Origin of the sequence: Sulfurimonas sp., from assembly GCF_034005705.1 — a bacterium.
Lineage (GTDB): Bacteria > Campylobacterota > Campylobacteria > Campylobacterales > Sulfurimonadaceae > Sulfurimonas.
In genome coordinates this window covers 1-57,671 of record NZ_JAVEUF010000006.1, presented here as the reverse complement: position 1 = coordinate 57,671, position 57,671 = coordinate 1, and the positions used below count along the sequence as shown (strand labels likewise).

Below are 57,671 nucleotides of genomic sequence, written 5' to 3'. Positions count from 1 at the left end.
CACCGTGAAGCCTTAGTGAACGAGTATGAGTTGTGAAAAAAACTGGCATTATTATAGTCAAATTACCCATTTTTGCTATAATCGCTACGATTAAAATTTAAGCATAGGAAAATATAAGATGACGATAACAAAAAAAGTGACATTTATAGCAAAAAAAGATGGCGTAGAGAAGATGAAAGAGCTCTTAAGTGCGATGGTGGCACCAAGCAAAGCAGAGGACGGATGTATTTTTTACGACATTTTTCAGTGCAAGGATAGACCGGAGAAGTTTTTTGCAGTAGAGACATGGAGAGATGAAGCGGCACTTGACGGGCACAAAGCTTCAGAACACTATAAAATCTACAAATCAAGCTACGAGCAGTACTGCGAAGATAAATACAGCGATGAGCTGGAAGTATTAGGGTAGTATTTTGAACTACTTAATGGCGATAGATGCCGGAACCGGGAGTGTTAGAGCCGTTATCTTTGATACGATGGGCAATCAGATAAGCGTTGCTCAGCATGAGTGGGCGCACTTGGAGGAGGAGGGCGTGCCTAACTCCATGAGCTTTGATTTTGATGCAAACTGGATACTCGTGTGTGAGTGTATAAAAGAGTCGCTCTCCCTTGCAAAGCTAAGCGGCGAGGACATAGCAGCTCTTAGTGCGACGAGCATGCGTGAGGGGATAGTTCTTTACGACAGAGACGGCAGAGAGCTTTGGGCGGTCGCAAATGTCGATGCAAGGGCTGGCGAGGAAGTGCGCTTTTTAAAAGAGAACTTCAAAGGCATCGAAGAGGATTTCTACAAAGAGTCGGGGCAGACTTTTGCACTTGGGGCAATTCCCAGAATTTTATGGTTAAAAAATAACAGACCAGAGGTTTATGAGCGTGTCGCAAAAGTATCCATGATAGGTGATTGGATATTGGCACGGCTTTGCGGAGTTATTGCAACTGACCCGAGCAACGGCGGAACAACCGGAGTATTCTCTCTTAAAAATCGCACTTGGGCTCATGAGATGGCTGCAAAAGTAGGGTTGAAGGATGATATTTTTCCGCCTGTCTTGGAGGTAGGAACTCTTATGGGCAGCGTGAGCAAAGAGGCCGGTGTTGTCACGGGTCTATCAACAAAAACAAAAGTGGTCATGGGCGGCGGAGACGTTCAGCTAGGCTCTGCAGGGCTAGGTGTAGTAGATATCGGACAAGCTGCTATTTTGGGCGGCTCATTTTGGCAGCAGGTTGTAAATATAGACAAAAATACGCCTCCGCCAAAAAATATGAATATAAGAGTAAACCCGCATGTGATCCAAAATCAATCTCAAGCGGAGGGTATCACTTTTTTTAGCGGACTTGTTATGCGTTGGTTCAGAGACGCTTTTTGCGATATGGAGAAGCTTGAAGCTAAAGAGCAAGGAGTGGATGTTTATGCACTCATGGAAGAAAAAGCCTCAAAAGTTCCTGTAGGTTCATACGGTATTTTGCCGATCTTTTCAGACTCTATGAAGTATGGCAAATGGTATCATGCAGCACCCAGTTTTTTAAATCTAAACATAGATCCCTCTATTTGCAACCGCGCTTCGATGTTTAGAAGTCTACAGGAAAATGCCGCGATAGTCTCAGGCATAAACCTTGATAAGATCAGAGATTTTACGGGCGTAAAAATTGATGAAATTGTTTTTGCGGGAGGTGCAAGCAAAGGCAGGCTCTGGCCTCAAATAGTTGCAGATGTTACAGGGTGCAGAGTCAAGATTCCCAAAGTCACCGAAGCAACCGCGCTTGGGGCTGCAATGGCTGCGGGTGTAGGCGTTGGAGTTTATGGGAGTATGGCAGATGCGGCAAAAAAACTGGTTCTCTGGGATAGAGTTTATGAGCCGAATCTGGAGAACAAAAAGATTTACGATGAGATAAAAATAAGATTTGAAAAGGCATACGAAGTACAATTAAAGTTAGTAGATGATAATATTACGACTTCGATGTGGAAAGCGCCAGGTTTAGTCATATAAACAAAAATCAAGTGGCGTTTTGCAAACTAGTTATCTATAAATTTAAAAGCATGGCTTGCCATGCATGGGTCTTCTGCCGAAGAAAACCTAGCGTTAGCGTAGAATAAGGGGCTTTGCTCCTTATCGTGCTAAATTTATAGTAGCTGATAATAACTTAAGGAAACAGATGTATTTATTTACGAGTGAAGTAGTCAGTCCGGGGCATCCGGACAAGTGCGCTGACATTATAGCGGACAGTATAGTTGACAGATTGATAATAGGGGATCCAAGATCAAGAGTTGCATCAGAGGTTTTTGTTGCGGGAAAACATATCGTAATAGGTGGGGAAGTTACGTCAAAAACCAGAATAACGACTGAAGATTATAAAAAAATAGTTCATGATGCGCTTGTAAACATAGGCTATGACGGAAATCCGTACTTTACAAAAGAGGAGTGTCTCCATCCTGAGGATATAGAGCTTCAAGTGCTTTTAAATGCACAGTCTCCTGATATCAACCAAGGTGTTGATCAAGAGGACGGAGAGACCGGAGCGGGCGATCAGGGGATAATGTTCGGCTACGCAGACATTGAGACTAAAAACTATATGCCGAGTGCTATTACATACGCAAGAGTTTTGATGGAGAAGGTCTATAACTATGCAAAAGCAAACCCGTCTAAACTGGGTGTTGACATAAAGACTCAGGTCACCATGGATTACGGTACAAAAGAGAACTTTGAGAGCTGCAGACCGCAAAAGATCCATACGATCGTAGTCTCTGCTCCGTGCGTGAACACAATGGATATAAAAAGCGTAAGAGCTTTGATACAAGAGCTCATAGATGATGCAGCTCTTCCAAGTGAACTTTATGACAAAAGCAACTGTATCATTCACATAAACCCGACAGGCAAATATGTGTCGCACTCTTCGCTTCATGACTCTGGACTTACGGGAAGAAAGCTTATCGTTGACAGCTTTGGCGGTTATGCACCGATAGGCGGCGGAGCTCAAAGTTCAAAAGACTACACGAAAGTGGATAGAAGCGGACTTTATGCGGCACGCTACATTGCAAAACATATCGTAGCATCGGGACTTGCTAAAAAAGCGCTCGTTCAGATATCTTACGCGATAGGTGTTGCAAAGCCTACATCCGTGACGGTTGACACATACGGAACAGTCATTGATGGCATGGATGATAACAAGCTCTCTGAGTTTGTGCAGCAGAACTTCTCGCTTACTCCAAACTGGATAACAAGAAAGTTCAATCTTGACATGCCTTCAAAAGAGACATTTTTATACGCAGATGTCGCAGCTCGCGGGCAGGTAGGACAGAGTGATTATCCTTGGGAGCAGCTCGATGAGCTTGAGAAGTTCGAGGCTTTAAAATAGTTGATGAATTTAAAAGAGAAAATATTAGCAGGTCATAGAGTAAGCTTCGATGAGGCACTCTCTCTCTATGATATGGACCTTTTTGAGCTTGGTGAACTAGCAGATAATATCCGTAAAAAGAAGCACGGCAAAAAAACCTACTATAACATAAACCGCCATATAAATCCTACTAACGTCTGCGCTGATGTATGCAAGTTTTGTGCATATTCAGCAACGAGAAAAAATCCAAACCAGTACACGATGAGCCATGAGCAGATAATGGAGATCGTAAAAGATATCGACTCTAGAGGTGCCAAAGAGGTTCATATCGTCTCGGCGCACAATCCGGACACTGGCTTGGAGTGGTACTTGGAGATCTTTAAAAAGATAAAAACCGCTTACCCGGCTCTGCATGTAAAAGCTCTAACCGCAGCCGAGGTTGATTTTCTATCCCGCCATTACTCCAAAAGTTATGACGAGATTCTTGATTTGATGGTTGAATATGGCGTAGACTCCATGCCCGGAGGCGGTGCAGAGATATTTGACGAGAAGGTCAGAGACTATATCTGCAAAGGCAAAGTAACATCCGAGCAGTGGCTCGAAATACACAAAAAATGGCATGAGCGCGGTAAAAAGAGTAATGTTACCATGCTTTTTGGACATGTCGAGAGCCGTGCGAACAGAATAGACCACATGATGCGCATAAGAGAGCTGCAAGATGGGACAGGCGGTTTTAACTGCTTTATCCCTCTTGTTTACCAGACTGAAAATAACTACCTTAATATAAAAGAACCGATCACGGCAAACGAGATTTTGCGTACTATGGCGATCAGCCGCATAGTTTTGGACAATGTGCCAAATCTTAAAGCTTACTGGGTTACATCAACCGTCAATCTCGCACTCGTAGCGCAGGAGTTCGGTGCAAACGACTTGGACGGAACTATAGAAAAAGAGTCTATAAACTCCGCAGCAGGTGCAAAGAGTGCGAACGGCGTGAAGCTTGAAGAGTTCAGAGCACTCATAAAAAACAGCGGATTTATTCCCGTAGAGAGAGACAGTCTGTATAACGAGATATAACTAAAGGAAAAGCCGTGGGTACATTAAACAAAGAGACTAAAATAACGCTGCTCTATATTGCTGTAGCATTTCTCTTCTCGGTCGCTCTTAGGATGGTGTGGTTCTATCAGTTTGCAGATTATGAGCCTTTTAAGTTTAACGGTCAGTTTATGATAAACACCAATGACGGCTACTACTGGGCTGAGGGGGCAAGAGACATCTTAAGCGGCATGAGCCAGGAGAATGACCTCTCTCCTATAACTACTGCTGCTTCACAACTGACGGCTCTTTTTGCATTTGTTTTGCCTTTTTCCTTTGAGACTGTCATTCTTTTTATGCCTGTTTTTTTGGGCTCTCTTGTTGTTGTTCCCATAATACTTATAGCAAAAAGCCTAAACAATCAAGAGATGGGGCTTGTAGCCGCACTACTGGCGAGCATAGCAAACAGCTACTACAACAGGACGATGATCGGCTACTTTGACACAGATATGCTAAATATCGTGCTTCCCATGTTTCTTCTGTGGTCCATCATCTGGGCAATTAGAACAAATGAAAACAAGTATCTCATTATCACGGCAATTGATATTCTTATATACAGATGGTGGTATCCACAAAGCTACTCTCTGGAGTTCTCGTTCTTTGGACTTATTCTTCTTTACACCCTGATCTGGGATAGAAAAAATATCTACAACTACAAACTTCTATCTCTTATGATGCTTGCTATGATCGGTCTTGAGGGGTATATAAGAACTATTTTGGTAATCGCTGCCTTTTATATCTACACAAAAGAGAAGTTTGACAGGTATGTTTACTATATTTTTGGTGTGTCGATAGTTCTATTTTTTGCTTCAGGCGGGTTTAACCCTATCTGGGGACAGCTTAAAGGGTATGTATTTAAAGATGCTGTAACGGCTGGCAAAGAGGGGCTTGGGCTTCACTTCTATTCGGTTGTCCAGACCGTCAGAGAGGCGGGACATATTCCGTTTGATACTTTTGCAAATAGAATAAGCGGGCATGTTGTCACGTTTGTTCTCTCTGTAGGAGGATTTATATATCTGGCATATAAGCACAAGATCATGTTCTTTGGGCTTCCCCTTATAGGTCTTGGTTTTTTGGCGTATGTCGGAGGGCTTCGCTTTACCATCTATGCAGTTCCTGTTTTGGCATTTGGTGTCGCTTTTTTAATAACAGAAGCGGCAAGATTTATGCCGACTTCAAGATTGAAGTTTTTAACAATAGCTGCTCTTACATTGGCGATCTTGTATCCAAATATTCTCCACATACAAAACTACAGAGTTCCAACGGTCTTCAGTGCTGATGAGGTCAAGGTGCTTGATGAATTCAAAGATATAGCAGATAGAGAGGATTATGTGGTTGCATGGTGGGATTACGGCTATCCACTGAGATATTATAGCGATGTCAAAACACTGATCGACGGCGGTAAACACAGTGGAGTCGTGAATTTTCCGGTTAGTTTTATTTTGACACATCCTCAAGAAGCAGCGGCGAAGATGGCAAGACTCGATGTCGAGTACACTGAGAAGACCTTTAAATTCAAAGAAGAGAACATAGAGCTAATCAGAGATAAGAACCTCACAATATTCTCAAACATTGAGCAGATGACGAAAGATTACGGCTTTAGTGACATAAATGACTTCTTGCTCTCTTTAGAGGGTGATATGGAACTTCCAGAGAGGAGCAGAGATGTCTATCTCTATCTGCCGCACAGGATGATAGATATATATCCTACCGTTGAGAAGTTCTCAAGTATAGATCTAATGAGCGGCGAGATGAGAAAAAGCCCGCTCTTTTATGCTACAAGAATGTTTAAGCAGGAGCAAAATATTATCCATCTCGGCGGGGGCATTATATTTAATATTCAAAATGCCACTATAACCATCAGCAATCAGACAGTGCCGATAAAGAGGTTTGTTCAGACATCATACGATAAGAGTATGAAGTTTTCAAAAAACGTACAGACGGCAAACCTATCTGCCGATGTGACGATCATATATATGGCCACTCATAACACCTTTTTGGTCATGGATGAAAAAACATACGACTCGCTCTATATTCAGTTAAGTGTGCTTGGAGAGTATGACAAAACTCTCTTTGAAAAGGTTGTGGATACTCCTCAATCAAAGATATACAGGTTAAAGATTTAATATGTTTAAATTGGATAGAATCCAAATTAAAACAGACTTCTTGCAAAACTCAAAAAAGCTCATCTGTTTTGAGTTTAAGAATTTCAATACATCCCATTTAGGATAGAAGATGCCAAAAGATAGAACAAAAATTTCAAAATGCCTTTTTCCCGCAGCAGGGTACGGAACAAGATTTCTGCCTGCAACAAAAGCTATACCAAAAGAGATGCTTCCAGTGCTTACAAAGCCGCTGCTTCAGTATGGTGTAGAAGAGGCGATAAGTGCGGGAATTGATACCATGGCGATTGTTACAGGTCGTGGAAAACGTGCGATCGAGGATCATTTTGATATATCTTATGAGCTGGAGCATCAGATAAAAGGAACCTCAAAAGAGCACTATCTTACAGAGATAAGAGATGTTATTACAAAGTGCACCTTCTCATATACAAGACAGATCGAGATGAAGGGGCTAGGGCATGCAATTCTCAGTGGTGAGACGCTTATCGGAGATGAGCCTTTTGCGGTAGTGTTAGCCGATGACCTATGCGATAATAACGGAAGTTCCGTTTTGTCTCAGATGGTCACACTTTATGAGAAGTATCGCTGTTCTATCGTAGCAGTTGAAGAGATACCGCCGCAGGACAGCAACAAGTACGGAGTAATAGCAGGCGATGCAGAGGAAGATGGTGTTATAAGGGTAACCGATATGGTAGAAAAACCTGACCCAAAAGATGCTCCTTCAAATCTTGCGATCATAGGCAGATATATACTTACACCTGATATTTTTGACATCTTAAGAGATACAAAACCCGGAAAAGGCGGAGAGATACAGATAACCGACGCTCTGCTTGCTCAGGCAAAAGAGGGAAGGGTAATTGCTTACAGGTTTGAAGGAAAAAGATTTGACTGCGGAAGTGTAGACGGTTTTGTAGAGGCTACAAACTATTTTTATAAAAAGAGTAACTAAAAATCATGAAGTACCGACACAACTATAATCCCACCATATCGGATGAGGATATTTTTGAAGAGATAGTAAAAGAGAGAGAGGATATAGGCTACTATAATCTTGTCTTCAGTGACACCTCCAAGTATAAAGAGTATGCAAAGAGCGTAGTGCAAAAAAACATAGTAGTTATCGGTATAGGCGGAAGCACGCTCGGTACATACGCCATATACAAATTTTTAAAATACTCGAAAAACTTAAGCAAAAAGCTCTATTTCTTGGAGACCACGGACCCTATAGATATAAGATCAAAGCTTGAGAATATCGAGTTAGACGACACTCTTTTTGTAGTTATATCAAAGTCTGGCACGACTATAGAGACCATCTCTATTTTTAAATATATAAACTCCCTTATTAAGTGCGATAAAAACAATACGCTTGTAATAACCGAGAGTGACTCCAAACTGAGCGGATATGCAAAAGCAAACGGCATTACCAGTTTTGATATACCAAAAAATGTAGGCGGGAGATTTTCCGTATTTAGCGCAGTCGGTTTGGTTCCATTGGCAATCGTAGGAGTAGATATTGATCAGCTCCTAAGCGGTGCAAAAGAGATGTACGACTCTTTTTTTAATAAAACACTAACCTATGAGAGAGTGCTTAAAAAAGCCAGATTTTTTGTAGAGTACAAAAACAGTTTCAACATAAATGTAGTATTCTCCTACTCATCAAGACTTGACGGCTTCAACAAATGGTATATTCAACTTTGGGGCGAGAGTCTGGGCAAGATAGATATCAACAGCACAAGACAGGGACTTACACCGATTGGGATAATAGGGCCCATTGATCAGCACTCCTTTTTACAGCTAATAGTAGAGGGCAGGCGTGACAAGACGGTCACGGTCATAAAGGTCGAGGATTTTGACAGCAATTTAAAGATTCCGAGTGTAAAACTGGAGGGCTTAGAGGAACTTGATTATATTGACGGTATTGAGTTCTCATCGCTTATAAACGAGCAGGCAGATGCGACGATAGAGTCAATAAACAATCTTAATGATATCCCTTGTGATGTTATAACGATAGACAGCGTAAGTGAGAAGAGTATTGCGACACTGATGTATGAGTATGAGCTTCTGACATCGGTTTGCGCAAAATTTATGTATATAAATGCCTATGACCAGCCCGGAGTCGAGGCTGGAAAGCTAATCTTAAAACAGAAGCTTAAGAAGTAGAGTTCTTTAAATCTTGTAGGTCTACTTTATAACATGCCCTACAAATTTACTCATGTTGTTTAGTATTTCGCCGCCTTTTCTAAAGGCAAGACCGCAAGCTTCGTAAGCAAAGAAAACTCCCGCCTGATACTTCTCTTTGTCCTCATCGCTATTTAGCTCTACATACTCTTGGTATATTTTTTTGTAGTTGCCGTAAGGTCCATCCTGCTCATGCAACACACTTCCATCAGAGTCAACTATTTTTACGTTAGCACCCTCTCTGCCAAAGACACTCTTCTCTACTTGTTTTACGCCTTTTAGAGGTTCAAAAGATGTTTTTAAAAGATACGGTGATTCTGGAAAAAGGTCGCAGAGTATCTTTAACATACCTTTGGACTGAAAAAGCAGAGTATATGCAGGGTTTAGGATTATGGCACTCTGGTTTTGCATAATGTTACTCATAGTCGTCGCAAGCTCGGGTTCGTCTATGGCAATATCTTCCCATGGATAGAGCTTGAACCAGTACTCATACTGATTCTCATCTCTGTCATAGATCCCGTCTTCATCAAACTTTACATTCTGCAGATACTCAAACCCTGTGTTGAAACCTGCATCCGTCGCGATCTGTTGAAGCAGTCTTGTTGTTGCTTCTTCTTCGTCGTTTCCGTGGATCGAGGAGAAGAGTATTTTCCAGCCGTCATATCTCTCATTAAAGAGCTCTGTATCGTCAAAGAGCGTGATCAGACGTTTAAAATTCTCTTTTATAGCATCATAGACATTGTTAAACTGGCTCTGCTCATCAAGAGAGTTCTCTTTTAAAAGAGCCCACTGCAGAAGAGCGGTCTCAAAAAGCGATGTAGGTGTATCTGCATTGAACTCAATAAGTTTTATCGGCTTTCCGTCCAGACCGCCGGCTAGATCAAATCTGCCGTAGATATGCCAGTGAACGTCGTTTTCCCAGCTTTTTTTAATTGCGTCTATAAGGTTAAAAGGGATGCCGAGTTCAAAGAAGAGGTTGTTCTCTATAACATACTCGGCTGCTTCTGTATACATATCGTAGAGTTCATTTACGGCTTCATAATAAGCCTCTGCTTCCTCTTGTGTAATCTTGACCAGAGTCTCGCTTATATACTTGCTGCTGTCACTGTCCGTATGCCAAGTAAAACCAAGCTTCTCCAACTGCTCATTTTTCAGAGGCTTTATATTTTTCAGTCTCACCAATCTCAGCCGCCGTATGTAGAAGTTCTTGAAGTAGAAGCGGTAGAGTTTCCAAAAAAGCTTTTTTTGCCAGATGCAGTTGAGGCTCTTGCAGCGGCGGAGCGGCTGTAGGCACTTTTATTTACGGACGAGGATCTGGAGGCAAAGTTTTTGTTGTTCATCAAAGCGTTGCCTATCACATTGCCTAAAAGTGCTCCCGCAGCAACAGCAAGGATCGTACTCGCAAGCCCCATTCCCGCACTTGAGTCACTGCTCGACACTGCTTCTGAAGAGCCGTCTAGAGTCTTTACATACTCCTGTTCCGCCATTGCTCTCATCTCATCTTCGTTCATAAAACGCTCAACGGTATTGCCGTTCTCATCTTTTTCACGGATGATAGCTCTGTTTGGACCCTCTGTAGGCATCTCTTCGACCACTATATATTTTCCGTTTGAGAGCTGTTCGATGACAAGGTATCTGTTTTGAGGCTCCTGCTGCTGTGATGTACATCCGCTAAGAACACTCATCATAACTACTCCGGCACTTCCCAGTGCAACACCACTTTTTAGAGAAGAGATATGTCTCACTTTTTTAAATCCTTTTTACTTATTTTAATAATTTTGTTGAGATTACGTTCATAAAATGCAATCTGCTCTCTGCCGTCATAGAGAATATCACCGCTGTAGGTTCTCTTAGAGGTCTCTAAAACTTTATCTTTTTGCATAAACATAACTTCTCCAACACTATGACCTATGCTTTGAAAAAGCGTCAATAGAACAAGAAAAGAGAGCACGCCTACGGTTATCAGACTGACCTTATAGTTTTGAACATATACTACGATATAGCCCAGAATAATGCTTAGTCCAAAAAAGAGAAAGCCGTTTTGGTTGTCTGCAAAGAGAATATTGTAGTAAAGATCAATATTGTAATAGTTTATATAATTTAGCAAAATTCCCAGAAAGAGAAAGAAATCTAAAATAAACGTAATAAAGATACCGCTGAGAAGTGCTTGAATCGCTCTGTTCATCTTAGTTTTCTCCTCTTTGTAGAGTTTATTTTTATAAGAGACGATGAATCTTTTTCAACTAGAGAGTTAATATCCTCTACTATTATATCAGCTTTTGATTCGCAAAAATCCCTATTAAATCTCTCGGCACTTTTATTTGCCGAAGTTGAGTAGAACCAGGGAGTCTCTCTTAGTATCTGAGAATCAAGATGGGGATGTGCGACTCTGAAAGAGAAATTGTTGATAATGAATGTAGTCTTTTTTGAGCGGCGAACCAGATTTTTTCTTCCCTTTGAAACCCTGCCTCCATCCTGCTTAAAGCTTTTAAAGTCTTTGTAGACCTTGATGAACGGTTTTGTTTGCGGGCGGGATTTTATTTCGTAGAGTTTTTGCGTATTTTGTGACAAAAAACCGACGGTAGTGTCGGTTTGTGTTAGGATTACGGGCATATCTATGCTAGAAAATCTTGCAGCGCTTTGGAAGAAGACCATGAATCGTCTCTCATCTCATCAAGAGCAAGAATAAGCGCTCTTGCAGCACTAAGAGTAGTAAAGTAAGGTATATTTCTCTTAAGCACCTCTTGGCGTATAACGATGGCATCTTTTTTTGATGTGTTATTGTCAGATGTATTTATCGCCATATGTATAGCATCGTTTTTCATGCTGTCTTCTATGTTTGGGCGACCTTCAGAGATCTTAAGGACTACTTCACAAGGGATGCCTGCCGCTTCAATAACGGCTTGAGTCCCCTTTGTAGCAACAAGCTTAAATCCATGTCTATGAAGACCGCTTGCGATCTCCGGAGCATGTTTCTTGTCGGTATCCACAAAAGAGAGGAAACAGGTCCCTTCTCTTGCTATCTTATTGCCTGCGGCAATCTGAGCTTTTGCAAAACTGATACCGAAGTTTGAACTGATCCCCATGACTTCACCCGTTGATTTCATCTCAGGTCCTAAAACAAGATCCGCACCGTATAGCTTGTGGAAAGGGAAAACAGCCTCTTTTACCGAGATGTGCCCTTTTAGACGAGGCTTTAATAAGCCGTTCTCTTCCATAACGATATTGTACTTGTCGTAATATTTTAGAGCGTCTCTAAGAGTCTCGCCTACCATCACGCGTGTCGCTACTTTTGCAAGCGGCATACCCGTAGCCTTGCTTACAAAAGGAACGGTTCTTGAAGCTCTAGGGTTTACTTCTATAAGATATATCTCGTTCTCATATATAGCATACTGGACATTCATAAGTCCGCGTACACCAAGACCCAGCGCGATCGTTTTCGTCTGCTTCTCAACCTTGTCGATCATCTCTTTTGAGAGATTGACAGGAGGTAGTGAACAAGCGCTGTCACCTGAGTGGATGCCAGCCTCTTCGATATGCTGCATAACCGAGCCGATATAGACGTCTTTACCGTCGCATATCGCATCAACGTCAAGTTCTATTGCCTGATCCAAGAACTTGTCTATCAAAACCGGTGCGTTGTTTGAAACAGATACTGCAAGGTCCATATACTGCTTTAGCTCATCTTCACTGTATACGATTCTCATACCGCGTCCGCCAAGAACGAATGATGGACGAACAAGCACAGGGTATCCGAGTCTTTGCGCTATGACGTAAGACTCCTCTTTTGTACGCGCAAGACCGTTCGAGGGCTGTTTTAGTCCATGCTGATTTACGAAGTTTGCAAACTGCTCTCTATCTTCCGCCAGATCGATCACGCTGGAAGGAGTTCCCGCGATCTTTGCTCCTATCTTATTAAGCGAGTCTGCAAGTTTTAGCGGTGTCTGTCCTCCGAAGTGGACAATGATGCCGTCAGGCTGTTCGTTCTCTATCACTTCTCTTACGTGTTCAAAATCGATCGGTTCAAAGTAGAGAACGTCAGAGGTGTCGTAGTCTGTTGAAACCGTCTCTGGATTACAGTTGTACATGATCGTCTCTATGCCCATCTCTTTAAGCGCGAATGCAGCGTGAACACAGCAGTAGTCAAACTCAATACCCTGACCGATCCTGTTTGGCCCGCCGCCTAAAATAAGCACTTTTTTCTTATCGCTTACTCTGTTTTTTACATCTGGAAGTTTTGTGATGTTTGTCGTCGAGTAGAGGTATGGAGTAAGTGCTTCAAACTCTGCGGCACATGTATCTACCTCATTGTACTCAAGGTTTACTCCCAGAGTTTTTTTAGCTTTATATACATCATCTTCGCTTATCTTTTTGCCTGAGTTTTGCGTTAAAAGCTGAGCGATCCTCTTGTCTGAAAAACCGTCAACTTTCACACTTCTCATATATTCGGCATCACTTAAGATGCTCTCATTCATACTGCTCTCTGTTTTTATGATCTCTTCAAGCTGATACAAGAACCAAGGGTCTATCTGACATGTCTCAAACATCTCCTCTACGCTCATTCCGCGGCGGAATCCTTCGGCAACATATAAAATTCTGTCAGCGTTTGGACGACGGATCTCATGCTTGATGAAATCCATATCGCCATCTACCTCGTCAAATCCGCAAAGACCGGTCTCAAGAGAGCAGAGCGCCTTTTGAATAGACTCTTTAAAAGTACGACCTATCGCCATTGCTTCGCCCACGGACTTCATGCTCGTGCTTAACGTATTTATAGCTTCGGGAAACTTCTCAAAAGTAAAACGCGGAACTTTTGTAACGACATAGTCTATAACAGGCTCGAACGATGCGGGAGTTCCCGTGATGTCGTTCGTGATCTCGTCAAGAGTAAAGCCGACCGCAAGAAGTGTTGCGACTTTTGCAATAGGATAACCCGTTGCTTTTGAAGCAAGAGCTGATGAGCGCGAAACTCGAGGATTCATCTCGATAACTATCATACGCCCTGTTTTTGGGTCGATTGAGAACTGTACGTTACTTCCGCCCGTATCAACACCGATCTCGCGTAAAATTGCAAAAGAGGCATCACGCATACGCTGATACTCTTTGTCTGTTAGAGTGAGTGCCGGAGCTACCGTGATAGAGTCTCCGGTATGAACACCCATCGGGTCGAAGTTTTCAATCGAACATACGATGATACAGTTGTCCGATTTGTCACGGATAACCTCCATCTCGTACTCTTTCCAGCCAAGCATAGACTCCATGATCTCGATCTCATTGATCGGCGATGCAGAGATACCCTCTTGCGCGAGCTTTTCAAACTCTTCCATATTGTATGCCACGCCGCTTCCGCCGCCGGCAAGGGTAAATGAAGCTCTTGATATTACCGGAAAGCCGATCTCGCGAGCCACTTCGATAGCCTCTTCAACGCTGTAAGCGTTTTTACTCTTTGGCAGGTCCATGCCGATCTTTATCATTGCTTCGTTAAATAGGTGTCTATCTTCCCCTTTGCTTATAGCTGTTGGATTTGCGCCTAAAAACTCAATACCTTCAAGCATACCTTTTTCATACATGCTCATAGCTACGTTGAGCGCGGTCTGTCCTCCCATGGTAGGTAAAATGGCATCTACTTTCTCATCTCTGATGATCTTGGCGATAACCTCTTCTTTTATAGGTTCTATATATGTTCTGTCTGCAAATTCCGGATCAGTCATGATAGTTGCCGGGTTAGAGTTTATAAGAATTACGCGGTAACCAAGCTCTTTTAGTGTTTTAACTGCTTGCGTTCCAGAGTAGTCAAATTCGCAGGCCTGGCCGATAATGATCGGACCCGAACCTATAAGTAAAATAGTGTGAATATCGGTGCGTTTTGGCATTGTTTACCTTTTTTGTTAGTACATAAAAAATTTGTTTATTATAGGTAAAAAGCACTTAATATTTGATGAGTTTATTTTATCTTTTTTATTATGTGGAAATAGTTTGGATCGTTAGCTTTATAGTATGGCTCAATAACGGCATTTTGATACCCTTGGGATGATGTTACCGAAAGAACTCTTCCGACTTTTAGCCCCTTGAAAAATATCTCATCTAGACCCGAAGTTATTACCTCATCGCCTATTTTTATATGATGCCACGCCGGTATGAATTTTACTACAAGATGTTCAGCACTGTTTCCGTGAGCTATGCCGGGAGCTCGCTCTTCACCTATATAAACTGCGTAGGAGCTCTTTATATCTCTATTTAAAAGCCCGAGTGCTCTTCCCTCTTGTGAGATAACGATCCCTGCAACAAGATCTTGGTATACAAGTCCGTAAACACGGGATGCGTTATAGTCGTCCACTTCAAGCCATACTCTGTTTAGATCGCCGAATTTCTGGTAGGAGAGGGTTCTTGTAAGTTCAACTCTCGGGTCTACTTTAAGTGTCGAGTTGTTCTCTGTAAAGAAGTCGTTTACCTCAGAGGAGAGCTGCTGCAATACCAGATGGCTGTTCTCATATTTCTTAAGCTTTTCGTTTAGCTCTTCTATATGTCTGGCCTGAAAAAAGTGTTTATCTATCAACTCTTGCATAAACTCTGTAGATGAGTGGTAGTTTGCTTTTATATTGTTAAGTGCCGAAATAAATGGCGCTTGAATAATGTTGGTATAGTATAGCGCACCCACAAGGAGTGCGGTGAACATTAGAAAAAAGCCGAGTAGACCCTTATTCATTTTCAAATAGTTCTTGCAGCAGGTCTATCTCTTCAAGTGCACGTCCTGTTCCTCGGGCAACTGCCAGAAGCGGCTCGTCTGCAACATAAACAGGGATCTTTACTATATCTGCCAAGAACTTGTCAAGCTGACGTATAAGTGCGCCTCCGCCTGTCAGTATGATACCGTGGTTTACTATATCACCCGCTAGATCAGGAGGCATCTGCTCCAGTACGTCACGTAGAGCTTCACCTATCTCTTTTAAAGGGTCTCTCATAGCTTCTCTTGCATCTTCGCTTGTCAGCTCCACTGAGCTTAAAAGCCCCTCTACCTGGTCTCTACCTGTGATTACCATCTTAAGCTCTTCATCTAACTGAACAGCTGTTCCTATTGCGATCTTGATCTCTTCGGCAACTCTCTCGCCTATAAGAAGGTTGTATTTTTTTCTGATAAAGTTCACAATTGCTTGGTCTATCTTGTCCCCTGCTGTACGGATAGATTTTGAAAGAACCAGACCTCCAAGAGAGACAACACCGATCTCGGTCGTTCCGCCTCCGATATCAACAACAAGGTTTCCTTGAGGTTCACGAATCTCAATTCCAGCTCCGATTGCCGCTGCCATAGGCTCTTCTATAAGGTAAACCTCTCTCGCACCTGCGCTAAGAGCAGATTCGCGTACGGCTTTGCGTTCAACCTGAGTCAGACCGTACGGTACGCAGATAATGACCCTAGGACTGATAAGAGAGCTTCTTCCATGCGCTTTTTCAATGAACTTTCTAATCATCTTCTCTGTAATGTCAAAGTCCGCGATGACACCGTCTCTCATAGGACGGATCGCTTTAATGTTGCCCGGAGTCTTACCGACCATCTCTTTTGCTTCTTGACCTACGGCTAGAACTCTTTGTCTTCCGTACTTCTCAGTTTTTACGGCAACAACGGAAGGTTCGTTTATTATAATGCCTCTGCCTTTTGCTATTACGATCGTGTTTGCAGTTCCCAAATCTATGGAAAGATCATTTGAAAATAGTCCAACTAATTTGTTAAGTATCATTATTCTGCCTTATGCTATTTGTTTAGAGTGTTTTTTTATGTAGACCGGAGCTTCCCCGTCGTCTATCACCGCTTTTGTTATTAGAACTTCATAACCGCTGTATTCAGGAAGTTCATACATGATATCTATCATATTCTCTTCTAAAATTGCGCGAAGTCCGCGAGCACCGGTTTTTCTTTTTATAGATTTTTTTGCGATGGCTCTTAGCGCATCCTCTTCAAAGTTAAGCTCAACATTGTCTATTGAGAAGAGTTTTTTGTACTGCTTTATAATCGAGTTCTTCGGTTCTGTTAAAATGCGTACCATATCATCTTCGGTTATCTCGTTTAAAGAAGCTATGATCGGGAGACGGCCTACAAGCTCAGGAATAAGACCGTAGTTTACCAAATCATCTGGCTCGACCATATCGTAGCTAAGTTTCTGTTCGTTTTTGCTCTTCTTTTCATGACCGAAACCAAGAACGTTCTCGCCCTGCTTCTTCTTTAGTATCTCGTCAAGACCGTCAAATGCACCACCGCAGATAAAAAGAATACCCGTCGTATCAACTGCAATAAACTCTTGATTAGGGTGCTTTCTGCCTCCCTTTGGCGGGATATTGACTACCGCTCCCTCGATGATCTTAAGAAGTGCCTGTTGCACCCCTTCACCGGATACGTCACGGGTAATAGAGCGGTTTTCGCTCATGCGGGATATCTTGTCGATCTCATCAATAAATACTATCCCTCTTTGCGCTTTTTCAACGTCGCCGTCAGCCGCTTGAAGCAGTTTTGTAAGAATGTTCTCAACATCTTCACCGACGTAACCGGCTTCAGTGAGGCTTGTAGCGTCCGCTATAGCAATAGGGACATTAAGCACTCTGGCAATTGTTTGAGCCATAAGCGTTTTTCCGCTTCCCGTAGGTCCTATTAGAAGAATATTGGATTTTGATATCTCTGTATCGTCGTCTTTAACATCTTGATTTTTAAAAATTCTTTTGTAGTGGTTGTAAACAGCTACACTAAGAAGTTTTCTGGCACGCTCCTGCCCAATGATATACTCTCCGAGAAATTCGTTTAGCTCTTTTGGAGTCATCAGTTTTGTGACTGCATCGACAAGCTCTTCGCTCTTTGATGATGCACTTTCATCTCCGAACATTATCTTGTAGGCAGAGACTACACAGTTTTTACATATATATACGCCGTTTCCGGCAATAAGAGGATTTTCATCGCTCTCCTGGGTGCCGCAAAAGCTACAGGCTCTATGAATCATAAATTTTTCCTCTCATTAGTTTATTACGGTATCCGGAGTAATTCCGCTACCTACGTTAACACTTGGTTCTCTTCGGCAGAGAGCCCAAAGCACTTGTGCTTTTTTAGTCATCGTTTTTCTTTCTTTCGTATGGTATTCCACGCTTTGTCTTTAGAATAAAGTTGCAAAGAGCTTGAACATGGTGGTTCTTACTTTTTTCAAGAAGTTCGTTCGCGACATCTTTTAGCGGTTTTCCTGCCTCAAAAAGATCTCTGTATGCGGACTTTAGTTCATCTATATCTTCACGCTCCAGATGTCTTCTAAGCCCCGTAAGGTTCAGACCTCTAAGTGTCGCACGATTTCCCTCCGCCATACAAAAAGGAGGTACGTCTTGAGCCAGAGCAGACGCACCAGCTACCATTGCGTAGTCTCCGATATGTACAAACTGGTGAATCGGCGTCATCCCGCCAATAACGGCATAGTCGCCCATCTCTACGTGTCCCGCTAGCGTAGCGGCATTTGCAAGGATGCAGTGGTTGCCGATGATCACGTCATGACCTATATGCACATATCCCATAAACAGGTTGTGAGAGCCTATGATCGTCTTTGCGCCGCCGCCCTTTGTACCCGGATTAAAAAGGGTGAACTCTCTGATCTTATTGTTGTCGCCGATAATAAGCTCGACATCTTCGCCGGCAAATTTAAGGTCTTGGGGAACAGAACCTATGACAGCATGTGAGAAGATATGGTTGTTCTTGCCGATAGTCGTTTTTCCGTAGATAGAGCTGCTCTGTTCTATCTTCGTGCCGTCGCCGATGGTAGTGGCTGATGAGATGAAGCAGTATGGCCCTATCTCAACGTTGTCGCCTATAACCGCACCATCTTCAATGATTGCCAAGGGGGAGATTTTATTCAATTATTTGCCTTTTCTTACTTATCGACGATCATAGCTTTTAGTTCAGCTTCCGATACTAAAACATCATCAACATAAGCTTTGCCGTCAAGTACCCAGATCTGGCCTTTGTTTTTTATAACGCTTATGCGGTACTCAAGTCTGTCACCCGGTTTTACGGGGTTGCGGAATTTTGCTTTGTCGATGCTCATAAAGTAGACCACTTTGTTTGCCGCTTCCTCTTCCGTCATTGTGCCCATGCTCTTAAATGCCAAGATACCGCCTGCTTGCGCCATCCCTTCTAAGATCATAACGCCCGGATATATAGGATGTCCGGGAAAGTGACCTTGAAATACGTTATCGCCGATAGTTACATTTTTAAACCCTATAAGAGACTCATTTTCTTTAATCTCGGTGACTCTGTCTAAAAGTAAAAAGGGGTAACGGTGAGGTATAATTTTTTGAATTTCCACAACATCCATAATCATCAGTAAAACCTTTGTAGTTTAATAAATTCGGTTATTCTACCAAAAAAAATATTATAGAATCATTAGTTTTTCTCTGGTGTCCTCATAAGTTTTGGCATCAAGCTCCACGCTCAGCTTTGTCTGGGGTATTTCATCCATAATAATTATCGGGCTTAGGTTGTGGTTTGTGTCTGTTAAAACATCTCTGAATTTTAGCTCTTTTTCAAAACTCGGAGGATTGAAGATGAGCTCTTTTGTGCTTTTGTAGTTTAAGCCGCACTCTGAGTTAAAGTGCTTTAGGGTTACAAACTTTATCTCTTCACGGTTAAAGTAACCGACGTTATTATGCAAAAAGTCAACTCTGCCCTGAGCTTTTTTTCTTGGAAGAGTTGAGTAGAAGAGTGCATGAGCGTCAATGACCTCCGTTTTACCCGATATGACTTTTAGGCTAAAGAGGCGGTAGTTTAAAAACTTCTCTCTTATGATCTTGTAGGCGATGTTTTTCTCTTCAAGCTCATTTCGGCGAGAGTATAGCTCAAGCCTCTCCTCTATGGAAGCGGGTAGAATTTGATTGGAAATTGGGGAGAACATCTCATCCATAAGACGTTCCTGCTGTTCGCGCTGCATGGTTAGCCCGTAGATGCAGCCGCAGTAGTCTTGACGGTAGAGCTGCTCCTCTTTCGTCACACGGCTCTGCTCCTGCGTTCCTCCATCTGCGCGGTAATCAAACGATATAAACTCTACTCCATGCTTTTTAAAGAACTCTTCGCCGCTGCGCGTAAGTTGCTCTTGCGATTTGAGAGGACTTACAAGAAGTGTTGTCGTGAAGCTTTTTTCGCCAAGTTCAAGCGCTTTTTTTGCACTCACTTCAAAGCGTTTGTCAAAGCAGACCTCGCATCTTTTGCCTTTTTCCGGCTCTCTCTCGAGCCCTCTTACCGCTTCTACCCAGTTCTCAAAATCATACTCTCCCTCAAGCAGTTCGATGCCGAGCATTTTACATGAGCGCTGTACGTCAAGAAGTCGAAGTTTATACTCTGAGTATGGATGGATGTTTGGGTCGTAGAAGAAGCCAGTGAGCTTCTCATGAGGGTAGTCATGCTGCAGCTTTTGTAGAAAAAAGTGGGAGTCTACGCTGCAGCAGATGTGTACTAACATTTAGTTTTAAATGTCTTACTGGCGAGTTTGGAAAATTTCAACAGACTCTATCGTGTCCTGACCTTTAATAGAGTCAAGAGTCGCAAAACTCTCTGCATCATTCTCTTCGATAGCGCCAAAAACAGTATGAACGCCGTCAAGGTGAGGAGTAGCTACAAAAGTGATGAAAAATTGGCTTCCGCCAGTGTTCGGTCCTGCATGAGCCATAGAGAGTGCTCCTCTTCTGTGCTTGGTTACATTTGTTTTGGTCTCGCAAGGGATCACCCAGTCAGGTCCGCCTGTTCCTGTTCCGTGAGGACATCCACCCTGAGCCATAAAGCCCGGGATCACACGGTGAAAATTAAGACCGTTGTAAAAGCCCGACTCTGCAAGATGCGCAAAGTTTGCAACCGTGTTTGGAGCTTCATCAGGAAGCAGCTTTATCCAGATATCGCCTTTGTTTGTCGATATCTTTGCCCACTGTAGCTTGTTTACCTCTTCATCGCTTAACTCGTATCTTCTTAATTTTCTGCCAAACATTTTTTGCCTTTTGTTATAAAAATTTTCGTAATTATAGTGAAATATTTTAAATAAGAGTTCTATTAAAAAATAAATGAGTGTATAATCCTAGATATGAAAATCAGATCACTATTTCAAAATATGACCATAAAACAGGCGGATATTTTTACCATCATAGTGATATTTCTGCTGAGTATGGTTTTTGTCGCTCTTTTTGTCGATGAGATGTACCAAGATTATGAGAGAGCCCTACAGAGCAGTTCGCTTATAAACAACGAGAAGCTTTTAAATCCCGAGCTGATAGAAGAGAACAAAAAAAAGTTAAAGTCTCTTCTGGTGAGAACCGCTCTTGCAGTCGTCACTCTCTCTTTTATAATTTTTGCGATATTCCTTGGCATAAACAATATCTTTAACAAGTTTTTACAAAGAGATACACAGACCTTCTTGAACTTTTTTAAAAAAGCGGTCGACCATGAAGAGGCGATAAACCCCGATGCCATATTTTTTCAGGACTTCAAAGAGATGGTCGGTTATGCAAATGAGATGGTAAGCAAGATAAATGAGCAGAAAAAAAGCCTAAAAGAGCTCAACCTTGGACTTGAAGAGAGGGTAAAGAAGAAAACGGCGGCGCTTTTGGAGATAAACAAGAACCTTGAGGAGCAGAAGTCCTTTTCGCAGGAGCTTCTAAAGGCGCAAAAGGAGTTTTTGCGCTATACCGTTCATGAGACGAACACGCCGCTTAGCGTGATACTTACAAGCATTGAGCTCTACCTTATGAAACATCCAAAAGACAGGGACCTCTCAAAAATAGAGGCTGCCGCAAAGAATATTTTCAGTATCTACGACGATCTGAGCTATCTGGTTAAAAAAGATCATATAGAGTATAAAAAAACGGTCGTAAATCTCAACAACTTTTTAAGCAGCAGAATAGATTTTTTTAGAGAGGTTGCAGAGTTTTCAAGAATAAGATTTAATTACAGCAACCAGGATGCGGAGCTGCATATATACTTTAACGAGACCAAGCTTCAGCGAGTTGTAGACAACACTTTGACAAATGCCATAAAATATACGCTTCCGGGTGAGGATGTAGATGTAAAACTTATAAAGACAGGTCCTTTTATAGAGTTTTTGGTAAGCAGCAGGTCAAAGATCATAGAGGACACAAGAAAAGTTTTTGAAGCCTACTACAGAGAAGAGAAGCAAAAAGAGGGCTTTGGGCTTGGTCTTAGACTAGTTAAGAGCATCTGCGATGAAGAGGGCGTTGAGGTGAGAGTAAGTTCAGACAATGAAAAGACCATTTTTAGCTATAGGTTTAAAGCGATGGGAGATTGATGAAGATACTGCTTTTGGAAGATGAGGTGATGCTGAGTGAGTCAATATGCGAATATCTTGAGAGTGAAGGCCATCACATAGAGAGTTTTTTTGACGGACTAAAAGCACTGGAAGCCATAAAAGAGAACGCCTACGACCTGCTTATCCTGGACATCACGGTTCCCGGACTTGACGGTCTGAGCTTCTTGGAGAAGATACATGATATGAAGATTCATGTACCTGCTATATATATAAGCGCTCTGGTTGACATAGAGGACATTTCGCGTGCTTATGATCTGGGATGCAACGACTACCTAAAAAAGCCGTTTCACCTTAAGGAACTTTCCCTTAGGGTAGAGAGGGTAAAGATACTCGATACAACGCCAAGAGTGCACCTGAGACTCTCAAAAAACTACAGCTACGACCAGGAACACTCAACGCTTCTCTTTAATCAAGAGACGCAGATACTCACTAAAAGGCAGTCCCAGATCATAGACCTTCTCTCAAGAAACAGAGGGCGCATAGTTGATTTTGAACAGTTTCAAAACTACGTCTGGAGCGAGCAGATAGTCGACAACGCCACCATCCGCGCCGAGATAAACCGCCTCAAAAAAAATCTCAAAGAGGACTTCATAATCAACGTCCGCGGGATGGGGTATATGATAGATAAGCCGTAATAATCCGCGCGGTTTATCTCTCTACTCATCCTCTTTTGGGGTTGCTTCTTGAATGGTCTTATAAAAATAGCCAAGCCCCACAAACATAATAGTTGTACCTATGAGCAGATAAAAAGCCGAGATCATATTTGAGAGGTCTTCAAGTGCGATCTTAAACACCACCATCAGGGTCTCTATGGAGAGGGCTATAATTATCGAGATAAGAAATTTTCCAAGTACCTTATACTGCTTATCTTCGGATTTATGAAATGACTGGTACATAACTTCATGCTCAAATATCTGTTTTGCAAGGTCGTAGATCGCCAATCCAAGCGTTATTGATATGATCGATCTAAATATGTCGTGTAAAAAATCTGATGCTTGCAAAGATGACATAAGAATAAAAAAGACAAACACGCCATAAGCGATTAGAGCTACAGAGACCAGTGCCAATGCAGTGGAACCAAAAAAGTATATAACGCGTTTTACTTTATCATGAAAGCTGTTGTACTCAATGAACTTTAGCTCCTCCAAAAGAAGAATTAGATCTATATCGAAAATAAAGTATGTGGAATCCACAAAATGAACTACCGAAATACTTGCTTTACCTGTTTTGTAATGGATATATGGATTTGAGATATAGATTCCGTTCTCATCCAGATGAAGCTTCATAAAGTAGTGGCTTTTGTCACTATTTATATGTGAAGAGTCAGCTCCTTTTTTGCACATAATAGGAGTTATCTGTCTGTACTCGGAGTTTACGCCGTACATAAGCTGAATATAGCGGTACTGTTTTAGTATGCTTTGTGCTTCTGTCATGTAGTCCTTTGGCAGACTGTCTATAAGTCTTTTGACAAAAGAGTCTACATTGATTTTTTGTTTTCTATATATATTGATAACTTCTTTCATCTTGAACCTTTCATTAAATATTAAGATCTCATTACAGATTCTCGCCAAAAAACCATTATAGTGTAAATATATTAGAGTTTTTTTCTGTTTGATGCAGAAGAGTTTTTCTTAAGCTAAATTAAAAATAGAAAAGAGTTACTGTTTTACACACTTTGCAGAACTAAAAATTCAAACTTTAATAATTAATGCTAATGCTACGTTCATGCTATTTTTCTATTTTAGGATTATGTTGTTTAATATAAAGGGAGAAGTATGAAAAAGGAGATAGCGCTTAGTATCGCGGCAATAGGATTTGTCGCATCTACTACTGCTCTTGGCGCGGCAGAAGATCTAAACTCGATGTTTAGCGAAGGAAAAGCAAGCGGTCAGGTTCGTATGTTCTATATAGATAGAGAGTATCAGGGTAGTGCGGGAAATAAAACGCACAGAGGTTCAACTGCTATAGGCGGGCATCTCAAATATGAAACAGCCTCTTTAAACGGACTAAGTTTGGGTGCGGCATTTTACACAACGCATGAGATAGATTCACGCAACACTGTAGACCCTACACTTTTTGGCAAAGATGATGATGGATACTCGATCCTCGGCGAGGCTTATTTGCAGTACAAGTACAAAAACACTACATTCAAAGGCGGACGTCAAAAGCTTGTCACTCCGATGCTCGGCGATGATGATGCGAGAATGATCCCAAATCTCTTTGAGGCGTATGTGCTTACAAACAAAGATATCGCAAACACGACATTGACACTCGGTCATGTGACAAAATTTGCGCAGGGAACTTTTGGTAGAAGTTATAATGCTGCAGCTGATGCTCCAAATGCGCTTTTGTCTGTAACGTCAGGTTACTCTTATGATGACAGTAAAAATCATGTCGGAAGTTTTACAAATGTAGGGACCTACGCGTTTGATGAAAAAACAGACGGCATAACCATGGCATCTGTTGTCTATACAGGCATCGAAAATCTTAAACTGCAGCTTTGGGACTACTATGCGCACGACATTATGAACATTATCTACGGTGAAGCAAACTACTCATGGAAATGTCTTGTAACGGATGCGCTTAAGCCTTACGCAGATGTGCAGATCATCAAAGAGGACTCTGTAGGCGATGAGTTTGCAGGAGAGATAGACAGTACATACGTCGCAGCAAAATTCGGTTTTAAGGTAGAGAATTTTGATCTTTCGTTCGCATACTCTAAAATAGGAGAAAATAGTGCGGCGGAACTTGCAGATGGCGGTTTGGCAAATGCTATAGTTACTCCATGGGGCGGTATGCCGGCATATACGCAGGGGATGGTGACACGCCATATGTTTATAGCGGGAACGGAAGCGGCAAAAGTGGCGGCATCATACAATTTCAAAGATATGGGTGCTAATCTTACGACAGTTGCATACTATACTGAGTTTGATATGGATGCAAACAGCGGATACGGTGTAGAGAGAACGGCGAGTGAAGCGGGATTTGATGCCATCTACAACCCTAAAGTTGTTAAAAACCTGCAACTTCGCCTACGCGGAAACTTTCCGAGAGCTTATGCCGAATCTGCAAGCGGAAAAACAGGTTGGAATGAGTATAGATTTATAGTAAACTATAATTTTTAAGGAGAATTAGATGCATAAAGATATAGTAGAAGTGGTCAAGAATGACCCGAATTATAAAGAGTTGGTGGCAAAAAGAACATCATTTTCAGTGATGCTCTCTATTATCATGCTTGTGGTTTATTTTGGATTTATTATGATGATAGCCTATTTTCCAGAGGTTTTAGGAACTCCGCTTTTCAAGGGTTCTGTAACGACGGTAGGGATTCCCGTGGGTATGGGAGTTATCTTCTTTGCCTTTATAATTACGGGCATTTATACTAAAAGAGCAAACGGCGAGTTTGATGACTTAAACAATAAAATCAAAGAGAAAGTGAAGGGAATGTAGATGATAAATAGAGTATTTTTATTTTTAATCCTCGGCTCTATCGCAGTATTTGCTTCTGGTGCCGCAACGGCGCCAAAAGAGCTTAATGTCTCTGCCATAGTTATGTTTCTTATCTTTGTTGGTGCTACTTTAGGTATCACTTACTGGGCAGCAAAACGTACAAAGAGCGCAAAAGATTTCTACACGGCGGGCGGTGGAATTACAGGTTTTCAAAACGGTATGGCTATAGCGGGTGACTATATGTCAGCGGCATCTTTTCTCGGTATATCTGGACTTGTTTATGCAAGCGGATATGACGGGCTTATCTACTCGATAGGGTTCTTGGTCGGCTGGCCTGTGATCCTCTTTATGATAGCGGAGCCTCTTCGTAACTTGGGAAAATATACATTTGCAGACGTTGCTTCGTATAGATTGCGCCAAACTCCTGTTCGTATACTTGCGGCGTTTGGTTCTATTACGACCGTTATTCTTTACCTTATAGCTCAGATGGTCGGCTCAGGAAAACTTATTCAGCTTCTTTTTGGTCTCAACTATGAAGTGGCGGTTTTCATCGTCGGTATTTTGATGATACTTTACGTAACGTTCGGCGGTATGCTAGCAACAACTTGGGTACAGATTATCAAAGCTTTCTTGCTTCTCTCGGGTGCTACGTTTATGTCAATCGCTGTTATGGCGCACTACAACTTCAACTTCGGGGAGCTTTTTGCGCATGCGGTCGAGCTTAAAGATGTCTCTATCATGGCTCCGGGTAAACTTGTAAGCGACCCGATCTCGGCCATATCACTTGCGGTCGCACTAATCTTCGGTGTTGCCGGACTGCCTCATATTCTTATGAGATTTTTTACGGTAAGCGATGCAAAAGAGGCGAGAAAATCAGTTTTCTATGCGACAGGATTTATCGGTTACTTCTATATCCTGACTTTCATCATCGGTTTTGGTGCTATCGTTATGGTTCTTGGCAAGCCGGAGTACTTAGACCTTGCAAAACAGGCTATTAGCGGCGGTTCTCCAATCCTTGGTGGCAACAACATGGCGGCTATTCACTTAAGCCACGCGGTAGGCGGCGACTTCTTCCTAGGCTTTATCTCGGCGGTTGCGTTTGCTACCATCTTGGCGGTAGTTTCAGGTCTTACACTCGCAGGTGCTTCGGCGATCAGCCATGACCTTTACTCTTCAGTTATTAAAAAAGGGCAGGTTGATTCGATTACCGAGATGAAGGTCTCAAAAATAGCGACAGTTGCTCTTGGAATCGTTGCGATTTTACTGGGAATTGCATTTGAGAGCCAAAATATCGCGTTTGTTGTAGGTCTTGCGTTTGCTATTGCGGCATCTGCGAACTTCCCGATCCTATTCCTTTCAATGTACTGGAGAGGTTTAACAACTCGCGGTGCGGTTATCGGCGGAAGCATAGGACTTGCAACTGCAGTAGTACTGCTTATACTCGGGCCTGCTGTTTGGGTGGATGTACTTGGAAATGCAGAGGCGATATTCCCGTATAAATATCCGGCACTTTTCTCTATGACTGTGGCATTTATAGCGACTTACTTCTTCTCTGTAACAGATAGTTCGCAGAGTGCCAAAGATGAGAAAGAGAAGTTTGAAGCGCAGTTTATTCGCTCGCAGACAGGTATCGGTGCAGAGGGTGCGGCTGAGCACTAAAATGAGAGTGAAAAATAGAGAGGGAGGATTTGATTTATGAGTATACTTGATCAGAGAAAGCTTATAGAGTCCATCCACCCTTTTGAGCTTTTAAACCCTATAACTATGGACAATCTTATGAAAAAGATCGACATAGCCTACTACCCAAAAGAGACTCTTCTCATCTCAAAAAATCTCCCATCCGTAGCTTTTTATATCATCATAAAAGGCTCGGTAAAAGAGATAATAGACGGTGAGATACATACACTTTTTAATGCCGGTGACAGTTTTGATGCAGATGCGCTCATCTATGAGAAGGCAAACGGAGATTTCATAGTAGAAGAGGACCTTATCTGCTACGAGATAAAAAAAGAGGACTTTATAGACCTTATGCAGGACAAAAGCGTTCAAGGCTACTTCTTAAAAGACTTCATCACTCGTCATCAGCATCTTAAAAACTACGCGACCCAAAGCGAACTGACGCCGTTTTTGATATCTCGGGTCTCAGATATTTTTCTGCACAAAGCATGTATAGTGGATGAAAAAGAGACAGTTTTAAACTCACTGAAGAAACAAAAAGAGTTAAAGACAAATGTCATAATAGTAAGATCGAAAGATGCTCTTGGCATCGTTACCGATACCAATCTAAGAGAGAGAGTCTTGCTTGAAGGAATCTCCATCGAAGATGAGATCGGCAAGATCGCTACGCCTAATCTCATCACTATAGAGAAGAGCGACTTTTTGTTTAACGCGCTTTTGCTGATGACGCAAAATGAGATAAAGAGAGTCGTGGTCATAGAGGGCGATGAGATAGTCGGAGTTTTGGAGCAGCTTGATCTGCTTAGCTACTTTGCTAACCACTCGCATCTTATAGCGGTTCAGATAGACAAAGCGCAAAATCTGGATGACCTAAAAGCCCTCGGAGGAGATTTTAAAAATCTTATAGTCTCGCTTAGGACAAAAGGGGTTAAGGTAAGATACATCACAAAACTCCTCTCATCTCTAAATGAGAAGATATATAAAAAACTCTTTGAGATGTGCGTAGACAAAGAGCTGCAAAAAGATTGCGCGCTTATTCTTATGGGGAGCGAAGGCAGGGAAGAGCAGACCGTAAAAAGCGATCAGGATAACGCTCTTGTTATCAGAGACGGCGTAGATGTCGAGCTCTACAGAGAGCCGATGATGGAGCTAAACAGAAATCTTCTTGAACTTGGGTTTCCGAAGTGCAGCGGAGATGTGATGGTAAGCAACGAGTTTTGGAGAAGAGATGTAAGCTCCTACAAGTCGCTAATAGATAAATGGACCTATGATATGAGCGATGAGAGCGTTCAGAACTTGAGCATATTTTTTGACTCAAAGTGTGTAGCCGGAGATTGTGCGCTGCTTAAAGAGCTGCGTTCTCATCTTCATCACAACTTCTATGCAAGAGATGATGTTTTGGCGCACATCGCAAAAGCAATACTAAATTTTGAGACGCCGCTCTCCATATTTTCCGGATTTGTAATAGAAAAAGAGCACAATAACAGGCTTGATCTAAAAAAAGGGGGCATCTTTGCCCTGGTTCACGGCATTAGAACTCTAAGTCTAAAGCATGCTATCGACGAGACGAACACTATAGAGAGGATCAAAGAGCTCAACAACATAGGGGTCATAGACAAAACATTTGCAACAGAGCTAATAGAGAGTTTTGACACTCTAAGTTCCATCCGTCTAAAGGCGATGCTGGAGGCAAAAAACATCGAGGAGAGCAACTATATCAACCCTAAGAACTTGGAGAAGATCGAGAGGGACCTGCTCAAAGACAGTTTTAAGATCATAAATAAGTTTAAAAAATTTATGAGCTTTCATTTTCATCTTAATATGGTCTCGTAACGATGCTCTCCTCTTTTATCTCAAAGCTAAAAGCAAAAGCAAATCGCTCAAAACTAAAAGACAGGAGCTTTGAGTTTCTGTTTGAAGAGGACAGAAGCGGAGAGTATGTGGTAATAGATACGGAGACCACCGGGCTTGATATAAAAGAGGATGAGATTCTCTCGATTGGTGCGGTCAAGATAAAAGATAACAAGATATTGACGTCACAGACCTTTGAGGTTTTTTTAAAAAACTCAAAAGAGATAAGTTCAAACAGCATAAAGATCCACAGGATCCGCCCGTTTGACCTAAAAGACGCAAAAACAACAAAGGAGGGCATTGTAGAGTTTTTAAAATTTATTGGTTCAAGACCGCTTATAGGATATTATCTGGAGTTTGATGTTGGCATGATAAATAAATACACAAAAGATATGCTTGGCATAACACTTCCAAATAGGATGATCGAGGTATCTGAAATATACTTTGACAAATCAATTTCTTTGATTCCTCAAGGAAATATTGATTTACGGTTTGATACAATACTTAAGAATTGCAATATCCCGAACATGGGAGCACACAATGCCGTCAATGACGCTATTATGACGGCTATGATATATTTAAAATTAACAAAAGGAAGTAAATGATGAATAGAGAAGTTTTTAAACCAAACCCAGAGTTTGCCAAAGAAGCAAGAATAAAAAATATGTGTGAATATCAGGCATTGCAGGATGAAGCAATAAGAGATTATGAGGGCTTTTGGGGCAGATTTGCAAAAGAGAAGTTAGAGTGGATAGAGCCTTTTCATACAGTGCTTGATGAGAGCAACTACCCGTTTGTTAAGTGGTTTGAGGGCGGAAAACTAAATGTTTCTTCTCAGTGTATAGATAGACACTTAAAGAGCAGAAAAAATAAAGCTGCGATAATTTTCGAGGGTGACAGAGGCGATAAGCAGATCATCACATATTTGGAACTTTACTATAATGTAAACCGTTTTGCAAACCTGCTTAAAAATGAGTTTGGCGTACAAAAAGGCGATCGTGTCGTCATCTACATGCCGATGATTCCTGAAGCTGCTTACGCGATGCTTGCATGTGCTCGTATCGGGGCTATTCACTCTATCGTTTTTGGTGGTTTCTCGGCTGAAGCACTACGTGATAGAATTGTTGATGCAGAGGCAAAAGTGGTTATTACTGCAGATGGTGCCTACAGAAAAGATAAGCCATATATGCTAAAGCCTGTTGTTGATACAGCGCTTGAGGGTGAAACACCGGTGAAAAAAGTTTTAGTTGTTGAGAGAAATGGTGAGGATATCACATGGGTTGCAGGGCGTGACTACTCTTACAATGAGCTTATCAAGCATCAAGAGGTTACTTGTGAGCCTGAGGTGATGGACGCTGAAGACCCTCTTTTCCTTCTCTATACATCAGGAAGTACGGGCAAACCAAAAGGTGTACAGCACAATCAGGCAGGTTATATCCTGTGGGCGCAAATGACTATGGAGTGGGTTTTTGATGTAAAAGAGAACGACACTTACTGGTGTACGGCCGATGTAGGCTGGATCACAGGACATACATATATAGTTTACGGACCGCTAGCAATGGGCGCGACGACCATTATGTTCGAGGGAGTTCCGACATATCCTGATGCAGGACGTCCGTGGAAAATGGTTGAAGAATATAAGGTTAACCAATTCTATACGGCACCTACAGCTATTAGAGTTCTGCACAAAACGGGTGAGCATGAACCATCAAAGTATGACCTCTCAAGCCTAAAAGTTCTGGGAACAGTTGGAGAGCCGATCGATCCGCCGGCATGGAAATGGTACTATGAAGCTATCGGCGGCGGCAAATGTGCGATCGTTGATACTTACTGGCAGACTGAAACAGGCGGGCATATCGTATCTCCTCTGCCTGGTGCGACACCTATCAAACCTGCGTGCGCAACATTCCCTCTTCCCGGTATCATAGCTGAGATACTAGACGAGAATGGAGCAAAAGCAGAGGTTGGCGAGAAAGGATTTATGTGTGTGACACGTCCATGGCCGTCTATGATAAGAAATATCTGGGGAGATAATGAGAGATTTGTAAAATCATACTTCGGTGATGTTAAAAAAGAGGGCAAGCCTGTTTACTTTACAGGCGATGGCGCTATGTACGATGAAGAGGGTTACATCACTATCACAGGCAGAACTGATGACGTCATCAATGTAAGCGGTCACAGAATGGGTACTGCAGAGGTAGAAGCAGCTATCAAGAAGCATCCAAACGTAGCGGATGTCGCAGTTGTCGGTAAGCCGCATGAGATAAAAGGCGAAGGTATCTTCGCGTATATCGTACTAAAATCAGACAGCGGTATAGCGGATGAGGTAGAAGAGGTAAAAGCTATCAACAAAGTTATCCAAAAAGAGATAGGAAATATCGCTCTTTGTGATGATGTCGTCTTTGTTCCGGGCTTGCCAAAGACACGCTCAGGTAAAATTATGAGACGTATTTTGCGCTCAATCGCAAAAGGCGAAGAGATCACTCAAGATACCTCTACTCTTGAGGACCCATCAATAGTTGGTACTATCATTACTGCAGTTCAATCTTGCAAACTCTAAAACTGTAGAGTAGAACTTTCTACTCTACAGCCTTCTTCAAATAGATTCACCAAAATAAAAATGGTACAATTTCATCTAAATATCAATTTAAAAGAGAACTTATGCAACTTTGCGTAGCACTTGACTTACCCACAAAAGAAGAAAATCTAGACTTAATTCATAAGATCAAAGAGTACGATATCTGGCTAAAAGTCGGACTTCGATCATATATTCGCGACGGAGAAGAGTTTTTAAAAGAGATTAAAAAGATAAATCCTGATTTCAAGATATTTTTGGATCTGAAGCTCTATGATATTCCAAATACTATGGCAGATGCCGCAGAGTCTATTATGGGGCTTGGCGTTGATATGTTTAATGTTCATGCAAGTGCCGGAAAAAGAGCGATGCAAGAGGTTATGAGCAGGCTTGAGAAGTACGAAGATCGTCCGATCGTTTTGGCAGTAACGGCTCTTACATCTTTTAGCGAAGAGGAGTTCGCCCAGGTTTATGACGCCTCGATCTCAAAAAAAGCAGACCAATTTGCAAAGGATGCGTATGAGAGCGGACTTGACGGAGTAGTCTGCTCCGCCTATGAGAGTCTGTCTATAAAAAATATCACAAACAAAGATTTTATGACTCTCACACCGGGGATACGCCCGTTTGGAGAGGATGCCGGAGATCAGCAAAGAGTAGCAGATGTTGCGTATGCAAAGAGTGCAGATGTAGATTTTATAGTTGTAGGACGCCCGATATATAAGTCTGATACCCCTTCAGAGGTGGTTAGAAAAATATTGAAGCAATTTTAAGTTATATATTATCTATATGTGACTATAATTGCACCCTCTAACGGATAGGTGGGTGAGCGGCTGAAACCACATCCCTGCTAAGGATGCGTACGGGTAACTGTACCGAGGGTTCAAATCCCTCCCTATCCACCACCAAAAATATCCAACTCCATCTATAAAAATCAATAAAATTTGTGAAAATAAGCTATACTTATGAGAATAGTTATGTTCTTGTTATATTTATAAACTATTATTAATTTTATAAAAAATAAAAATTTTAGGGTGCGTTATGTTTGTAAAAGATATGAAGATGCTTATAAAGTATGCAATCGAGCTGGACATTTCAGGACTGGAGTGTAAAATAGGCTATAAAGGGGATGCCATTTTAAGACTAAGTTCAAGTGATCCTGATACTTTGCAAAAGATCCAGTCATTTTGCTCAAAAGCAGATATAGAGTACAAGGTAAGCTATAACAAAGCAAGGGCGACCACTGATATATTTTGCGTTTTTCCTGCTGATACATATGATCTAAAATAGTAAAAGAGATCAATTTCCGTCCATAATGATAAATACTCTTTGTGATATAATCCCCTCTACTAAAAAAAGACAAAAGTGATTTATGTTTGCATCCGAGATAAACTCTATTTTAAACAACAAAGAGAAGCTTCTTACTCAAGTATATTTTGATCTGCAGAGGCACTTTGAGGATAAATACGGGCAAGATACCGTTGTTTTTATGGAGATAGGGACCTTCTTTGAAGTCTATGAGATAAACAACGATGAAGAGCAGGTCGGAAAAGCAAAAGAGATCGCCGAACTCTTAAATATTCAGCTGACCAAAAAAAATAAGAACATCATAGAAAACAGCGACAAAAATCCTCTCTTGGCAGGAGTTCCCGCCGTCTCTTTTGAGAGATACTTAAGCCGTCTTATTTCGGAGCAGAAGTATACGGTAGTGGTTATAAAGCAGAAGGGGAACCCTCCAAAGATAAGCCGCTATGTATCGCAGATCGTATCTCCTGGAACAAATTTTGACTACATCATCGACAATGACGACAACTATATAGTATCAATACTAGTTGACAAGCATAAAGGCATCTACACCGTAGGCTACAGCGCGATCGACGTAACTACAGGAAAAACGTGGCTTTATGAGAGTCACGGAACAAGTGAAGACCCCTCTTATGCGCTGGACGAGCTTTTTAATCTGCTAAACACCTACCGCACCTCAGAGGTCGTTGTGACATTTTTGGACGGAGTTGATGACCAGCGTCACGTCATACACTATCTTGAGATCCCGGAACACTACAACTACAGCGTTAACAACAAAAGACAAAAGATAGAGTTTCAAAACAAGCTCTTTAAAGAAGTGTATCAGATACAATCGCTCCTCTCTGCCATAGAGCATCTGGATCTTGAGAGAAGCCCTATGATTACCGAGTCGCTTGCCATACTCATTGACTTTGTGATCGAACATGACATACACATTATCCAGAAACTGGACTACCCTAAAATTATAGACAACCGCCGTTTTATGTATCTTGGCAACAGCGCGCTTGAACAGATGGGCGTTATATCAAGAGACAAAAAAGAGTTCACGCTTCTAAAGATGCTTGATAAGAGTGCGACGGCAATAGGGCGCAGACTTTTAAAAGAGAGACTCTTAAACCCTATTATGGAGAGGGAGGAGCTTGAGAGAAGATACGACCTCATAGAGAAGGTCTCATCCCACACAAGGTATCTTGATGAGATAATGCGCGGAGTTTATGATCTTGAGAGGCTCTCGCGCAGACTTGATCTTGGTAAACTGCACCCCTTTGAGATGAACCATATCTATGACTCTATGCTGAGTGTAAAAGAGCTGATAAGATATGCAAAAAAACATAAGATACAAAAGATTCCCTTTCATGAGAGCGAGGTCGATGAGTTCTTAAGAGAGATCACAAAGAGCATAGATCTTGATGTCTCCCGCCGTTTTACGAATGCAACGGTTGATGAAAACTTTTTGATGAGCGGCGTCGATGAGGCGATAGACACTTTGGTAAAAGAGAACAGGACTTTTTACAGTGCATTTGAAGATATTGTGGCAAAGATCGAACTTATGCTTGAGGGCGCAAATGCGCTTAGTGGCTCCAAGCTGGTCACTTTAGGCTTTTTGGAGAAAGAGGGGTACTATATCTCTCTTAGCAAAAACAGATTTTCGATGATAGAGAGTGAGTTTAAAAGATCTGAGGATTTTAAAGATTTTGCGGTTAAAAAACTGACAAACAACGTAAAGATAACATCTAGCTTTACCGATGAGATATCAGACACCATTATGAAAAACCGCCGCAAGATAATCACTCTTGCAAAAGAGAGGTTTGTTCAGCTTCAAGGGGTTTATGAGAGGAGATACTCTCTTCTTTTTGACAGAGTGATAAACTATGTAGCGGATCTGGATGTCGGTGTGAGCTCATCCAAGGTCGCCGAGATGTACAAACACTCAAGACCTATGATAGTAGATGTTGAGGCAGATGAGAATTTTATGCAGATAATGCAGCTTCGCCATCCGCTTATAGAGATCCAGCAAAACTGCGGTATCTATGTTCCAAATGACATAGTCATGGGAGAGCGTTCATACATGGACCTTCCTCATCCTACTACCGTTATGCTCGACTCTTCACTGCATGACGGACATCAGATCAACGGGGTCTTGCTCTACGGCATAAACTCAAGCGGAAAATCTTCGCTTATGAAAAGTATCGGACTTGCGACGCTCATGGCTCAAGCCGGTTTTTTTGTAAGTGCCTCGGTTATGAAGTTCTCCCTTTTTGATTCACTATTTACAAGGATCGTATCAAGAGACAACCTTGCAAAAGGACTCTCTACTTTTGCAGTTGAGATGCTGGAGCTTAAAAACATATTTAACCGTGCAACCGTGCGCTCACTGATCCTTGGAGATGAGATAAGTCATGGAACAGAGACGCTATCTGGCGTTGCCATAGTCTCAAGCGCCATCATAAAGCTTTCATCTCTGCGATCTGTGTTTCTCTTTGCTACGCATCTTCATCAGCTCTCGACCATGCAGGAGATAAGAGCGCTTAAAAATGTCGTAGACCTGCATCTTAGCGTTGAGTATGATGAGATGGCAGATAAGCTTATATTTAACAGAGTCCTTCAAGCAGGAAGCGGAAGCAGTATATACGGGCTGGAGTTTGCAAAGTCTCTTCACATGGACAGTGAGTTTTTGGATACTGCAAACAGGATCAGAAAAAGACTTGCAAATGACTTTGATGAGCTAGAGCTTCTTGTAAAGAAAAAAACAAGCAAATACAACAAAGAGCTCTATGTGACCAAATGTATTATCTGCGGTGCAATGGCCGAGGATGTGCATCATATAAACCATAAGTCATTAGCAGATGCCAAAGGTTTTATTGATCACTTTCACAAGGACTCCAAGCATAATCTTGTTCCGCTGTGCAAAGAGCACCATAAAGCGATACATGAGGGTAAAATAAGGGTAGATGGGTTTGTTATGACAAGCAACGGCTTAGAGTTGAAGTATGAGGAGCAGCTGCGCCAAAAAAGTGAGCAAAAAGATATTGAACCCGAGATAAACGAGAAAAAAGGGGAGACAAATCCAAAAGGATTCGCCTTGGATGATTGGGATTAGATCAGCTTATGGCAGACAGTTTGTTCTCTACTTCGATATTATAAAGAAACTCTTCGAGCGTATCAAAGAGATAGTTTGTCATTTTTGAAGCGCTCTCGTACTCTATAGATGTAATTACTTCCATATAGAGATCCTCGTTGAGACAACTCTCTTCAACCTGATTTTGCAGATTTAAAGCAGCTCTTTGCGAAGATTCGGAATCAATGCAGTCAAAAACAACACAAGAGAGATTTTTATCTAAAGATATATACTTGTCAGTTTTTCTTTTAATGTCTATTATCTCTCTAAGATCGATATTTTTAGTACAGTAGACAATGGCAACTGCAAAATTTATGTGATATCTCTTGCTTCTGTAGGAGTATTCATCTAAATTGTCTATAATCTTTTCAACGTAGTTTTGACGGTTCTCTTTAATTTCTGCTAGCATAACGAATAGATCCTCAAATAATTTTGTCAATATATTAGCATAAAAGAGCTTCATTAAAAACTATTAGTAACAGCTTTTTGATTTAGAAGCTGTTATAATCAACAAAGTGTGAAAAATAATAACAAAAAGAATATATAGTATAATTCGCGATCAGTTAAAAAGATTAGGCAATATATGAAAACATTAGAACTTTTTAAATACATGATAGAGCAAAAGAGTGAAACACCTGATGACGGCGGGCTTTTGGATTTTATTGAGAGCTATTTAGACGATTTTAAGGCTGTGCGTGTAGATGTCGAGGGTGTTAAAAACCTCTTTATTTATAAAAAATTCTCAGAGGGGGAACATCTCTGTTTTGCTGGGCATGTGGATGTAGTTCCTGCGGGGAGCGGCTGGGATACAAACCCTTATGAAGCCGTGGAAAAGGACGGTTATATCTACGGCCGCGGCACACAGGATATGAAAAGCGGCGTTGCTGCATTTGTTCAAGCCCTAAAAGAGACAAAAGATTTTAAAGGAACCCTCTCTGCGATTTTAACATCTGATGAAGAGGGCGAGGGGACTTACGGAACTATAGAGGTTTTAAAATACCTAAAAGAGAGCTCCATGCTTCCGGATGCCGCAGTCGTGGCAGAGCCTACGTGTGAGAGAGAGTTTGGCGACGCCATAAAAGTCGGACGCAGAGGCTCAATAAACGGTTATATAACTATAAAGGGCAAGCAGGGGCATGCTGCCTATCCTGAGAAATCTGTAAACCCGATAGACCTTATTGCTCCGAGGCTATCAAACATGGCGGGAGTGGATATTGACGGCGGAGATGAGTTCTTTGCACCGAGCAAATTTGTTATTACAGACATACGTGCGGGTATGCAGGTGACAAACGTAACCCCGAATGAGCTTAAATTGATGTTTAACGTCAGAAACACTACTCTTACATCTCAAAAAGAGGTGAGAGAGTTTGTCGCTAAAAACCTTGACGGTTTGGATTATGAGCTAAAACTCACTCAAGGCTCATACCCCTTTAAAACAGATACGGAGACAAAGCTTGTCAGAAATATAGACAGTGCGATAGAGAAAGTAACACGTATAAGACCGAAACACTCCACCGCAGGCGGAACTTCGGATGCAAGGCATATGGCTCCGATGGGCATTGACGTTGTGGAGTTTGGCGTAATAAATGATACAATTCACGCTGTAAATGAGAGAACGACCGCAAAAGAGGTCGAGTCTCTTTATGAAGTCTTTAAAAATCTAATAGATACGTGGGAGTAAGAGATGATTAAAAAATTACTTTTGGCGGCAGCACTTTTTCTAAATCTCAACGCTTTTGATTGGCCGAGTGATTATGAAGAATCATTAGCGGAGGCAAAAAAAGAGCAAAAAGATATCTACCTCTTTATAGGTTCTGAGTACTGCAGATATTGTGAAAAATTTGAAAAAGAGGTTCTCTCTCAAGAAGAGGTGATACAGAGGCTTAAAAAGAGTTATGTGCTTATCTATCTCTCAAGAGATATAGATGACATTCCGAGCCATCTTGAGACAACCCCTGTTCCAAGACACTACTTTTTGACAAAAGATGGCAAAGTGATCTTAACGACGATCGGCGGCAGAAGCGTTGAGGGTTTTTACGAACTCTTGGATGAGGTAAAAGAGGCAAAAGAGTTTTAAAATATAGATGGTTTGTGCAAAATTTAAAACACGCTCACTGAGGACAACGCTAAGCTGCAGAATCGTTCGCTTAGTTTTATTTTGCAGGAACTTTAATAAACTAATAAAAAGGATACAAAACACAATGAAATTCGTACAAACAAACAAGGCACCATCGGCAATAGGTCCATACTCTCAGGCGGTAGTAGCAAACGGTATGGTTTTCACATCGGGTCAAATTGCACTTACTCCCGAGGGCGTTATGCTTGAGAATGATGTGGTCGTTCAGACAAAACAGGTACTGAAAAATCTTCAGGCAGTTTTAGAAGAGGCGGGCGCTTCAATGCAAAGCGTTATTAAAACTACTATATTTCTGGACTCTATGGATGATTTTGCAACGGTCAATGAGATATATGCTCAGGCTTTTGGTTCTCACAAACCCGCACGCTCAACGGTCGCAGTTAAGACATTACCAAAAAATGCACTTGTAGAGATCGATGCAGTAGCGCTGGTAAAATGATAAAACTCCTCTTTTTGATGCTGCCTTTTCTTTCGGCGGCAGAGAGCCTGCAATCTATTTTAGAGTATGCTTATCAAAATAACAACAATATAAAATCTTCAAAATATATAAAAGAGTCAAAACTTCAAGAGGTCGAATCACAAAAGAGCGGCTATCTCCCTGCCGTAGATATCGGCGCCTCCTACACTAATACAAGTAACAGAACAGTTTTTCAGATAAAAGATGTCTATGCAGGATATGCCAAAGCAGAGTTTGATATTTATGACGGTGGAGCAAGATCGGCACTAGTGCAAAAAGCCAAAGATGAGTTCTCATCAAGCCTTCATGATGAAGAGAGCCTAAAACAAGAGCTCTCTTTGGAGATAGTCGGAGATTTTTACACAATACTTAGTCTAAAAGCGAGCCTCAAAGCAAAAGAGGACGCAAAAAGATCACTGCAAGAACAACTTGAGAGAGTAAAGCAGTTTCGAGGCGCGGGACTGGCTACAGAGGATGATGTAGAGAGGCTTAGGGCATCTTATGAGAGAGCTCTTTATGAGATAGAGTCGCTCAGCTACGAGCTCCTTGAGCGTAAAAGCTCTCTGGAGCTGAAAGTCGGCAGAGAGATAGAGAGTTTTGATGCGTCATATTTTAAAAAGGCGGACATTAGCGATATTGAGACTCAAGATGCCGTAAAGTCGCTTATATACAAAGAGAGAGCGCTTAAAAAAAGTGCAGATGCCATTGAGAGCATCTACTATCCAAACATAAAAGCCGAGGATGTCTATACGGTCTATGAGTATGGAGATATAGCCGATGATCATTTTGCAAAGATAGATAGGCAAAACGTATTTATGCTTACTCTCAATATGAGGATCTTTGACTATGGCGCTACAAGAGAGGCAAGGGAGTCCATGCTTCTGAATGCAAAGGCTCTGAATGAGAAGATAAAATATATGTCAAAAGAGCAGAAGCTCCGTTATGAGCTCTCCATCGACAGGATTAAGAGTGTAAAAGTTAAGATAAAGAGCGCAAAAAGTGCTTTGGTCGCCGCATCAAGCGCTTTTGAGACCATAAACGAGAAGTACAGTGCCGGCTTGGTCGACTACGTTGTCTATCTGGATGCGCTAAGTACTAAAACAGATGCTGATGCTCTTTATGAGAGCTCATTGAATGAGTTGCAGACAGCATATGCCGCGTACTACTTCTACAGCGGCAGAAATTTAGAGGAGTTTATACAGTGATTAAGATATTATTTGGTGTGCTTTTTAGCCTCTTAAGCCTTAGTGCCGAGGATGTTTATGCAAACTTTTTCGTAGAGCCTCTTAAAGATACAGCTTTGGCGTTTCATGCAGGCGGTATTGTCAAAGAGGTACGTGTAGAGGTCTCTAGCAGTGTAAAAAAGGGAGACCTGCTTGCAGTGCTTGCTAATGACGACATAAAAGCGCTCTTGGATGTTGCAAAAGCAGAGTTGGCAAATGCGGAGGTTGAGCATAAGTATGCCGCAAGAGATTATGAGAGACAACAAAAAGTCCGCCATCTCATCGATGAGGCAAGATTTGATATCTACGCTCTTGCCTATGAGAAGTCAAAATCAGCTCTAGAGCTTGCAAAAGCGAACCTTGCCTACCAAGAGGCGCTTTATAAAAAAACCATGCTTTATGCTCCCTTTGACGGTGTTATATATGAAAAGAGCGTAGAAACGGGGGATGTCGTGACCGAGATGTCGCCAAAGGTCATCTTAAAACTCCAAAGCAAGGTGGAGAGAAAACTTGTTTTGGAGTTTGACCAGAAGTATTGGCAGGATGTAAAGATAGGAGAGAGTTTCAGATACAAGGTTGACGGGGATGAGAAAGAGCATAGAGGCGTCATTACAAAACTCTACCCGCAGGTAGACAAACAGAGCAGAAAACTACGCGCTGAGGTCGAGGTAAAGGGTTTTGCCGCAGGGCTCTTCGGTGACGGCTATATTGAGACCAAAAAGTAGCCTCTATGTATAAACTAGCCATAAAAAGACCGATCGCGACTCTTATGTATGTTGTCACGTTGGCAATATTTGGCTTTATGAGCTACAAGTCAATGCCCTCGGCACTCTTTCCAAATGTCGATTTTCCCATAGTTACCATCCAGACAAACTATCCGGGTGCGGAAGCGGGCACGATCGAGTCGCAGGTCACCGATGAGATAGAGGATGCCATATCTAGGATCGGCGGAATAGACAGCATAATATCAAGCAGCAGCGACGGTGTGAGCGTAGTCACGGTAAAGTTTTTTCTAGAGCGTGATATTGACGAAGCGACAAATGACGTAAGAGACAAGGTCTCAGCCGTAAAACTCCCAAATGATGCACAGACCCCGCTTGTTAGCAAACTGGATATCGGCTCAGCGCCAATTATCAACATATTTTTAACCGCAAAGGGCGATACTCTTCAAAATCTTATGCTCTTTGCTGATGAGAAAGTAAAACCCTCCGTTCAAAAGATAAACGGTGTGGGTGCGATCAATATCGTCGGCTACAAAGATAGAGAGATCAAGATATTTCCAAATACAAAAGAGTTGAACAAATACGCTATAACTATCTCGGAGCTAAACTCGGCGGTAGCCAGAGAGAATGTAAAGATAGGAGGTGCAAAGCTTATAACAAAAGAGCAGGAGCTTACACTTAAAACAAAAGCGGATGCGCTAAGCATTGAAGAGCTAAAGAACATAAAGATAAAAGACAACATTAGATTAAGAGATATCGCCGAGGTCAAAGACTCTCTAAGCGATGCAAAAAGCTACGCTTCGTACAACGGTGTGGAGGGTGTTATGCTTGAGGTTCAAAAGATCTCGGGTACAAATACTCTGGGCATTGTAGAGCGCGTAAAAAGTGTAGTTCCGCAGCTTGAAGCAATGGCTGCAGATAGATTTGAGGTAAAGGTTTTAAATGACACCTCGCCATTTATCGTCAACTCATTAAAAGATGTAGAGTTTGACCTTATCTACGGTGCGATCTTAGCCGCGGTTATCGTTTTTATCTTTTTAAGAAATTTTACCATCACCTTTGTCTCTGCTCTCTCTATACCATCATCTATTTTAGGCACTTTTGCGCTTATGAACTACATGGGATTCGATCTCAACAAAATGACTCTTATCGGTCTTACTCTTGCAATCGGCATCATCATAGATGACGCTATCGTGGTTATTGAGAACATCTACAAAAAGATGGAAGCGGGCATGAGCAAGTTTGAGGCGGCTTACGAGGGTACAAAAGAGATGGCTTTTACCATATTGGCTATTTCCGCGATGCTTTTGGCGGTCTTTGTCCCTGTCTCGTTCATGAGCGGAATAGTCGGTAAGTTCTTTGAGAGCTTTGCCATGACCGTCGGGTTTGCCATCATCATCTCCTACACTATTGCTCTTAGTTTTATCCCGAGTTTGAGTGCTAGGGTTTTAAAGGGAGGCGAGAGCAGATTCTATAACATTACGGAGCCTATTTTCAGATCTCTGGAGCGCATCTATGAAGCGATGCTCAAAGTGGTTCTCAGATTTAAAACTATTACTCTTATTTTTGTGCTTATACTCTTTTTCGGCTCGCTCTCTCTTTTTCCAAAGATCGGTATGGATTTTATACCAAAAGAGGATAAGTCTGAGTTTGAGATAAAGATAAAAGCAGATGCGGGAATCTCGCTTGAAGAGATGATTAAAAAATCCAAAAAGGTGGAGGAGTTGGTGCGAGCAAATCCTCATGTGGAGTACACGACCTTAAATGTAGGCTACAACACAAACCAGGAGAAGCATAAAGCGCTCATCTATGTAAAACTTAGCCCAAAAGATAAAAGAGAGCCAAGCCAAGAGGAGATCATTCAGGATTTTAGGCAGAAGCTTGAGGTTTTTAAAAAAGATATGTTCATAACCGCTTCGGCAATTCCCGACATAAAAGGTGCTGGCGTATCGGTTCCTTATCAGATAGTATTAAAGTCAGACTCGTTTGACGATCTGCAGAGGGCCAAGAAAAATTTGGTTGAGTATCTCTCAAAAAAAGAGGGATTTGTTGATATTGACACGGATTTGGATGAGCCAAAACCGCAGATAGATATAAATATATTAAGGGAGAACGCTTCAAGTCTTGGCGTCTCTGCGTCGGACATAGCAGAGGCAATATCCATAGCCTTTTCAAGCGATCTGGAGATATCCTATTTTGAAGAGGACGGTAAACAGTACAACATCACGCTGAGATTTAGCGATGAAGAGAGAGTCTCTTTGGATGATGTCAAAAAACTTCAAATAAGGTCTAAAGATGACGTGCTTGTCTATCTTGACGGCTTGGTCACATTTACAAAGAGCCAAACGCTTGCTACGATAAACCACTTTGACAGAGAAAGAGAAGTGACTGTTTTTGCAGACCTTTTCGGACTTGACCTAGGCGGTGCGGTCTCCTACACTGAAGAGGAGATTGAAAAACTGCTGCCAAAAGGGGTGACATACAGATTTACGGGATTTGCAGAAGAGATGGTAAAGACGGCGGATGCTTTTGCGGCAGCCATTGCTTTGAGCGTTATCTTGATGTTTATTATCTTGGCAATTTTGTACGAATCGCTCATTCAGCCTATAATCATAATGGTCGCACTTCCTCTTAGCATAATCGGCGTCATGCTCTCCCTCTACATGTCGGGACTTCAATTCAGTCTTTTTGTTATGATCGGGTTTATGCTGCTTATGGGAATGGTAGGTAAAAATGCGGTGTTGCTTGTTGATTTTGCAAACCATGCTATGCAAAACGGCAAAAATGCGGATGAGGCACTTATAGAAGCGGGAGAGAAAAGACTCCGCCCGATACTTATGACCACAATCGCAATGGTATTTGCCATGCTTCCTCTCGCCCTTGGAGAGGGGCTTGGAAGCGAGACCAAAGCACCGATGGCGATCTCGATCATCGGAGGGCTTTTAAGCTCAATGGTTCTTACTCTTTTTGTCGTGCCGGTTATATATAGATTTATAGCTCCGCTCGATTTATGGTTAAAAAAGTTCTATGAGAGTAAAAATATTGAAATATAATTTTATGATTAAACAATACTTAAAACTTTTGACCCTATTTTATGGGTTTTAAATTAGTTTGTACCGCTTTTGTACCTTTTTTCTAGAAAAGAAATTTTCATCTTTTCTTTTTTTGGTATAAAGTGAGTATATATACTTAGAGTGATTTGCAAATTTTCGTGACCCAAAGTTGCAGATACCCAAAGAGCATCAATACCATTATTTAACATTATACTAGCGAATGTATGCCTAGTGTTATGTAAGCTTCTTTTTTCTAAATTTAACTCTTCTAGAACTTTTTGATAACTTTTATAAAAATTATCGTTTGAACTAAAATAGTTATTTTTTTTATTTAGAAAAATAAAACTATTTTTTAAACCGCTCTCTAGCTGTTGAGCTTTTAAAAACTCTCTAGCTTTTGGCAATATTTCAATATCTCTCTCACTAGATTTTGTTTTAGCAGAGTTTATTACGCCTTGAGCAACTGTTTTATTTATTGTAATGGTATCAGTTGCAAAATCTATATCACTCCACTTTAAAGCCAAAATTTCGCCAGAACGCATACCAGTAAAAAAACTCAATCCCAAAAAATTTCTAACCTGACCTGTTGCAGCAGATAAAATTAAATCTATCTCATCTAGTGTAAAAGGCTTTTGTTTCTCTTTTTTATAATTGATTTTAGGCATACCTACCATTGTTACTGGATTAATAGATATTGTTTCGCTTAAAATTGCTAAGTCAAAGACCTCTTTTAGAAGTATTCTAGCTAACTGAATACTCTCTTTTTTTAAACCTTTTTCTACCATACCATCTTGAAATTTCTTTATTTCAATAGGTTTTATTTGAGTAACCATTTTATCGCCAAAATATGGTAGAATATGGTTTTTAACAGATGAACGATAAGCAATCATAGACTTATGTTTTAAGTGCTTACTCTTTTCTAAGATTATGTTTTGAAGTAGGTTTTTAACAGTGGGTGACTGTCTCTCTTCAAAATGTAACTCTTCGTCCATTTCCCCACGATTGTATTTGCCAATAATGATATTTTTATTTATGTTGGTATATTTCATTTTAGATGATATGAACTTACCATCTATACCAAAGTACAAAATACCATTACGATTTTTAAATCGTAACTTTTTCATCTAACTATTCCTTTATTTAGATAATCTCTAAATTCCAAAATAGCTTCCTCTATAAACACGATTATTTTATCACTTTTTCTATAAAAATGATAGTTCTCCTTTAAGTAGCCATTAGATATATAGTTGTTTATAGTTCTTGGGGTCACATTTAAAAATTTAGCCACTTCTTTTTTAGTAGTTAACGGAGGAGTGAATTTTTTAAGTCTCTCTTCCATAGCTTCAATTTTGTTTAGCAGCTTTGGGATCAGCTCTAAATTTTCAAATGCTCTTAAATCCATTATGCAGCCTTTTTATACTCATTTATAGTATGGACTTCTATATTTTCATTACGCATATATAAAAGCTCGTTATCATCCCATATCTCCATTATTTTGTCACTATCAATAGTCACTAATACTTTTAAACTGTTACCTTTTCTAACTTGTGTTAAAGCATAGAGAGTAAATCTATGATGTAATAATCTATGAAGATACAGCGGAGCGGTTGAGCGACTGGCACAAAATCTGTTTATACGGTTTTTTATATACCACGCATTAAGATATTCGTCATCCTGTGTTATCTGTTCTTTTGATTTTGGAAGCGTTTTATTGATATATTTCATAATGTAACTTTTAGCGTTTTGTATGTCTTTTACAAATTTGTTCGATTCTGAAAAATAGAAGCGATTAAAAGCTTTTTCGACTTTTTCTATCCTATCAGCTGGAATAAATAAGAGTATATGAGCGTGAGGCGTTCCGTCTTTGTGAGGCTCGTTTACTCTGTAATACATTCTTTTATTTTTTGGTAAATCTTTTAGTGACCTATCTTGTCTAAGTTTAGCCCACATCTTGGTTAATATCTTTGTGGCTTCTCTCGGCTCTGTGCCATTATATTTTGGATTTTTAATAAGTGTAGTATCATACTCTGACCTTTGCTTCATCGGATGAAACTCGCTAGGCAGAGTAATAGTCAAAAATACGGGAGTAAGATTTGAGTTCTCTGCTTCTCTTTGCAAGGTGTCTATGCGATTTTGAATTTCAGCGTAATATCTTTGAGGATTATGATTTGATGATATTATGCACTCTTGAAGAGAAAAAGTATTGCCAGTTGTTTTGTCTTTGATGTAGCTATACTTTAAAAAGTCCTCTTGCTTTTGAATTTTGAGCCTCACTGACGCCAAGTCGCTTTTTGAAACCCCGTACTTTTTTAAATTGTCCACATCTTTTTTATAATTAGTCAAGGAGCGACTCTCGCGCAAGTCCTTTTGTGCGTTACCGCACAAAGAGGCTCGCTCGATTTCGCTCATATTACTACAAAAATATGATGAAGTCATTTTATACTTCTTGTAAGGCTTTTATTTCTGGAAATGCGCCTTTTAAATAATCCGTTATGATGGTGTAATCATCTAAATCTAATGAGCCGTGAGCATTTAACCCGTCTAAGACTTTGACTAGGTTTTTTATTTTTGACTCTAAAGCAGTATTTGAGTTTTTAAACTCTTTTTTTGTATCATTCATTGTTTCTTTCCTTTAGTGAGGTTTTGAAATACCATAGGGAGTTTTCCGCCAAGATTCACTCTCTATGTGTTATGATTAGCTCCATTAGTAGCAACATAAAAGAAAAAATATAATGTTCTATTTCAAACATCTTTCTAACGCCCTCATTTCATTCGGTTGTTCCCACATTTTTTATAGATAAAAAATCGTGGCTTAATTGCTTACGAAGAAACTTACACTAGATTTAGACATAAAACTACATGGAACTTGTATTTTTTTGCCTACTTTGTCTTTATATTCAGATATTTTTTCAATGGGAACGGTAATATCTTGCATCTCCTGTTTAATGCTTCCATTTGACAGTTCTGTATCTACTAAAACTTGTAATACTGGTTTGCCTTTTGTAACCTCCCCGCTGTCCTTGTCTTTAAAGTCCGGTTTAACATATGTTGATAGCAACATTCCTTCGATTATTACTTTCATTTATTGCCTTTTGCTTTGAAATTTTTTAGAGTAATATCCATATACTCTTCTTGAACAGCGTTAAACTCATCTTTTTTGTTCATATTACTAGAAATTCTTCTTATATAAGACCTTGCGGACTCTAACATATTTAAAGCTTCGTGCATATATAAATATTCGCCAAATATATCAGTTTTAAAGTGTTCTTTGAATTCATCTATACCCAATGCAAGTTCTAAATCAATTTTCATAAGTTTTTTAAACTCATCTTCTGAAACTGTTTTAGAAAACATTGGATTATCACTAGCTATAGGATTAGGTATAAAAATAGCCTCACTATTAAGAACTTTTTTTAAATCAAATAAAGCGCTTTCAATTTTAGAAATAGCGGTTAAATATGACTCAATCAAACTTACTTCCATCAAAGATATAATCATTGATGTTACAGTTACATTGTCTTGTTTGCATTGATTTTCAAATTCAGACTTTAAATTACTTGGGATTTGTAGATTAAATCCAACTTTTTTAATTTCAGCACTTTGTGCTTTTTTAATAGCTTCTTTGTACATTTATTCTCCTTTTGTGTATATTTAATGTGTACATAGAAATTGTACATTCATTTTTTTTAAAAGTCAAGTAGTCAATATTATTTTGTACCGTTTTTGTACCTCTTTTTTTCAAGGGCTTTTCAATATTAATGAGAAATGTTGTTTATAGAATTAGCTAATATTTGTAATTTAGGTATATAAATTGAAAACTTTTCAAGGCACTTAAACAATACTTAAAGCTTGTAAGAGTATAATTCCGAACTTTTTGTAGAAACAAAACCAATGGGAATGTAGATTAAAGCGCCCACGGGGACCCAAGTATTTAAAGATTTAAGGAATTGTAGATGTACGCAATTATCAAAAACGGTGGCAAGCAGTATAAAGTTCAAGAGGGCGATATTTTATTATTAGATAAAATGTCTCTTGAGCCTAAAGCTTCTATCGAGATTAAAGAAGTTCTGGCTGTTAATGCAGGCGAACTTAAAGTTGGAGCACCATTCGTAGAGGGTGCTGTTGTAACTGCTGAGGTTATCAATGAAGGTCGTGAGAAGAAAGTCGTGACTTTTAAAAAGCGTCGCCGTAAAGACTCTAAAGTAAAAAGAGGCTTTAGAAGAGATTATACGCGCGTTCGTATTACAAACATAGCGGCATAAGCTAAAAAAACTCAAGGAGATTTAAGATGGCACATAAGAAAGGTCAAGGTAGTACACAGAATAATCGTGACTCGGCTGGTAGAAGACTAGGTGTAAAGAAATATGGTGGGGAGACTGTAGTAGCAGGTAATATCATTATCCGCCAAAGAGGAACTAAGATCCACCCTGGTAAAAATGTCGGTATGGGAAAAGACCATACGATTTTTGCATTGGTTGACGGAGTTGTATCATTTCACAGAAAAGATAAAAAACGTCAACAAGTTTCAATAATCCCCGCTGCATAATTCTACATCTATTTGAGCTTCGGCTCAAATATTTCTACTTCAACCATTAGGTTAACTGCCTAAGAAAATTTAAAATATTTAACAATTTACTTTTTATTGTCAATAGTAAATTCTTAAGTATTAACTGATTAAACATCTTATGGTTCTCGAAAAACAAAATTTTTCGTAGCTTTAGTGTGTAAATCAGATATTTAAACATCAAGGAAAATATATGTTTACAGATAGCGTAGAGCTAACGGTCTCTTCAGGCAAAGGCGGTCCGGGATGTGTTGCATTTCGTCGTGAAAAATTTGTAGTAAACGGCGGTCCGAACGGCGGTGACGGCGGCAAAGGCGGCGATATCTGGTTTAAGTGCGACAACAACACACACACTCTCTCTCATTTTCAAAAAAAGATGCATATAAAAGCGGATAACGGCGCTCCTGGTGAGAGCTCGAACATGACCGGAAAATCGGGTGCAAAAAAAGTCATCATAGTGCCTCCCGGAACGCAGATCATAGATATGGACAGCGGTGAGATCATTTTTGATATGCTAAAAGACGGACAGGAAGAGCTTTTTATAACCGGCGGAAAAGGCGGACTTGGAAATACACACTTTAAGTCATCTACAAACCAAAGACCTACATATGCACAGCCTGGGGAGAAGGGCGAGACAAGAAGGATCAAGCTTGATCTTAAACTTATAGCCGATGTCGGTCTGGTAGGTTTTCCAAATGTTGGAAAATCGACTCTTATCTCTACCGTTTCAAATGCACGTCCGGAGATCGCAAACTATGAGTTTACTACACTTACTCCAAAGCTTGGTCAGGTCAACATAGGTGATTTCGAATCGTTTATCATGGCAGATATTCCGGGAATTATCGGCGGAGCGCATGAGGGAAAAGGGCTTGGAATAGAGTTCTTAAGACATATCGAGAGAACAGAGATCCTTCTTTTTATGGTGGACTTGGCTTCATACAGAGACCTAAGAGAGCAGATAGAGACACTAAAAGCAGAAGTGGCAGCGTTTTCGGATAAACTTGCACACAGTAAATACGCAATAGCGTTAACAAGAGCTGATGTAATCTCACCTGATGAGATATCTGATCTAGTTAAGAGCTTTTTGGATATAGTAGGCGTAGAAGCTACTACAAGCAGCGATATAGCATTTGATCCGTCAATGCCTTATTTTATTCAAAAGAGCGCAGATGAGACGCTTGGCTATAACAGAGAGCTTCCATATTTTGTAGCACCGATATCATCAGCTGCAAATAAAAATATTGAGCCGCTGAAAAATGCCCTCTTCAAACTTGTTCAATCAAAAAGATCAGAGCACTGAAAATGAGAAGAGTTGTCGTAAAAGTAGGGAGTGCGGTTCTTACGCAAAATGACTCTATTGCATTGGATAGGATGAGAGAACTTGTTGACTTTTTGTGTGAACTCAGAAAGAACAACGAGGTAATACTGGTCTCCTCAGGTGCGGTTGCTGCAGGCTATACTGCATTAAAGCTTGATAGAAGCGTATTGCAGAACAAGCAGGCTTTGGCAGCTATAGGGCAGCCTATACTTATGAACAAGTACAGCAAGAAATTTGGAACGCACGACGTGTTGACTGCTCAGGTTTTGGTTACTGCCGCAAACCTTCAAAGAGATGATGAGATACAGAGGATCAAAGATACTGTAAACACGCTTCTCTCAAACGGGGTTATTCCTATTGTCAATGAGAATGATGCCACATCTACAAAAGAGCTTGTTGTAGGTGACAATGACCAGCTCTCGGCTTACATCACAAAACATACCGATTCTGATCTGCTGATAATCCTCTCAGACATTGATGCTTACTATGACAAAGACCCAAGAAAATTCTCGGACGCAAATATATTGAAAGTAGTAAACAGCATAGATGAGGATGAGCTTGAAAAAGAGGCTACTCCACACGGTGCTTTTGCAACGGGCGGAATATTGACAAAGCTAAAAGCGGCAAATTATCTTTTGGGACACGGGATCGATATGGTCCTTACCAGCGGGTATGATTTAAACGATATAAAGAGCCTAATGCTTCAGGACAGACACATAGGCGGAACGATTTTCACCAAGGCGAAGTAATGAAAATAATCTTTATGGGCACACCTGAGTATGCAGGGCGCATTCTAGAAAAAGTTATTAACACAAACGGTATTGATGTCGTTGCCGTATATACACAGCCCGACAAACCGGTGGGGCGCAAAAAGATCCTCACTCCTCCGATCGTCAAGACAATAGCGCTTCAAAACAACATTGAGGTCTATCAGCCAAATCGATTGAGAGACGAGAGCGTCGTTAAAGAGCTTAAAGAGATAGAGTGTGATTATATAGTCGTGGCAGCTTACGGCCAGATACTTCCGCGTGAAATACTAGAGCATGCCCCATGTATAAATCTTCACGCTTCTATACTTCCGCAGTATCGAGGAGCAAGCCCAATACAGCAGACTCTCTTAAACGGAGATGACAAAACAGGCGTGAGTGCTATGTTGATGGATGAGGGGTTAGATACGGGAGATATCATAAAGATAGAAGAGATAGATGTCTCTAAAGATGAGATGGCGGAGTCGCTCTTTGAGAGATTGACCGATGTCGCATCTGAACTTACCGTTGATGTGCTTCAAAATTTTGATAAATATACTCCTCTCAAGCAGGATGAGGCTAAATCATCTCACTGCAAAAAGATCACCAAACAAGACGGTGAGGTAGAGTTTGAAGAGGCAGAGACTCTTTTTAACAAGTACCGTGCGTTTACACCGTGGCCCGGTATCTACCTATCTTCAGGGCTTAAACTAAAGAGGATAGAGTTTTTGGAAAATGAGACGCAAAACGAGAGCGGCAAAATACTGAAAATAGAAAAAGACTCAATCATAGTCGGATGCAAAAAGGGTACGATCAGAGTCTATGCGGTGCAGCCTGAGTCAAAAAAAGAGATGGACATCCTCTCATATATAAACGGGAAAAGGATAGGGGTTGCAGATACTCTATCTTGAGAGTGTGGATTCAACTCAAAAATATCTAAAAGAGCTGATAAAAGAGGGAAAAATTTCTTCTCCTTATGCAGTAGTGGCAGACTCTCAAACGGCAGGAGTAGGCAGCAGGGGAAACTCTTGGAGTGGAGTTAAAGATAATCTTTTTTTATCATTTGCCATTTCGCTGCAGCAGCTGCCGCAAGATCTGAAACTCGAATCCGCATCTATATACTTCTCCTATATTTTAAAAGAGACACTTGAAGAGTTCGGCTCAAAGGTATGGCTTAAGTGGCCTAACGATTTTTATATAAAAGAACGTAAATTAGGCGGTATGATCACTAATGTTGTTGGGAAGAGTATCGTGTGCGGAGTCGGATTGAATATTGCAGAGGCACCTGAGGGTTTTGAAAAATTGGATGTAGATTTAAAGAGAGAAGAGCTAATAGAGAGATATTTTGCAAATCTTGAAAAAAAGAGTTCATGGAAGCAAGTTTTTAGTAAATATAAGTTAGAATTTTACAGAAATCAAAACTTTTATACACATGGTAAAAATTTAAGAATTTCTTTAGAAGGGGCGTCGCTGGAGAGTGACGGCTCTGTTGTAGTCAACGGAGAGAGGATATACAGTTTAAGATGAGTGAAGTAATTGTAATTGCAAATCAAAAGGGTGGTGTGGGCAAAACGACAACAGCCGTAAACCTAGCTGCCTCGCTTGCCGTTGCAGAAAAAAAAGTGCTCTTAATAGACTCAGACCCGCAGGCTAATGCCACTACATCTTTGGGATTTCACAGAAACGATTATGAGTTCAATATCTATCATGTTCTTATCGGAACAAAGAAGCTAAAAGATATTATATTAAAGTCAGAACTTCCGACTCTTCATCTAGCCCCTTCAAACATCGGACTTGTAGGAATAGAAAAAGAGTACTATGATGCTCAAAACTCAAAAGGCCGTGAGCTGGTTCTAAAAAAAGCGATAGCGAATGTCCTAAAGGATTATGACTACATTATAATCGACTCTCCTCCGGCGCTCGGACCTATGACCATAAATGCGCTCTCGGCTTCAAACTCCGTGATAATACCTATCCAGTGTGAATTTTTTGCACTTGAAGGGCTGGCGCAGCTTTTAAACACTGTGAAACTGGTTAGAAAATCTATAAATCAAAAACTTAGCATTAAAGGTTTTCTTCCTACGATGTTCAGCGCACAGAACAATCTCTCAAAACAGGTTTTTGCAGATTTAAAGCAGCATTTCGATTCCAAGCTCTTCAAAGATGCAAGCGGAGAGATAATAGTAGTTCCAAGGAACGTAAAACTTGCAGAATCACCGTCTTTCGGCAAGCCTGCAATACTCTATGATGTAAAATCCATTGGATCTGTATCATATCAAAATTTAGCACAAGCGATTATGGAAGTATGAAGTCACAAAAATTAGGCAGAGGATTAGGGGCACTTTTAGGCGAGATAGATGAGGCTTATGAAAATGAGGTCTCTCAAAAAGACTCAATTGTAGAGTTACCTTTAAAGGATATAAGACCAAATCCTTTTCAACCTAGAAAGCACTTTGAAGAGAGCTCTCTTTATGAACTAAGCGAGTCGATCAAAAATGACGGACTGCTTCAGCCGATAGTAGTTACCGAGGATGTTGACGGGTATGTGCTGATAGCGGGTGAGAGAAGACTTCGCGCATCAAAACTTGCAAAACTAAAAACCATCCGCGCCATTATTTTAAACAGCGACGATCAGAAGATGAGACAGTTCGCTCTTATCGAGAATATTCAAAGAGATGAGCTAAACTCTATCGAACTTGCACACGCTTACGGAGAGCTTATAAAGCTTCATAACATTACACAAGAAGAGCTCTCAACAAGAATACATAAAAGCAGAACGCACATTACAAATACTATAAGACTTCTTCAGCTCTCACAAAAAACACAAAGAGCGCTCATAGAGAAGAAGATAAGCACAGGTCATGCAAAGGTCTTGGTCGGACTTGACGAAAAGCAGCAGCAGCTTATAGTCAACTCTATCATAGGACAGAAGCTCAGCGTAAGAGAAGTAGAAGCAACTATCAAGAGCATGAAAAGCTCAAAAACAGAGAGATCCGAGAAACCAGCAGCTCCTTCATATGATTTTAAAGAGATCAAAGAGAAGCTTTTTGAACTTGGTTTTAACAGTAAAAGTTCAAACAAGAGCCTGACCATAGATTTTGACGATAAAGATCAGCTCGAAGAGTTTTTAAGCCTCATTGAGAGATAGCTCTTCAAAAACCTAAATAAATTCAAATTCTTTTATGAAAAATATAAAAAAAGTTTAAAAATTTCCCCACTTTAACAAATCTTTTAATTTTAACATAGTATAATCACGCAACTTTTAGGAGGTGCTATGTTAGATATAAATCCGATACTACTCGTAGCTACATTAATCGTGTTTCTTACGCTTATTGCCGTTCTAAACAGTTGGCTTTACAATCCATTATTCGCTTATATGAGTAAAAGAGATGAAGACATCAAAAAAGACCTTGAAAAAATAGGCTCGAATGATGAAGAGATCAAAGAACTTGAATTAAAAGCGCAATCAATAATTGCAAATGCAAAACTGGAAGCTGCGGCCTTAAGAGAGAAGGTTATTACGGATGCTAAAGAGTTAGCAGAGAGTAAGATAGAAGCAAAACGTGCTGAACTGGCTAGTCAGTACTTAGAGTTTGAGCAGTTACTTGCTAAGACTCGCGAACAGTTAAGCAGTGATTTAAAATCACAGATCCCGCTGTTCAAAGAAGCTGTTAAAGCTAAATTTAGTCAAATATAAGGATGTAATGTGAGTAGAGTTTTAGTATTTATGCTAATGATATCAACCTTTGCATTTGCATCTAGCGGCAATGCAGAGAGTGCAGGCACCGATATAGTACAAAGAACGGTAAACTTCATACTGTTTGCAGGGCTTATCTGGTATCTTGTTGCTGAACCTGTAAAAAACTATTTTGCATCAAGAAGTCAGTCTATTGCAGACGAGATGAAAAAGGTACAAGAGAAGTTAAGAGAGACGGCAGCTCTTAAAAAAGATGCTTTGGCTAAGATCGCAGCGGCTGAAAAATTCGCTCAAGACCTTGCTGTTAGCTCAAAAAAAGAGAACAAAGTCGTCAATGACAATATTATGGCTCAGTGTGATGCCGATATTGAGATCATGACGAAGCAGCAGGCTGTTTTAGTAGAGTTCGAGCAGAGAAAAATGGTTAGAAGCGTTGTAGAAGATACGCTCAAAGAGGTGCTTGCTCAAAGTGATGAAAGCTTTGACAAAGAAGCAATGGCAAATGTTATCTTAAAGAAGGTGGCATAAATGGAAGAGTTGATTGCAAAAAGATATATAAAAGCTCTCAAAAAGAGTTCTGACGTAGAGAAGATGCAGGAGATAACTTCTATATTCTCTATATTGGCCGAAGCTTTTAAAGATGAAAAGTTTATTCAAATCATCAACAATCCTGACGTTAGCAAAAGCCAAAAGTCGGAGATTTTGCTTGATGCTGTAAAATCTGCAGAATCTAAAGATGTTGATAATTTAATTAAACTCTTAGCTGAACACAATCGCATAAGCATTCTCCCTGCATTAGCAGAGGTTATGAGAAAAGATATAGCCGTTACGACAAAAAGTTATGCCGGAGTCGTATACAGCAATAGCGATATAGAAGCAAAAGTTATAGAAGATTTAAGCAGCGGCCTAGGCAGCAAGTTTGATTCAAAAATATCTTTAAAGTTTGAAAAAAGCAGCTTTAACGGAATAAAAGTAGATGTACAGGATCTAGGTGTTGAGATCAGTTTCTCAAAATCAAGAATCAATAGTCAAATTATAGAACATATTGCAAAAGCAATTTAACTTTCAACGAGAGGAGATGTGTAGTGGTAGCAAAAATTCAGGCTGATGAAATCAGCTCAATAATCAAAGAGCGTATCGATAACTTCGAACTAAGTGTCGATATAAATGAGACGGGTAAAATTGTCTCTTATGCTGACGGTGTTGCTCAGGTTTACGGACTTAGCAATGTTATGGCAGGAGAGATGGTAGAGTTCGAGGACGGGACTAGAGGTCTTGTTATGAACCTTGAGGAGAGCACTGTAGGTGTTGTTATCCTTGGAATCGGGTCAATGTTAAAAGAGGGTATGTCTGTAAAAAGATTAGGCAAACTTCTTAAAGTTCCGGTTGGTGATGCACTTCTTGGGCGTGTCGTAAACGCACTTGGTGAGCCAATTGACGGTAAAGGTCCGATCGAGACAACTGAGACTCGTTTTGTTGAGGAAAAAGCTCCTGGAATCATGAGCAGAAAATCTGTTCATGAGCCTTTAGCGACTGGTATTAAAGCAATTGATGCTCTTGTGCCGATCGGTAGAGGTCAAAGAGAGCTTATTATCGGTGATAGACAAACAGGAAAAACAACGGTTGCTCTTGATGCTATTATCAACCAAAAAGGCAACGGCGTTGTATGTATCTATGTTGCAGTCGGTCAAAAAGAGTCGACTGTTGCACAGATCATCCGTCGTTTAGAGGAGCACGGTGCTCTAGAGTACACTATTATAGTATCTGCAACTGCATCTGAAGCGGCAGCACTTCAATTTTTGGCTCCTTATACAGGTGTTACAATGGGTGAGTACTTCCGTGACAACGCTAGACACGGTCTGATCGTATATGATGACCTATCTAAGCATGCAGTTGCTTACCGTGAGATGTCACTTATTCTTCGCCGTCCTCCGGGCCGTGAAGCATACCCTGGTGATGTTTTCTATATTCACTCTCGTCTTCTTGAGAGAGCTGCGAAGCTTTCTGATGAGAAGGGTGCAGGTTCTTTAACTGCTCTTCCTATTATTGAAACTCAAGCCGGTGACGTTGCTGCGTATATTCCGACAAACGTTATCTCTATTACAGATGGTCAGATCTTCCTTGAGACTGAACTTTTCAACTCGGGTATCCGCCCTGCGATCAACGTAGGTCTTTCGGTTTCACGTGTCGGTGGTGCTGCTCAGATCAAAGCTACTAAGCAGGTTGCAGGTACTCTAAGACTTGACCTTGCTCAGTATCGTGAACTTCAGGCGTTTGCTCAGTTCGCATCTGATCTAGATGAGACTTCTCGTAATCAGCTAGAGCGTGGACAAAGAATGGTAGAGGTTCTTAAGCAGCCTCCATTCTCTCCGCTTTCTGCTGAGAAGCAAGTTCTAATAATATTTGCAGGTAACGAAGGTTTCCTAGATGATATGGATCCTTCAAATGTTGTTCGTTTTGAAGCGGAGATGTATCCGTTCATTGAAGCATCTTACCCTCAAATATTTGAGAGTATCAGAAGCACTTCTAAAGTAGATGACGATACTAAAGCACTAATGATGAAAGCACTTGAAGAGTTCAAAGCTAGCTTCGTAGTAGCGTAAGGAAAACTTATGGCAAACTTGAAAGATATTCAAAGACAGATCAAGAGTGTTTCTAACACTCAAAAGACGACTCGTGCGATGAAGCTCGTATCTACTGCTAAGCTTCGCCGTGCAGAAGAGCTTGCTAAGCGTTCTCGTCTTTATGCTGCAAAAATGAATCAGGTACTTGCCGAAATAGCTGGACGTATTAAATGCAACAAAGTAGGAGGTTTGGACAATCGATGTTTTGTCGAGATCGAAGATCCAAAAACTGTTGACATCGTTTTTGTTACTGCTGACAAGGGTTTATGCGGCGGTTTTAATATTCAAACTATTAAAGCTGTTAAGAAACTTTTAGCAGAGTACAAATCAAAAAATGTAAAAGTGCGTTTACGTGGAGTCGGTAAAAAAGGTATTGAGTTTTTTAAATATAACGAAGTTGAACTTTTTGACGCAGTTGCTAACCTTAGCTCAAATCCGGACAAAAATCGCTCGGATGAGTTTATAATCTCTTCTATTGAAGATTTTAAAGAGGGCAAGATCGATGCTCTTCACATTGTCTATAACGGCTATAAGAACATGATAACTCAAGAGTTGCATGTAAATAAGCTGTTGCCTGTAGACTCAACTCAATTTGAGTGTGATGAAACAGAAAAATCGATGCTTGAGATAGAGTCTGATGATGAAGAGAAGATGTTGGATTCTTTGGTAAATAGATACGTTCAGTATGCTATGTACTACTCATTGATCGATTCTGTTGCTGCTGAGCATAGTGCAAGAATGCAGGCTATGGATGCGGCTACAAACAATGCAAAAGAGATGGTTAGGTCATTAAATGTTCAATTTAATAAAGCAAGACAAGCAGCAATTACTACAGAGCTTATAGAGATTATAAGCGGCGTGGAGTCTATGAAATAATGGAGAAAAATATGATTGGTAAAATTAGCCAGGTTATGGGTCCGGTTGTTGATGTTGATTTTGATGGATATCTTCCTGTTATCAACGAGGCGATCGAAGTTAATATACATTTAGAAGGCACAGTAACTCGTTTAGTACTTGAAGTTGCAGCGCACTTAGGCGACGGTCGTGTTAGAACGATCGCAATGGATATGAGTGAAGGTTTAGTTCGTGGTATGGATGCAAAAGCTACAGGT

The 57,671-nt window shown here is 40.7% G+C and carries 57 protein-coding genes, 1 tRNA gene and 1 pseudogene; 39 read left to right on the top strand and 20 right to left on the bottom strand.

Going from position 1 to position 57,671, the window contains the following annotated elements:
- The first annotated feature begins 118 nt into the window (after window positions 1-118).
- The 7 genes from RBR61_RS04755 (at window position 119) to RBR61_RS04725 (ending at window position 8,699) form a co-directional block, all read left to right on the top strand.
- Window positions 119-406 (top strand): putative quinol monooxygenase, encoded by a 288-nt coding sequence (locus RBR61_RS04755; RefSeq protein ID WP_320342436.1) that lies wholly within the window; start codon window positions 119-121, stop codon window positions 404-406.
- Between the two features lie 4 nt (window positions 407-410).
- Complete coding sequence (gene lsrK / locus RBR61_RS04750; RefSeq protein WP_320342434.1) at window positions 411-1,979, top strand: autoinducer-2 kinase; 1,569 nt, start codon at window positions 411-413, stop codon at window positions 1,977-1,979.
- Between the two features lie 166 nt (window positions 1,980-2,145).
- Entirely contained in the window at window positions 2,146-3,345 is a 1,200-nt protein-coding gene (gene metK / locus RBR61_RS04745; protein WP_320342433.1) for a methionine adenosyltransferase, read from the top strand.
- Window positions 3,346-3,348: 3 nt separating this feature from the next.
- On the top strand, window positions 3,349-4,401 hold the full coding sequence (gene mqnE / locus RBR61_RS04740) for an aminofutalosine synthase MqnE (protein ID WP_320342431.1): 1,053 nt from the start codon (window positions 3,349-3,351) through the stop codon (window positions 4,399-4,401).
- 14 nt (window positions 4,402-4,415) lie between these two features.
- The gene (locus RBR61_RS04735) at window positions 4,416-6,545 is read left to right on the top strand and encodes an STT3 domain-containing protein (RefSeq protein ID WP_320342428.1); all 2,130 of its coding nucleotides are present in this window, start codon (window positions 4,416-4,418) and stop codon (window positions 6,543-6,545) included.
- 109 nt (window positions 6,546-6,654) lie between these two features.
- The gene (gene galU, locus RBR61_RS04730; RefSeq protein WP_320342426.1) at window positions 6,655-7,491 is read left to right on the top strand and encodes a UTP--glucose-1-phosphate uridylyltransferase GalU; all 837 of its coding nucleotides are present in this window, start codon (window positions 6,655-6,657) and stop codon (window positions 7,489-7,491) included.
- 5 nt (window positions 7,492-7,496) lie between these two features.
- Window positions 7,497-8,699 (top strand): glucose-6-phosphate isomerase, encoded by a 1,203-nt coding sequence (locus RBR61_RS04725; protein WP_320342425.1) that lies wholly within the window; start codon window positions 7,497-7,499, stop codon window positions 8,697-8,699.
- 21 nt (window positions 8,700-8,720) lie between these two features.
- Here RBR61_RS04725 and RBR61_RS04720 read toward each other — a convergent pair whose 3' ends face one another.
- The 12 genes from RBR61_RS04720 to RBR61_RS04665 form a co-directional block, all read right to left on the bottom strand.
- A complete protein-coding gene (locus RBR61_RS04720) occupies window positions 8,721-9,899 on the bottom strand; it encodes a glutathionylspermidine synthase family protein (protein WP_320342423.1) in 1,179 nt (392 codons plus the stop codon).
- A gap of 2 nt (window positions 9,900-9,901) precedes the next feature.
- The gene (locus tag RBR61_RS04715; RefSeq protein ID WP_320342421.1) at window positions 9,902-10,462 is read right to left on the bottom strand and encodes a hypothetical protein; all 561 of its coding nucleotides are present in this window, start codon (window positions 10,460-10,462) and stop codon (window positions 9,902-9,904) included.
- Complete coding sequence (locus RBR61_RS04710; RefSeq protein WP_320342419.1) at window positions 10,459-10,902, bottom strand: hypothetical protein; 444 nt, start codon at window positions 10,900-10,902, stop codon at window positions 10,459-10,461. Before RBR61_RS04710 ends, RBR61_RS04715 begins: the two co-directional genes overlap by 4 nt.
- Window positions 10,899-11,330, bottom strand: a complete 432-nt coding sequence (locus tag RBR61_RS04705) for a hypothetical protein (protein ID WP_320342417.1) — start codon at window positions 11,328-11,330, stop codon at window positions 10,899-10,901. Before RBR61_RS04705 ends, RBR61_RS04710 begins: the two co-directional genes overlap by 4 nt.
- Window positions 11,331-11,332: 2 nt before the next feature.
- Window positions 11,333-14,590, bottom strand: a complete 3,258-nt coding sequence (gene carB / locus RBR61_RS04700; protein WP_320342415.1) for a carbamoyl-phosphate synthase large subunit — start codon at window positions 14,588-14,590, stop codon at window positions 11,333-11,335.
- Window positions 14,591-14,661: 71 nt separating this feature from the next.
- Window positions 14,662-15,423: a rod shape-determining protein MreC gene (gene mreC, locus RBR61_RS04695; RefSeq protein ID WP_320342413.1), complete on the bottom strand. Its 762-nt coding sequence runs from the start codon at window positions 15,421-15,423 to the stop codon at window positions 14,662-14,664.
- Window positions 15,416-16,453: a rod shape-determining protein gene (locus RBR61_RS04690; RefSeq protein WP_320342411.1), complete on the bottom strand. Its 1,038-nt coding sequence runs from the start codon at window positions 16,451-16,453 to the stop codon at window positions 15,416-15,418. The genes mreC and RBR61_RS04690 overlap by 8 nt, the downstream gene beginning before the upstream one ends.
- Window positions 16,454-16,462: 9 nt before the next feature.
- Window positions 16,463-17,701, bottom strand: coding sequence for an ATP-dependent Clp protease ATP-binding subunit ClpX (gene clpX, locus RBR61_RS04685; RefSeq protein ID WP_320342410.1), 1,239 nt, complete (start codon window positions 17,699-17,701; stop codon window positions 16,463-16,465).
- A gap of 103 nt (window positions 17,702-17,804) precedes the next feature.
- The gene (gene lpxA / locus RBR61_RS04680) at window positions 17,805-18,596 is read right to left on the bottom strand and encodes an acyl-ACP--UDP-N-acetylglucosamine O-acyltransferase (RefSeq protein ID WP_320342409.1); all 792 of its coding nucleotides are present in this window, start codon (window positions 18,594-18,596) and stop codon (window positions 17,805-17,807) included.
- A 14-nt stretch (window positions 18,597-18,610) separates the two neighbouring features.
- Window positions 18,611-19,057: a 3-hydroxyacyl-ACP dehydratase FabZ gene (fabZ, locus tag RBR61_RS04675; protein WP_320342517.1), complete on the bottom strand. Its 447-nt coding sequence runs from the start codon at window positions 19,055-19,057 to the stop codon at window positions 18,611-18,613.
- Window positions 19,058-19,111: 54 nt separating this feature from the next.
- On the bottom strand, window positions 19,112-20,194 hold the full coding sequence (locus RBR61_RS04670) for an epoxyqueuosine reductase QueH (protein ID WP_320342408.1): 1,083 nt from the start codon (window positions 20,192-20,194) through the stop codon (window positions 19,112-19,114).
- Between the two features lie 15 nt (window positions 20,195-20,209).
- The gene (locus RBR61_RS04665) at window positions 20,210-20,713 is read right to left on the bottom strand and encodes a peptidylprolyl isomerase (RefSeq protein ID WP_320342407.1); all 504 of its coding nucleotides are present in this window, start codon (window positions 20,711-20,713) and stop codon (window positions 20,210-20,212) included.
- Window positions 20,714-20,806: 93 nt separating this feature from the next.
- On the opposite strand from RBR61_RS04665, the gene RBR61_RS04660 reads away from it, so the two are divergent.
- Together RBR61_RS04660 and RBR61_RS04655 are read left to right on the top strand one after the other, a co-directional pair.
- Window positions 20,807-22,024, top strand: a complete 1,218-nt coding sequence (locus RBR61_RS04660) for a HAMP domain-containing sensor histidine kinase (protein WP_320342406.1) — start codon at window positions 20,807-20,809, stop codon at window positions 22,022-22,024.
- A complete protein-coding gene (locus tag RBR61_RS04655) occupies window positions 22,024-22,680 on the top strand; it encodes a response regulator transcription factor (RefSeq protein WP_320342405.1) in 657 nt (218 codons plus the stop codon). The genes RBR61_RS04660 and RBR61_RS04655 overlap by 1 nt, the downstream gene beginning before the upstream one ends.
- 21 nt (window positions 22,681-22,701) lie before the next feature.
- On the opposite strand, the gene RBR61_RS04650 is transcribed toward RBR61_RS04655, so the two are convergent.
- Window positions 22,702-23,568 carry a hypothetical protein gene (locus tag RBR61_RS04650; RefSeq protein ID WP_320342404.1) on the bottom strand — a complete coding sequence of 289 codons (867 nt, stop codon included), beginning with the start codon at window positions 23,566-23,568 and terminating at the stop codon, window positions 22,702-22,704.
- A gap of 252 nt (window positions 23,569-23,820) precedes the next feature.
- Here RBR61_RS04650 and RBR61_RS04645 point away from each other — a divergent pair, with 252 nt between their 5' ends.
- The 10 genes from RBR61_RS04645 (at window position 23,821) to RBR61_RS04600 (ending at window position 36,000) form a co-directional block, all read left to right on the top strand.
- Window positions 23,821-25,170 carry an OprD family outer membrane porin gene (locus tag RBR61_RS04645; RefSeq protein WP_320342403.1) on the top strand — a complete coding sequence of 450 codons (1,350 nt, stop codon included), beginning with the start codon at window positions 23,821-23,823 and terminating at the stop codon, window positions 25,168-25,170.
- Between the two features lie 10 nt (window positions 25,171-25,180).
- Window positions 25,181-25,495, top strand: coding sequence for a DUF485 domain-containing protein (locus RBR61_RS04640; protein WP_320342402.1), 315 nt, complete (start codon window positions 25,181-25,183; stop codon window positions 25,493-25,495).
- A complete protein-coding gene (locus RBR61_RS04635) occupies window positions 25,496-27,154 on the top strand; it encodes a cation acetate symporter (protein WP_320342401.1) in 1,659 nt (552 codons plus the stop codon). It begins immediately after the preceding gene.
- Window positions 27,155-27,190: 36 nt separating this feature from the next.
- Window positions 27,191-29,005 (top strand): putative nucleotidyltransferase substrate binding domain-containing protein, encoded by a 1,815-nt coding sequence (locus tag RBR61_RS04630; protein WP_320342399.1) that lies wholly within the window; start codon window positions 27,191-27,193, stop codon window positions 29,003-29,005.
- 2 nt (window positions 29,006-29,007) lie between these two features.
- On the top strand, window positions 29,008-29,628 hold the full coding sequence (locus RBR61_RS04625) for a 3'-5' exonuclease (protein ID WP_320342396.1): 621 nt from the start codon (window positions 29,008-29,010) through the stop codon (window positions 29,626-29,628).
- The gene (gene acs / locus RBR61_RS04620; RefSeq protein ID WP_320342394.1) at window positions 29,625-31,583 is read left to right on the top strand and encodes an acetate--CoA ligase; all 1,959 of its coding nucleotides are present in this window, start codon (window positions 29,625-29,627) and stop codon (window positions 31,581-31,583) included. The genes RBR61_RS04625 and acs overlap by 4 nt, the downstream gene beginning before the upstream one ends.
- A gap of 101 nt (window positions 31,584-31,684) precedes the next feature.
- Entirely contained in the window at window positions 31,685-32,368 is a 684-nt protein-coding gene (gene pyrF / locus RBR61_RS04615; protein WP_320342392.1) for an orotidine-5'-phosphate decarboxylase, read from the top strand.
- 42 nt (window positions 32,369-32,410) lie between these two features.
- A tRNA-Ser gene (locus RBR61_RS04610) sits at window positions 32,411-32,500 on the top strand.
- 136 nt (window positions 32,501-32,636) lie between these two features.
- On the top strand, window positions 32,637-32,885 hold the full coding sequence (locus RBR61_RS04605; protein ID WP_320342391.1) for a hypothetical protein: 249 nt from the start codon (window positions 32,637-32,639) through the stop codon (window positions 32,883-32,885).
- 82 nt (window positions 32,886-32,967) lie between these two features.
- A complete protein-coding gene (locus RBR61_RS04600; RefSeq protein WP_320342390.1) occupies window positions 32,968-36,000 on the top strand; it encodes a DNA mismatch repair protein in 3,033 nt (1,010 codons plus the stop codon).
- A 1-nt stretch (window position 36,001) separates the two neighbouring features.
- Here RBR61_RS04600 and RBR61_RS04595 read toward each other — a convergent pair whose 3' ends face one another.
- Entirely contained in the window at window positions 36,002-36,427 is a 426-nt protein-coding gene (locus RBR61_RS04595) for a hypothetical protein (RefSeq protein ID WP_320342389.1), read from the bottom strand.
- A gap of 174 nt (window positions 36,428-36,601) precedes the next feature.
- Here RBR61_RS04595 and dapE point away from each other — a divergent pair, with 174 nt between their 5' ends.
- The 6 genes from dapE to RBR61_RS04565 all read left to right on the top strand — a co-directional run bounded on the left by dapE (window position 36,602) and on the right by RBR61_RS04565 (window position 43,610).
- Entirely contained in the window at window positions 36,602-37,699 is a 1,098-nt protein-coding gene (dapE, locus tag RBR61_RS04590) for a succinyl-diaminopimelate desuccinylase (RefSeq protein WP_320342388.1), read from the top strand.
- Between the two features lie 3 nt (window positions 37,700-37,702).
- Window positions 37,703-38,095, top strand: coding sequence for a thioredoxin family protein (locus RBR61_RS04585; protein WP_320342387.1), 393 nt, complete (start codon window positions 37,703-37,705; stop codon window positions 38,093-38,095).
- 124 nt (window positions 38,096-38,219) lie between these two features.
- Window positions 38,220-38,594: a RidA family protein gene (locus RBR61_RS04580; protein WP_320342386.1), complete on the top strand. Its 375-nt coding sequence runs from the start codon at window positions 38,220-38,222 to the stop codon at window positions 38,592-38,594.
- A complete protein-coding gene (locus RBR61_RS04575) occupies window positions 38,591-39,817 on the top strand; it encodes a TolC family protein (protein ID WP_320342384.1) in 1,227 nt (408 codons plus the stop codon). Before RBR61_RS04580 ends, RBR61_RS04575 begins: the two co-directional genes overlap by 4 nt.
- Window positions 39,814-40,560: an efflux RND transporter periplasmic adaptor subunit gene (locus RBR61_RS04570; RefSeq protein ID WP_320342383.1), complete on the top strand. Its 747-nt coding sequence runs from the start codon at window positions 39,814-39,816 to the stop codon at window positions 40,558-40,560. The genes RBR61_RS04575 and RBR61_RS04570 overlap by 4 nt, the downstream gene beginning before the upstream one ends.
- A 5-nt stretch (window positions 40,561-40,565) precedes the next feature.
- Window positions 40,566-43,610, top strand: a complete 3,045-nt coding sequence (locus RBR61_RS04565; protein WP_320342381.1) for an efflux RND transporter permease subunit — start codon at window positions 40,566-40,568, stop codon at window positions 43,608-43,610.
- Window positions 43,611-43,663: 53 nt separating this feature from the next.
- Here RBR61_RS04565 and RBR61_RS04560 read toward each other — a convergent pair whose 3' ends face one another.
- The 6 genes from RBR61_RS04560 to RBR61_RS04535 form a co-directional block, all read right to left on the bottom strand.
- Window positions 43,664-44,734, bottom strand: coding sequence for a tyrosine-type recombinase/integrase (locus tag RBR61_RS04560; RefSeq protein WP_320342379.1), 1,071 nt, complete (start codon window positions 44,732-44,734; stop codon window positions 43,664-43,666).
- The gene (locus RBR61_RS04555; RefSeq protein ID WP_320342378.1) at window positions 44,731-45,012 is read right to left on the bottom strand and encodes a helix-turn-helix domain-containing protein; all 282 of its coding nucleotides are present in this window, start codon (window positions 45,010-45,012) and stop codon (window positions 44,731-44,733) included. Before RBR61_RS04555 ends, RBR61_RS04560 begins: the two co-directional genes overlap by 4 nt.
- On the bottom strand, window positions 45,012-45,953 hold the full coding sequence (locus RBR61_RS04550; RefSeq protein WP_320342377.1) for a replication endonuclease: 942 nt from the start codon (window positions 45,951-45,953) through the stop codon (window positions 45,012-45,014). Before RBR61_RS04550 ends, RBR61_RS04555 begins: the two co-directional genes overlap by 1 nt.
- A gap of 94 nt (window positions 45,954-46,047) precedes the next feature.
- Window positions 46,048-46,230, bottom strand: a complete 183-nt coding sequence (locus RBR61_RS04545; RefSeq protein WP_320342376.1) for a hypothetical protein — start codon at window positions 46,228-46,230, stop codon at window positions 46,048-46,050.
- Between the two features lie 192 nt (window positions 46,231-46,422).
- Entirely contained in the window at window positions 46,423-46,692 is a 270-nt protein-coding gene (locus RBR61_RS04540) for a hypothetical protein (protein WP_320342375.1), read from the bottom strand.
- Window positions 46,689-47,240: a hypothetical protein gene (locus RBR61_RS04535; RefSeq protein WP_320342374.1), complete on the bottom strand. Its 552-nt coding sequence runs from the start codon at window positions 47,238-47,240 to the stop codon at window positions 46,689-46,691. The genes RBR61_RS04540 and RBR61_RS04535 overlap by 4 nt, the downstream gene beginning before the upstream one ends.
- A gap of 323 nt (window positions 47,241-47,563) precedes the next feature.
- On the opposite strand from RBR61_RS04535, the gene rplU reads away from it, so the two are divergent.
- The 14 genes and pseudogenes from rplU to RBR61_RS04465 form a co-directional block, all read left to right on the top strand.
- On the top strand, window positions 47,564-47,872 hold the full coding sequence (rplU, locus tag RBR61_RS04530) for a 50S ribosomal protein L21 (RefSeq protein WP_320342373.1): 309 nt from the start codon (window positions 47,564-47,566) through the stop codon (window positions 47,870-47,872).
- A gap of 26 nt (window positions 47,873-47,898) precedes the next feature.
- A complete protein-coding gene (rpmA, locus tag RBR61_RS04525) occupies window positions 47,899-48,156 on the top strand; it encodes a 50S ribosomal protein L27 (protein ID WP_320342372.1) in 258 nt (85 codons plus the stop codon).
- Window positions 48,157-48,367: 211 nt separating this feature from the next.
- Window positions 48,368-49,474 (top strand): GTPase ObgE, encoded by a 1,107-nt coding sequence (gene obgE / locus RBR61_RS04520; protein ID WP_320342371.1) that lies wholly within the window; start codon window positions 48,368-48,370, stop codon window positions 49,472-49,474.
- Between the two features lie 2 nt (window positions 49,475-49,476).
- On the top strand, window positions 49,477-50,241 hold the full coding sequence (gene proB / locus RBR61_RS04515) for a glutamate 5-kinase (RefSeq protein ID WP_320342370.1): 765 nt from the start codon (window positions 49,477-49,479) through the stop codon (window positions 50,239-50,241).
- Complete coding sequence (gene fmt, locus RBR61_RS04510) at window positions 50,241-51,149, top strand: methionyl-tRNA formyltransferase (protein WP_320342369.1); 909 nt, start codon at window positions 50,241-50,243, stop codon at window positions 51,147-51,149. Before proB ends, fmt begins: the two co-directional genes overlap by 1 nt.
- Window positions 51,130-51,765, top strand: a complete 636-nt coding sequence (locus tag RBR61_RS04505; protein WP_320342368.1) for a biotin--[acetyl-CoA-carboxylase] ligase — start codon at window positions 51,130-51,132, stop codon at window positions 51,763-51,765. Before fmt ends, RBR61_RS04505 begins: the two co-directional genes overlap by 20 nt.
- A complete protein-coding gene (locus tag RBR61_RS04500) occupies window positions 51,762-52,547 on the top strand; it encodes an AAA family ATPase (RefSeq protein ID WP_320342367.1) in 786 nt (261 codons plus the stop codon). The genes RBR61_RS04505 and RBR61_RS04500 overlap by 4 nt, the downstream gene beginning before the upstream one ends.
- The gene (locus RBR61_RS04495) at window positions 52,544-53,386 is read left to right on the top strand and encodes a ParB/RepB/Spo0J family partition protein (RefSeq protein WP_320342366.1); all 843 of its coding nucleotides are present in this window, start codon (window positions 52,544-52,546) and stop codon (window positions 53,384-53,386) included. The genes RBR61_RS04500 and RBR61_RS04495 overlap by 4 nt, the downstream gene beginning before the upstream one ends.
- A 126-nt stretch (window positions 53,387-53,512) precedes the next feature.
- The gene (locus RBR61_RS04490) at window positions 53,513-53,935 is read left to right on the top strand and encodes a FoF1 ATP synthase subunit B' (protein ID WP_320342365.1); all 423 of its coding nucleotides are present in this window, start codon (window positions 53,513-53,515) and stop codon (window positions 53,933-53,935) included.
- Between the two features lie 9 nt (window positions 53,936-53,944).
- Complete coding sequence (locus RBR61_RS04485; protein WP_320342364.1) at window positions 53,945-54,463, top strand: F0F1 ATP synthase subunit B; 519 nt, start codon at window positions 53,945-53,947, stop codon at window positions 54,461-54,463.
- Entirely contained in the window at window positions 54,464-54,997 is a 534-nt protein-coding gene (locus tag RBR61_RS04480) for a F0F1 ATP synthase subunit delta (protein ID WP_320342363.1), read from the top strand. It abuts the gene before it with no gap.
- A gap of 23 nt (window positions 54,998-55,020) precedes the next feature.
- Window positions 55,021-56,538 (top strand): F0F1 ATP synthase subunit alpha, encoded by a 1,518-nt coding sequence (gene atpA / locus RBR61_RS04475; protein WP_320342362.1) that lies wholly within the window; start codon window positions 55,021-55,023, stop codon window positions 56,536-56,538.
- Between the two features lie 9 nt (window positions 56,539-56,547).
- Window positions 56,548-57,435: an ATP synthase F1 subunit gamma gene (gene atpG, locus RBR61_RS04470; RefSeq protein ID WP_320342361.1), complete on the top strand. Its 888-nt coding sequence runs from the start codon at window positions 56,548-56,550 to the stop codon at window positions 57,433-57,435.
- An 11-nt stretch (window positions 57,436-57,446) separates the two neighbouring features.
- Window positions 57,447-57,671: pseudogene (locus RBR61_RS04465) on the top strand (F0F1 ATP synthase subunit beta); the annotation flags it as partial.

What these genes read in the sequence shown, in the direction of transcription:
- RBR61_RS04755 (WP_320342436.1), top strand. Translation starts at nt 119, where the DNA reads ATGACGATAACAAAAAAAGTGACATTTATAGCAAAAAAAGATGGCGTA.
- metK (WP_320342433.1), top strand. Translation starts at nt 2,146, where the DNA reads ATGTATTTATTTACGAGTGAAGTAGTCAGTCCGGGGCATCCGGACAAG.
- mqnE (WP_320342431.1), top strand. Translation starts at nt 3,349, where the DNA reads ATGAATTTAAAAGAGAAAATATTAGCAGGTCATAGAGTAAGCTTCGAT.
- galU (WP_320342426.1), top strand. Translation starts at nt 6,655, where the DNA reads ATGCCAAAAGATAGAACAAAAATTTCAAAATGCCTTTTTCCCGCAGCA.
- RBR61_RS04725 (WP_320342425.1), top strand. Translation starts at nt 7,497, where the DNA reads ATGAAGTACCGACACAACTATAATCCCACCATATCGGATGAGGATATT.
- RBR61_RS04710 (WP_320342419.1), bottom strand. Translation starts at nt 10,902, where the DNA reads ATGAACAGAGCGATTCAAGCACTTCTCAGCGGTATCTTTATTACGTTT.
- RBR61_RS04705 (WP_320342417.1), bottom strand. Translation starts at nt 11,330, where the DNA reads ATGCCCGTAATCCTAACACAAACCGACACTACCGTCGGTTTTTTGTCA.
- carB (WP_320342415.1), bottom strand. Translation starts at nt 14,590, where the DNA reads ATGCCAAAACGCACCGATATTCACACTATTTTACTTATAGGTTCGGGT.
- mreC (WP_320342413.1), bottom strand. Translation starts at nt 15,423, where the DNA reads ATGAATAAGGGTCTACTCGGCTTTTTTCTAATGTTCACCGCACTCCTT.
- RBR61_RS04690 (WP_320342411.1), bottom strand. Translation starts at nt 16,453, where the DNA reads ATGATACTTAACAAATTAGTTGGACTATTTTCAAATGATCTTTCCATA.
- clpX (WP_320342410.1), bottom strand. Translation starts at nt 17,701, where the DNA reads ATGATTCATAGAGCCTGTAGCTTTTGCGGCACCCAGGAGAGCGATGAA.
- RBR61_RS04670 (WP_320342408.1), bottom strand. Translation starts at nt 20,194, where the DNA reads ATGTTAGTACACATCTGCTGCAGCGTAGACTCCCACTTTTTTCTACAA.
- RBR61_RS04665 (WP_320342407.1), bottom strand. Translation starts at nt 20,713, where the DNA reads ATGTTTGGCAGAAAATTAAGAAGATACGAGTTAAGCGATGAAGAGGTA.
- RBR61_RS04660 (WP_320342406.1), top strand. Translation starts at nt 20,807, where the DNA reads ATGAAAATCAGATCACTATTTCAAAATATGACCATAAAACAGGCGGAT.
- RBR61_RS04655 (WP_320342405.1), top strand. Translation starts at nt 22,024, where the DNA reads ATGAAGATACTGCTTTTGGAAGATGAGGTGATGCTGAGTGAGTCAATA.
- RBR61_RS04650 (WP_320342404.1), bottom strand. Translation starts at nt 23,568, where the DNA reads ATGAAAGAAGTTATCAATATATATAGAAAACAAAAAATCAATGTAGAC.
- RBR61_RS04645 (WP_320342403.1), top strand. Translation starts at nt 23,821, where the DNA reads ATGAAAAAGGAGATAGCGCTTAGTATCGCGGCAATAGGATTTGTCGCA.
- RBR61_RS04640 (WP_320342402.1), top strand. Translation starts at nt 25,181, where the DNA reads ATGCATAAAGATATAGTAGAAGTGGTCAAGAATGACCCGAATTATAAA.
- RBR61_RS04635 (WP_320342401.1), top strand. Translation starts at nt 25,496, where the DNA reads ATGATAAATAGAGTATTTTTATTTTTAATCCTCGGCTCTATCGCAGTA.
- RBR61_RS04630 (WP_320342399.1), top strand. Translation starts at nt 27,191, where the DNA reads ATGAGTATACTTGATCAGAGAAAGCTTATAGAGTCCATCCACCCTTTT.
- RBR61_RS04625 (WP_320342396.1), top strand. Translation starts at nt 29,008, where the DNA reads ATGCTCTCCTCTTTTATCTCAAAGCTAAAAGCAAAAGCAAATCGCTCA.
- acs (WP_320342394.1), top strand. Translation starts at nt 29,625, where the DNA reads ATGATGAATAGAGAAGTTTTTAAACCAAACCCAGAGTTTGCCAAAGAA.
- pyrF (WP_320342392.1), top strand. Translation starts at nt 31,685, where the DNA reads ATGCAACTTTGCGTAGCACTTGACTTACCCACAAAAGAAGAAAATCTA.
- RBR61_RS04605 (WP_320342391.1), top strand. Translation starts at nt 32,637, where the DNA reads ATGTTTGTAAAAGATATGAAGATGCTTATAAAGTATGCAATCGAGCTG.
- RBR61_RS04600 (WP_320342390.1), top strand. Translation starts at nt 32,968, where the DNA reads ATGTTTGCATCCGAGATAAACTCTATTTTAAACAACAAAGAGAAGCTT.
- RBR61_RS04595 (WP_320342389.1), bottom strand. Translation starts at nt 36,427, where the DNA reads ATGCTAGCAGAAATTAAAGAGAACCGTCAAAACTACGTTGAAAAGATT.
- dapE (WP_320342388.1), top strand. Translation starts at nt 36,602, where the DNA reads ATGAAAACATTAGAACTTTTTAAATACATGATAGAGCAAAAGAGTGAA.
- RBR61_RS04585 (WP_320342387.1), top strand. Translation starts at nt 37,703, where the DNA reads ATGATTAAAAAATTACTTTTGGCGGCAGCACTTTTTCTAAATCTCAAC.
- RBR61_RS04580 (WP_320342386.1), top strand. Translation starts at nt 38,220, where the DNA reads ATGAAATTCGTACAAACAAACAAGGCACCATCGGCAATAGGTCCATAC.
- RBR61_RS04575 (WP_320342384.1), top strand. Translation starts at nt 38,591, where the DNA reads ATGATAAAACTCCTCTTTTTGATGCTGCCTTTTCTTTCGGCGGCAGAG.
- RBR61_RS04565 (WP_320342381.1), top strand. Translation starts at nt 40,566, where the DNA reads ATGTATAAACTAGCCATAAAAAGACCGATCGCGACTCTTATGTATGTT.
- RBR61_RS04560 (WP_320342379.1), bottom strand. Translation starts at nt 44,734, where the DNA reads ATGAAAAAGTTACGATTTAAAAATCGTAATGGTATTTTGTACTTTGGT.
- RBR61_RS04555 (WP_320342378.1), bottom strand. Translation starts at nt 45,012, where the DNA reads ATGGATTTAAGAGCATTTGAAAATTTAGAGCTGATCCCAAAGCTGCTA.
- RBR61_RS04545 (WP_320342376.1), bottom strand. Translation starts at nt 46,230, where the DNA reads ATGAATGATACAAAAAAAGAGTTTAAAAACTCAAATACTGCTTTAGAG.
- RBR61_RS04540 (WP_320342375.1), bottom strand. Translation starts at nt 46,692, where the DNA reads ATGAAAGTAATAATCGAAGGAATGTTGCTATCAACATATGTTAAACCG.
- RBR61_RS04535 (WP_320342374.1), bottom strand. Translation starts at nt 47,240, where the DNA reads ATGTACAAAGAAGCTATTAAAAAAGCACAAAGTGCTGAAATTAAAAAA.
- rplU (WP_320342373.1), top strand. Translation starts at nt 47,564, where the DNA reads ATGTACGCAATTATCAAAAACGGTGGCAAGCAGTATAAAGTTCAAGAG.
- rpmA (WP_320342372.1), top strand. Translation starts at nt 47,899, where the DNA reads ATGGCACATAAGAAAGGTCAAGGTAGTACACAGAATAATCGTGACTCG.
- obgE (WP_320342371.1), top strand. Translation starts at nt 48,368, where the DNA reads ATGTTTACAGATAGCGTAGAGCTAACGGTCTCTTCAGGCAAAGGCGGT.
- proB (WP_320342370.1), top strand. Translation starts at nt 49,477, where the DNA reads ATGAGAAGAGTTGTCGTAAAAGTAGGGAGTGCGGTTCTTACGCAAAAT.
- fmt (WP_320342369.1), top strand. Translation starts at nt 50,241, where the DNA reads ATGAAAATAATCTTTATGGGCACACCTGAGTATGCAGGGCGCATTCTA.
- RBR61_RS04500 (WP_320342367.1), top strand. Translation starts at nt 51,762, where the DNA reads ATGAGTGAAGTAATTGTAATTGCAAATCAAAAGGGTGGTGTGGGCAAA.
- RBR61_RS04495 (WP_320342366.1), top strand. Translation starts at nt 52,544, where the DNA reads ATGAAGTCACAAAAATTAGGCAGAGGATTAGGGGCACTTTTAGGCGAG.
- RBR61_RS04490 (WP_320342365.1), top strand. Translation starts at nt 53,513, where the DNA reads ATGTTAGATATAAATCCGATACTACTCGTAGCTACATTAATCGTGTTT.
- RBR61_RS04480 (WP_320342363.1), top strand. Translation starts at nt 54,464, where the DNA reads ATGGAAGAGTTGATTGCAAAAAGATATATAAAAGCTCTCAAAAAGAGT.
- atpG (WP_320342361.1), top strand. Translation starts at nt 56,548, where the DNA reads ATGGCAAACTTGAAAGATATTCAAAGACAGATCAAGAGTGTTTCTAAC.